This window comes from Paenibacillus massiliensis 2301065 = DSM 16942 (assembly GCF_000377505.1).
GTDB classification, from domain to species: domain Bacteria; phylum Bacillota; class Bacilli; order Paenibacillales; family Paenibacillaceae; genus Paenibacillus; species Paenibacillus massiliensis.
The window spans coordinates 1-57,671 of record NZ_KB898192.1; the positions used below are offsets into that span (position 1 = coordinate 1).

Below are 57,671 nucleotides of genomic sequence, written 5' to 3' on the forward strand. Positions count from 1 at the left end.
AGGGTTCTTCACTGTTGTCCCAAGTTCTGCACAGCTTCCTTGGCCTTCGTCCATTGTCACGAGACTCGGCTCCCTCTTTTCCCCTTCGCAGGTCCTTTTTGACGACGCGGCAGGATTCACTTGATGTTGCGGCCTGGGTTGTCGCTCGCCCGGTCTCTGACCGGTACTTTTGTCGATGCGCTTTTACACACAGATTTCACCATGCGCAAGCATCCTAGCTACAAGGGTGGCTTGGCCCCTCCCTTGGTTGGACTTTCACCAACTAGATAATGCGTGCCTCTGGGCACGCCAACAAGTAAAAAAGCCCGCCTATACAAGGCGGACAACATGAAGAACAATATTATTTGCTGTTTGAGACTTGGTTCATCATGACTGTATTGGAGTGGAAGCTAATCATTGAGTCCCCAGCTCCAACATTCTTTATTTAAAACGATACTTTACATAATCCTTCTGCTCTGCATCACCATTGAAAGTTGCATATACAGAACGTCCTAAATAAAGAGGGACCTCTAACTTATTCATATTTGGCATAGTCCATCCGTCTATTTCTATAAATTTCTCTTCATCTTTGTAAATTGTCTGAATTTCCCCAGCTACAAAATCATGGCTTCCATAGTTTCTTGCATCTATTACCTTGCACTCATAAGCAAAATAGGCTTCTTTTAATATTGGAACATCCAGATTCATACCATTATCATATTCGATGTTATACTCAGAGAATTTGTCTACATCTCTCCCACTCCTGGTTCCTACAATCTGAATGAGTTCAGCAAGCTTTGCTGGAACAAAATTAATACCAAAATTGCCACTTTTTATAATCAAATCGTAAGAATATGCTTCTTTTCGTAACGAAACACCATAAATAAGGGGAGCATAGCCTATCGTTGTGTGGAAACCAGCCGCCATTATATTTTGTTTATCCTCATGTTTAGATGTCACAAGAACCACCATACCAGGGTACGCATGTCCTGAAACATAATCAATCGGTTGTCTCATTTGTAATCCTCCTGTTCTCCTGTTCGATCAATGTATTATTTGGTAACATAGTGAATTGTAAGTTGATGTTTATTGATCATCAATCATCAATGCTCCGATTTTATCGCTTAAACAACAAACAGGAAAAATAGTCGTCTATCTCTTCAGGAGAGGGAGGAGTACACAGAGAATGACACACAAAATAGATCCGCGTATTTTGCGGACAAGAAAATTGTTAATGGATGCTTTTATCAAGCTCATTCTAAAGAAGAACTTCAAGGATATTACTATAAAAGATATTACGGATGAAGCAACTGTCAATCGTGCAACTCTTTATTCCCATTTTCATGATAAGTATGATTTATTGGATGTTGTCATTAAAGAAGCTGTAATAGATAGTACTCTTAAAAACCTAGACTATCTCGATAAATTAAATAAAGAAACTTATGTAACGATCTTCCTTACATTAGCTGATTTTCATACAGAGACGATGGAAAATTCACACTTAAGCCCCCAATGTAGTGGGAGCTATGAAGCATTTAGTACAATGGTTGAACAAAAAATCAAAATTGATCTGGAAAACTTATTTTTTTCTCTACTGCTTAAGCAACAATCTAATCGTGATCCCGAAGCGCTCAGGGTGGGTGCAGTCATATTAAGCAACGGAATTTACGCAGCATCTGTAGATTGGAAAAAGAATGGGGCTTCCTCAGCAGAACAATATATAGAAAAAGCCTTACCCTTCCTAGTGACAGATCCTAGTGACCGAAATTGATCATCTACATCGTTAAGTTCAGTACAAGGATTCTGCTCTCCTTTTCTCCTCCATCGTCAGCAGCGAGCTACATTCATATACCCACGTCCCGTTGTCAGCGACCTTCAGCCGCATGAGCCCATTTGTCCGCATAACTTCCAGCTGCTGCTCTGCTTCACCCATGTCCAGCTCCGTCTCAAGGGCCACGTCTGCTGCAGTTAGTAGATTGTCATGCTGCTTTGCTAGTCGCAGAATGGTTTTCGACAAGTCAGCTTGCCGCGCTTGTCGTGCCTTCCTCCATAAGACATAACCAACGAGTGCGGGCACCAGCCCGTTCAGCGTCCAACCAAGTCCTACGGACACCTCGTACTCCAGGGCTGCTATACTATAGATAACAGTGACTAGACAGCCATACGATAGGAGAACAAGTGCAATTTTGTGCATGCTGCTCTGCATCCGTTTGACACCTCCTTCACAGGACATTTATCCACTACTCCGTATTTTTTTTCCTCAATTAATCTCCTCATTCAAATCCTCTCTGGTCATCCCAATACTATATGGAATTCACTCCACACCTACATCATCCACCGTGATCCGCACACATTGAACCTATACCCTACCTTAACCGAATAATGTCAGCTTTAATCAACAATAGTAAGAGATAAGCGCTTCGGGTAGCGTGGTTGGTCAAAATTGTTGTACAATAGTGTCCAAATGACTGTTGAAGGAATGATTATACAATGTACGTTGCAGACGGCTGGAAAGACTATGAAGTAATCGATACGGGAGGCGGCGAAAAGCTGGAGCGTTGGGGTGACATCATCCTGCGTCGACCGGACCCGCAAATTATATGGCCCTTGACCTCTGAGACGAGCGAGTGGCAGCAAGTGCATGGTCACTATCACCGTAGCTCCTCAGGCGGCGGCAACTGGGATATGAAGAAGCCCGTTCCTGAACGCTGGACCATCGGCTACAAGCAGCTCAAATTCCACATTAAGCCTACGAGCTTCAAGCATACGGGCCTATTTCCGGAGCAAGCAGCTAACTGGAGCTGGATGATGGACAAGATCTCCGCAGCAGGAAGACCTATCTCTGTACTGAATCTGTTCGCTTATACAGGGGGAGCCACAGTTGCCGCTGCCGCGGCTGGAGCAAGTGTCGTGCATGTAGATGCAGCGAAGGGCATGGTGCAATGGGCAAAAGAAAATGTGCAGCTCTCTGGCCTGTCAGATCGGCCCGTTCGTTTTATTACGGATGACGTATTCAAATTCGTACAACGTGAGCAACGCAGAGGCAATCGCTATGACGCCATTATTATGGACCCTCCCTCCTATGGACGTGGCCCAAGCGGCGAGACGTGGAAGCTCGAACAGAGCCTCTACCCGTTCTTGGAGTCGTGTATGGAGATTATCTCGGACAAGCCTCTGTTCCTGTTGATTAACTCCTATACTACCGGAATATCGCCATCTGTCCTGCACAATATGCTGAGCATGACCATGAAGCCGAAATACGGAGGTAGCATTAGCACAGGCGAGATTGGCCTGCCCATCAGTCGCTCTGGTCTGAACCTGCCTTGCGGTATTCTGGGCCGCTGGGAGGCATAATCGCCATGATGCATGAATCTGACCCCAGCTCAGGCATTTCCGTGCTCTATGAGGATAATCATGTTCTTGCCGTGGAGAAGCCAGTCAATGTTCCAACACAGGAGGATGCCAGCGGTGATCCCGATCTGCTCAGCTTGCTGAAGGAGGATCTCAAGATTCGCCACCAAAAGCCTGGTAACGTATTTCTCGGCTTGATCCATCGCTTGGATAGACCTGTAGGCGGCGCCATGATCTTCGCCAAGACCTCCAAAGCAGCATCCAGACTATCGGAGGCAGTAAGAAGTCGCAGCTTCCACAAGCGCTACCTAGCAGTTGTACATGGCATACCAGCTCCACAAGGCAGGCTGAAGGATTATCTGCTGAAGGATAGCCGTACGAATATGGTGCAGGTCGTGAGACCAATCCAGCCTGGCGCCAAGGAGGCCATACTCGATTATCAGACTCTCGGTCATGCTAATGGGCTGAGCCTTCTTCTGGTAGAGCTACATACTGGCAGACCTCATCAGATTCGAGTTCAGCTAAGCAACATTGGATGTCCACTGTATGGGGATCAGAAATACGGGCAGCAGCTTAACAAGCCCGGACAGCAGCTTGCCCTGTGGTCATTGGAGGCTGGTGCTCCTCACCCTATTACGAAGGAGCCCATGTTATTCCGCTCCATGCCGCCACTTGCTTTCCCCTGGAATGAGTGGCCAGCGCAGTTGTACGAGGATCTGTAGTCTTGGCCCTCCCCATCATGCTATGGACCTGCAACCTCGTGAAACAGGCACCAGCGGAACAGCTTTTTCGCTGAGTTGAGTTGACGTAGCTCTATACGTCTCAACAGCAACAAAAGGTCGAAGACAGATGCTCGGACAAGGAGCACATCTTCGACCTTTTATTTGTATGGCCCATAAGATTCATTTACTGAGAAGTACCCTTCCAACCCTCTTACGCTGTTGTCTTAACACACAGACCTACAAACAGACTTACAAACGGAATTTACAGTACGGACTTACTGTACAGACTTACTGTACAGTTTATATTTCAGTCTCATGGTGCACATTTTTCTTACATTGCGCACTCCAAATGATGCTGTTAGGATGATGTCGCCATCTGCGATTTCTTGGCTGTTGAACCTTCCTCTTGTTTACGCGGATTCGTGTTCTTGATAAAGAAGGCCAGAATCAATGACACAGCAGACAGGATTGTCGCCACTAAGAATGCGTGGTTAATTCCATATATTAAAGCTTCATTTTTGATCATAGACATGGCACTAGCATCTGTTGGAGACACCTGTTGTGTCAGAGCAAGCTTCTCGCCATATGAGGTAGATTGAATGGTCATAATCGTGACAAGCACAGCTGTACCAATCGAGCCCGCAATAGTCCGCAACGTATTAGACATGGCTGTACCATGTGCATTTAATGTATTCGGCAACTGATTGAGACCCGCCGTCTGAATGGGCATCATAATCATGGACATACCGAACATCCGCACGGTGTAATTAATCATCAGCTCCGTATAGCTCGTGTCCATCGACAGGCGTGAGAATTCCAGCGTCGTAATGGTCATAATAAGCAGACCAACAATCGACAGCCAGCGTGCCCCTACTTTGTCAAAGATCATGCCGGTCACAGGGGACATGATGCCCATCAGAATAGAGCCAGGGAGCAATAACAGACCAGATTCCAATGGAGTGAAGCCTCTGACATTTTGCAGGAATAGCGGCAATAGAATCATCCCAGCATACATAGACATGGTTACAATTACGTTAATGGCTGTCGTCAAGCTGTACATGTTATATTTGAAAATGCGAAATTCTAGCATCGGCTCAGATGCCCGCAGTTGGCGGCGAATGAACAGCAGCAAGGAGATGGCCCCAATGATCAGACAGCCATACACAGGTAGACGGTCCCAGCCATCCGAAGCGGAGCTGAAGCCATACAACAAGCCCCCAAATCCAAGTGTGGACAGTACGACAGACAGCTTATCCAGCTTGGGATTCGACAGCTGTGTTACATTTTTCAGGAATAGTGCACCAATTAGCAAGGCAATGATTGATACAGGCAAAATAATCCAGAACAATACGCGCCAATCATAATTTTGTACAATATATCCGGATAAGGTCGGTCCGATCGCTGGAGCAAAGATCATGGCCACACCCACCATTCCCATGGCCTGCCCGCGCTTCTCAATCGGGAAAATATTCAGCAGCACCACGGTCATGAGAGGCATCAAGATGCCTGCACCGCTGGCCTGCACGAGTCGTCCAATTAGAATAACAGCAAAGTTAGGTGCTAAGCCGCACAAGATGGTTCCCAAGGTAAATAAGACCATAGACCCGAGAAACAGCTGTCTGGTGCTGAATTTGGCCATTAAATAAGCCGTAACCGGAACCAGGACGCCGTTCACCAGCATAAAGCCTGTAATGAGCCATTGTGCCGTAGGGGTATCTATGGATAAATCACCCATAATTTTTGGTAACGCTACATTAATAAGGGTCTGATTCAACAACGTAACAAATGCTCCAATCAATAAAGCGATCACGATTGGTGCTTTTTTTATAGTCTTCATCTGGTCATCAACAGCTACATCTGCTTGATTTCCCATGTTAATCCACTCCTTTAGCTGTAAGCTTCGATATAATCTGCTGATGGATATCTAATATGATGTCCCGGTCCTGCACTGGAATATCAAGAATTCCGGAGACACGGTCCATCCACATCTTCTCAATATCATTTCGGATCTGCTCACCCTCGCTAGTAATCCGAAGTGTAAGTGAACGCCGATCATTCGGCAACCGCTCTCGGCTGATATATCCAGCCTTTACAAGACGCTCAACCACTCCACTCATCGTGCTGTTGCCCATGTGGGCACGCTCAGCAAGCTCGGTCAGACTGGTATTCGGGCGCTCCAGCAGTACTGACAAGACCAGAAATTGCACAGGTGTCAGGCTCTTCTGTTCTCCTTGCTCCCAGAATACCTGCATGAAAGCATGGTGCACTCTTCTGAATGATTGAACAATGCGGTACACCTCCCTATTCCTTTCCATGAATCCGTCCTCCTCTAGAATGAACATACAAATAGAATAAACATACAAAATCACAATCATTTGCATATATATATTTCGCTTGCGTATATTTCACATTAATATATTTCGCATACGAACTAATAAACACATATTACACTTCTGATATGTAAAAGTCAACACAAACAAAAGGCCACCTCCTTCCATTTCACGTGGAAGAAAATAGCCCTTTGGATATCCAGGCAGCTTGTACAGCTGCCGCATCACAAGCTCTATTTCTTTTTAATCGTCAGCATAACGACAGACATTGGAGGTAGCACCACATCAAGCTGATGTTGCTGGTGGAAGCTATAGTCTGCAAAGGTTACTGGCTTTACTTTATCCAATTGGGTAAACGTATTATGATCTTGCATAGATGAGCTTGTCAGCACAGTTCCTGTAACATCAATGTCCGATTGTAATCCCCTCAACTCCACATTCACTTTACTGGAGGCATTCGGATTAAGATGACATAAGCTAATATGGATGTGGCCTTCTGCATCCTCAGAGGAAGATACCGTGAACTCCGGCAGCTTCTCGTCGTTAAATTCATAATGACTGTGCTCGACCGAGGTTGCCAGCACCTTTCCATCCTGATGGACTTTGAACATCTCAAAAATATGGTACGTCGGTGTCAGCAGCATTTTATTTCCTTCTGTCAGGATCATGGCCTGTAGGACGTTAACCATTTGCGCAATGTTCGTCATATGAATACGCTCATGATGCTGATGGAAAATATGAAAATGTAGGCCAGCTACGAGTGCATCCCTCAAGGTGTTCTGTTGGTACAAAAAGCCCGGATTGGTGCCTGGCTCTGGCAAAAACCATGTTCCCCATTCATCAACGATCATTCCAATTCGCTTGTTCGGATCGTATTTATCCATAATGGTAGAGTGTCTTGTAATCAGCTCATCCATATGAAGTGCCTTTTTCAGCGTCTCGAACCATGCTGCTTCATTAAAGCCAAGTGCATGCTGCTTCTCTTCCCAAGAGCCTGGAATGGTATAATTGTGCAAGCTTAGCCCGTCCATAAATGGGGCAGCCTCACGCATAAGCACTTCTGTCCAATGGTAGTCGTCAACATTGGCACCACCAGCGATTTTGTACAGCACATTGTCCCCATAGTTACGCACATACGTCTGAAATTGACGATACAAATCCGCATAATATTCAGGGCGCATATTGCCACCGCAGCCCCAATTCTCGTTACCAACACCAAAATATTTCAGCTTCCAGGGGTGCTCTCTCCCATTTTCTTGCCGCCAGTTCGCCATAGGAGATTCGCCATCGAACGTCATATATTCTACCCACTCAGACATCTCCTGTACCGTTCCACTGCCGACATTACCGTTAATATAAGGCTCTGCACCGAGCAATTCACATAATCGAAAAAACTCATGTGTGCCAAAATGATTATTCTCGACGACTCCGCCCCAGTGCGTATTGATCATCTTCTTCCGTTGCTCCTTGGGACCAATACCATCCTTCCAATGATATTCATCCGCAAAGCAGCCACCAGGCCAGCGCAGCACAGGAATATTTAAATTTTGTAGCGCTTTCAATACATCATTACGAATGCCATCGGTGTTAGGAATGCTTGATTCTTCTCCCACCCATAGTCCTTCGTAAATACAGCGCCCTAAATGCTCCGCGAATTGTCCATAAATATGTTTGTTAATCGTACCTTTGACCCAATCTGTATGTACCAGAACAGAATTTCCCATGTGAATCCCTCCTGTTTAGATCATATTTTCAGATTGAGCTAAAATTAACATACGGAACAGCTTTTGTAAATAAAATACTGAAACTTTTTATGTTTATTTAAAATAAATACATCACAAATAAAATAGCTTGAAATTGATATCCTGAGCATGGTTTCCAAACTTTTTACCAAAAATAGTGGCTCCACCCACATAACTCGCGTCTTCTTTTACTTCAATACGTAACACCCACCGATCACACAAGGTATCGAGATCAGCAACTGACACTTCCGACATTGGATCTCCATCAATGTATGTCCCATGCCCCGTAATTCGAATTGTTTTCAATAATCCATATTGATTAATATTGTGTGGCCACCAACTCGGTGTGTATTTGCCCCTTGTATCCGCAAAATCACCGGGGCTCCTCCATGTCCCAAGCTCCAGCCCATTCAGTGTAAAAGTAATATCCGATGGCCATACATCGTTCGAAAAAGGAAATTCAGATGAAAGCTCCAGACTGATCTCGAACTGCTGTAATTTTTCTTCCTTATTCAAAAAATTAGCAATGCTATATTGGACAAAGCCTTGCGTAAACCAAAGAATCTCTGCATCCACTCGTTTGGGGTCCATGAAAAACTTAGGTTCATCGACACGGCCAATGAATTCTTTATCGGTCGCCAGGCCGCACGTAGGCTTGAGATCATAATCCGTGTAATGACCGATCGGTACTGACGTCTCGTAAGATGCAAAGGAATGAAATATCTTCTTGGGGAAATTAATCTCAATATGGTCCACCTTGAGAATTGAAATCTTCTGCAGACCTGATTTACCAGGCACTTTCTCTGTTCTAATGATTCCGGCATCCTCCAGCTTTTGAACATGTTTAGCCACAATGGGACTGCTTAGCTCAAGTTCCTGGGCTAATTCTTTAATATTCATTTTGTTTCTCGACAATAACTGAATGATCCTAATTCGGACTTCACTTGCCAAAGCCTCGTACACAACCAAAGAGGACACATCAATGTCTAATTGCATGCAGACTCATCCTTTGCGATTTTTATGTAAATTAATTATATGATAAAATCTCCCCCCTTCACCTTAACATATTTGTTGTTTTAATTCTATTTCAATACAAATTCAAGGCTTTAAGTTAACATATTAGTTAATCAAATAGGAGATGTATTGAATTAGATTTATAAATATGTTTGACATGCTTTCTAACCACAAGTATACTGAACCTCAAACAACTACTTGCTATAATTATCCATTTGCAACACAAATCTGAAGAGGAGGAACAACTCATGAGGAAAAGAACAGGTTTACTACTGGCATTCATGTTGTTAACCGCAACTTTGTTAGCTGGGTGTGGAGGAACTGACAAGAACACCATCACATTTTGGACCCCACTAACGGGTGATGATGGTGCTTACATGGACCAGCTGGTCAAAGACTACAATGCAACCAACCCTGAAATAAAAATAAAACACGTCATCACCGCTGATATGTACACCAAGGTCTCCACCGTTTTAAATTCGGGAAAAGGCGTGCCAGATCTAGCTCTCATTCATGCGGATCGTGTTCCTAGTTTCGTAAAGCAAGGATTGCTAACCCCCTTAACCGAAGTGTTGAAAGCGCAACCAGAGCTTAAAGAATCAAATTATCTTACCCAAGCGTGGTCAGCAGGTACGATTGATGGCACACAATATACGGTCCCCTTGGACATTCATAGTAATGCGATGTACTACAATAAAGATTTATTAAAAGAATATGACGTGGAATATTTCCTGGATGATCATGTTGTTACCTTCGATGAAATGCTATCACTACAAGGAAAATTAAAAGAAGGCGACTACGTCGTTAATGACGCTCTAATCAGTTGGGTACTGTTGGCTCAAATCCAGAATCTTGGCGGCGATGTAGAGCAAGACGGTCAACCTACAGTCGATACACCTGAAATGCGACAAGCCATCGAAGAAATCAAAAAAATAAATGATGCCGGCTTAATGACCCCATTTGGTGAAGATGGGTATTTGATGTTCCAATCTGGCAATGTGTTGTTCTCTACGGATGGTACTTGGAGCTCAACCGGACACGCTGCTGTCGAAGGTCTTCATTTTGGCGTAACTAATATTTACTCTTTCTCTCCAGATAAATTTACGAACAGAGCATCCTCTCATCTATTTTCCTTGTTAAAAAATCAAGAACGGACGCCGGAGAAGGAACAAGGCATCGCTTCATTCCTAGAGTTCGTCCGTGAGAATTCGATTAAATGGGCCGAAGCTGGTCAGATCGTCGCGAGCAAGCAAGTCATTGAAAGCCCCGAATATGACAAATTCATACAGTCCTTCTTTACCTCAAATGAAGCAGAGACCCATTCTCTTCATATTTACACGTATGAGTACTATCCATATGTCGCCGAGGCGTTAGACACCTATGCGCCTGATCTTATTCGTGGGAACATTACACTGGATGAAGGATTACAGAAGGCACAGAAATATGTAGAAGACAAGATTGCAGAGACCGTACAACAACCAGCCGAGACAAAATAGTATGTACCGACAGGACGTACCATGAGTAATAGCCTTACAGAAGGAGAAGCTACCGCCTATGAAAAGGAAACTCAACTGGTCACCTGCATTTTTTGTAGGTCCCCACATTATTTTGTTTACTTTGTTTATATTAGTTCCTACGATCTATGGAGTTTACGCTTCGTTCACCAAATGGAATTTAATGAGTGATCCTGTGTTTGTAGGTCTTGATAATTACAGAACCATTTTATTTGATACCTCATCTACATTTCATTTTCAATTTTTGAATGGACTAAAAAACACATTATTATTCGTGCTATTCACCGTTCCACCACTGATTGTTATCCCGTTACTTGTTGCCGTAGCTTTAGAGCACAAGAAAGTTAAAGCTAAAGGCTTTATTCAAGCGGTGATCTATATTCCCGGATTGGTGTCTATTTCTGCTGCGGCACTCATCTGGTCTCTGATTTTCAACAAGCAATTAGGCATTGCCAGCAATTTATTTGGTTCCGATGTAGCTTGGGCTACTCATCAACCGTATGCTTGGATGATTATCGTAATCCTCTCAGTCTGGGGAGGCGTAGGTGGGAATATGATTATTTACCGTGCTTCAATTAGTGGTGTTGGTGAAGATCTATATGAATCCGCAGCACTGGACGGAGCCGGCTCCATTCGTAAATTTTTCAGTATTACGGTACCTTCCATTCGTTTTCCGTTGATCTATACCTTTGTGATGACTACAGCGGGGGCATTTAACGTCTTCGCTCAGCCCTTGATGATGACTAAAGGGGGGCCGAATGAGACAACAGCAGTACTTATGATGTTCATTCGGAACTTAGCCTTCGGTAAAGGAGAATCTATTGCTGGAATGGCGTCTGCTATGGCTGTGTTACTTGGACTTGTCATATTAATCGTTTCGGCGCTGCAATATTATGTCATGAATCGAAATTCGGATTAACTCACGAGACACGGAGATAAGCGAGGCTGCGAAAAAGGTAGGTGTCTATCATGTTGAAGAAAATAAGTATTTCTAAATGTGTATCGTATTTATTCCTAATTACATTATGCGTCATTTGGGCGTTTCCGGTTATATTTGGCATTACAACTTCATTCCGTTCACAAAGTGAAGTCGTATCTTCCGGATTTCGTCTCCTGCCCGAAAGCTGGACGGGAGAGAATTATATTAATATTCTAACGAATACTTCAACAGCTCCCATCTTACGTTGGTTATTCAACTCTATTTTTATCGCTACCCTTCATACCTTATTGGTCGTGATCGTTATCTCTATTACTGGTTACGGCTACTCTCGAATGAAGTTTAAAGGTAGAGATGCTTTATTTTTCACATTGTTAGGTATCTCTCTCTTCCCGGGTGTTGTGAACTTAATCCCTTCATACAAAATCATTGATATGCTCGGTTGGGTAAATACCTCTTGGGCCATGATTGTGCCGGGACTAGCAGGTATGGGTAACATCTTCTTGGTTAGACAATTTATGAATGGAATTCCAAAGGAATTGGATGAATCTGCACATGTGGACGGTGCCACTCATTTTGCAATCTACACTTCTGTTATTTTACCACTAGTAAAACCTATTCTGATCGTGTGTGCATTGTTCTCCTTCACAGGATCTTGGAATGATTTCTTATGGCCTGTCATCGTATACACGGATGTGGAGAAAATGCCTGTTACAGCAGGCTTGCTGCTGCTGCAAGATATTTATGGGAACTATCGGATGATTGGACAGCTCATGGGCTCTGCAATGCTAGCTATTATCCCTACCCTATTGCTATTTCTATTTGCACAGAAATACTTCATACAGTCAATCAATTTGAATTCTGGCATTAAAGGATAATGAACAATCAAAAATCAAATTTATATAATAGGAGCTGTTAACATGCTTGAAGTCAATCTTAGAAATCCTCTAATCGAACAAAGAGCAGACCCCTTCATTTATAAACATACGGACGGTTATTACTATTTCACAGGTTCTGTTCCTGAATATGACCGAATCGAATTGCGTCGTGCTCAGACGCTTGAAGGTCTCATTGATGCGGAGAAAGTAACCATCTGGGTGAAGCACAGCACGGGCTTGATGAGTGCAAATATATGGGCACCAGAGATTCATTTTATAGATGGTAAATGGTATGTATATTTCGCCGCTGCCCGTACTTCCGAGACAAAGGATGGATTATTCGATCATCGCATGTTTGTACTCGAAAATGCATCAACGAATCCATTGGAAGGCAATTGGATTGAGAAAGCTCAAATCAAAACGAAATGGGATTCTTTCTCCCTGGATGCGACCACCTTTGAGCATCAGGGCAGACGATATTATGTATGGGCCCAAAAAGACCCGGACATTCCAGGAAATTCGAATCTATATATCTCTGAGATGGAGAATCCTTGGACATTAAAAGGAGAACAAGTATGCTTATCCATTCCTGAATACGATTGGGAGATCCGTGGTTTCCTAGTTAATGAGGGAGCAGCCATACTTAAACGTAATGGCCGAATATTCATGACCTACTCTGCAAGTGCCACCGATGAAAATTATTGCATGGGCTTATTAACAGCAGATGAACATAGTGATCTACTAGATCCGGCTTCATGGATGAAATCATCTGTGCCGATATTTACTACTTCCTTCGAAAATAAACAGTTTGGTCCTGGGCACAATAGCTTCACCGTAACCGAGGATGGTAGGCACGACTTGCTCGTGTTTCATGCTAGAAATTATACTGAAATCGAAGGTGATCCGTTATATGATCCTAATCGTCATACACGAGTACAACTAATCCATTGGAATGAGGACGGCACACCACATTTTGGCATTCCACGTGCAGATACCATTAATGCGTGAATAAACATATCCTCTCCTGGTAGAGCATCATGTCTATGGCATGAGGCATGCTCTAACCGGGAGAGGATTCTGCTTGTCTAGTCATCTATGTATGTATCGAGCCGATCATATGCTGATCTATGATCAGGATGTAATTTTCCCAAGAAGATACAACAATACATTCTGATTGTGAACGGAAATTCTGCTTAACACCGATGACATAAATTCATCACGTACGCTAATTCCTCGCTGGGCTTCCTCACGACCTTGAGGCGTGATTAGAATCCATACAATTCTCCGATCCTGCTGATCCCGCTCCCGGTTAACTAACCCATTCTTCTCCATTCGATCAAGCAACATCGTTACCGCCGCGGGGGTTGTCTCCAAGTAAGGAATGAGCTCTGATGGCTTCATTCTGTCATGCTCCATTAGCAGCTCTAACACCGTAAGCTGGGCTTCTGTCAATGAAGGAGCCAATTGTTCTTCCATATGTGCTTTGTAATCCTTCGTCAGTCTTGACCACAGTCTGGCGAACTCCGATGCTTGCACACATTCACCTCCCGAACCAAATTTGGCTAGTTCTTTCACCGTACATGGCTAAAGAATGGATTAGAGCTTATACTATCGTATAGACTCTACTCTATTTCTAAAGCCCATCCATTGCTCATATAACACAAATTCGCCGTAAGCGGCAATATTCCTGCTTATCAACCATTTCATGGACCATTAATCCGATATGTCATGACATTAATTCCATAAAAAGGTTTATCCCTGCGGTAATGAAGTGAATTGTACGCCTTAGGAATAGATTCCTGACTGTACAGTAAAGAGCCAACCTATTCATACAGGTTGGCTCTGTTCTAGACATATACATACTACCGCTTTATTCGACTGCCTCTGAATCTACCTCAGGCCAGAATACTACATCTGCAACCGGGTCTTTCTTGTCAATTGACACAAGCTGCTTGCCGGTATCCTTGCGATCTGTTAACGGTGTTTTTTCCGAAAGGAACGTAGTAACAGCTCCCTCTCCAGTGATCACCTGTACCTGAATAGCTTCCTTGCAGTGAACCGCAGTTATTAAACGTGTACCGTTCGATCGTACTCGCTTGCCTTCCTTGAATTCGAAGGTAGCAATTCCTTTGCCACCTCTACCCTGTGAAGGATAGTCCAGCAGCAGTGAGCGTTTGCCATAACCCAGATCGGTTAGGACAAGGATCTCACCTTCATCCTCATGAACCCAAAGCGAGGCTACAACCTCGTCTCCATCGGCCAGCTGAATCCCCTTCACGCCAGCGGATACACGGCCCATCGGGTTAACCTCTGCTTCCTTGAAGCGAATACTCATACCACCCCGTGTAATGAGCATAATATCCTTCGAGCCGTCACTCATCGTAACAGACAGTACCTCATCATCGCCCGACACCTTACAAGCAGCAACAGCACCAGAACGCTTCGTGGCGTATTCCTTCAGCTCGGTACGCTTCACTTGACCCTTGCGGGTAGTGAATACCAGACTCTTGTCCGCCTCATCCAATGACTTCACAGCAATGACACTAACAATTCGGTCTTCCTTGGTGAGCGGAATGACGTTCACTATTGGCGTACCTGGCTCCTTCCACTTGTACTCCGGAACCTGATGGACTGGCAGCAGGAAGTATTGCCCCTTCTGGGTAAATATCAGCAAGGAATCCAGTGTGTTCACATCCAGCAGCTGATGAATGTAGTCACCATCACGCACACCTGATCCACTACGATCTGCTCCCGAGCGAGTAAAGGACAGCTGACTCGTACGTTTCACATATCCATGTCTGGATAGTGACACTAATACATCCTCAGCACTAACCATGACTTCCAGATTTACCTTGATCTCCTCAACCTGGCTCTGGATATCCGAACGACGATCTATGCCGTACTTCTCTCGAATCTCTAGCAGCTCCTTGCGAATCAGGCTGACCAGCTTGCGATCACTCTCCAGAATACCTCTCAACTGGGCTACCTTCTTCTGGATATCGCTCAATTCCTTTTCCAGTGAGGTGATTTCCAGATTGGTAAGACGGTACAGCTGCAGGGTAAGGATGGAATCTGCCTGCCGTTCACTGAAGCCGAACATCCATTGCAGGTTATTCTGTGCATCCTGTCGATTCTTGGAGGCTTTAATCGCCTCAATGACCTCATCAAGTATATTGAGCGCCTTCACCAGGCCTTCCAGCACATGCGCACGGTCCTCGGCCTTCTCAAGATCAAACTGAGTCCGATGCGTGACCACTTCGCGCTGATGCTGAATATAGGCCTCCAGAATAGGCTTGATCCCGAGCTGGTGCGGAGCCTTGTTCACGATCGCAACCATATTGAAGTTATAGGCTACCTGCAGATCGGTCTTCTTCAGCAGATAAGCGAGAATTCCATCAGCATCGGCATCCTTCTTGAGCTCGACGACAATACGCAGACCATTACGTCCACTCTCATCACGCACCTCGGCAATACCCTCGACCTTTTTCTCCAAGCGGATATTTTCCATAGCGGTAACAAGTCGTGATTTCACGACCTGGTAAGGGATTTCGGTAATCACAATCTGTTGCTTACCCCCACGGAGGGATTCGATCTCCGTCTTGGAGCGAATATAAATTCTGCCTTTACCGGTACGATAAGCGTCACGAATGCCCTCTTCTCCCATGATGAGTCCACCTGTCGGGAAATCCGGTCCCTTGATGAACATCATAATGTCCTCCAGTTCGATGGAAGGCTTCTCCATAACAGCTATGCAGGCATCAATCACCTCGCGCAAATTATGGGTTGGGATCTCCGTAGCGAAGCCAGAGGAAATACCGCTGACACCGTTCACCAACAGATTCGGATATCTGGAAGGGAGAACGACGGGTTCTTTGGCAGTATTGTCAAAGTTATCCTTGAACAGCACCGTACGCTTCTCAATATCACGCAGCATCTCCAATGCGATGGGAGATAATCTGGCTTCTGTATACCGCATCGCTGCAGCCGGATCATCATCCTGAGAACCCCAGTTACCGTGTCCATCCACCAGCACATGCCCCATCTTCCAAGGCTGGGCCATCCGCACCATACCCTCATAGATAGAGGAATCTCCGTGTGGATGATAGTTACCCATCACATCGCCGACCGTCTTGGCCGATTTGCGATATGGCTTATCGGGTGTATTGCCTGAATCGTACATAGCATACAGGATTCGGCGCTGCACAGGCTTCAGTCCATCGCGCACATCGGGAATGGCCCGATCTTGAATAATGTATTTGGAGTATCTGCCAAATCGGTCTCCAACGACTTCTTCCAGAAAAGCCGGTAAAAATTGTTCGGATAAGCTCATCTAAAACAGCACCTCTTCTGCATGTCTCTTGGCAAACACATGCCCTTCTACAAAACTACTACAACTTTATGAAATGATAAGCGAGACTAGCTGTACATCTTACTCCTCGAAGGCGGTAAAATCTACATTTTCCACAATCCAGCGCTTGCGCGGGTCTACCTTGTCGCCCATTAGTGTAGATACACGGCGTTCAGCCTTAGCTGCATCTTCAATCTGTACCTGCAGCAGCACCCGTGTCTCGGGATTCATTGTTGTCTCCCATAGCTGATCAGGATTCATCTCACCCAGACCTTTATAGCGTTGCAGTTCGAAATTACGCCCAAATTCCTTGAGGTAATTCTGCAGTTGCTCATCACTCCAGGCGTAACGTACCGTCTCCAGCTTGCCGGATTTGCGTGTAATCTTGTACAGCGGCGGCTGAGCTATGTAGACCTTGCCTGCATCAATCAGTGGCTTCATATAGCGATAAAAGAAGGTAAGCAGCAACACCTGAATGTGAGCACCATCCGTATCCGCGTCCGTCATAATAATGATCTTGGAATAATTGCTGTCTTCTACCGCAAATTCCGGTCCAATCCCTGCTCCGATAGCAGCCGTAATGGCCCGATACTCTTCATTTTTCATGATATCTGCAAGCTTCGCCTTCTCTGGATTCATCGGCTTGCCTTTTAGCGGCAGGATGGCCTGAATCTTGGAATCACGCCCCTGTTTGGCTGAGCCGCCTGCCGAATCTCCTTCGACGATGAACAGCTCGTTGCGTGAGAAATCCTTCGATTGTGCCGGGGACAGCTTGCCGTTCAGATTCGAGCTCTCGCTGCGCTTCTTGCCAGAACGCATCTCATCTCTAGCCTTGCGTGCTGCCTCACGGGCCTTGGAGGCCTGGATGGATTTGCGAATCAGCGTCTGGGCAACCTGTGGATTCTCTTCCAGGAACCGCTGCATGCTCTCTGCTACAATCGCATCTACAGCACTACGTGCTGAGGCACTACCGAGCTGATCCTTGGTCTGCCCGACGAACTCTACCTCAGACATCTTGACGCTAATGACAGACATCATGCCCTCGCGAAGATCATTTCCCTCTAGATTCTTCTCTTTCTCCTTCAGCATCCCCGTACGACGGGCATAATCATTCATAACACGGGTATAAGCCGTTTTGAATCCGGTCTCATGTGTTCCTCCACCCCGTGTAGGAATTGAATTGACGAAGGAGGCCAGCGTCTCAGTGTAGCCTGTATTATATTGAACAGCTACCTCGACCTCAATATCGTCCTTTTCAGCCGAAAAATGAATGACATCATGCAGTACGTCCTTACCTTCATTCAGATAAGCAACAAATTGGCTGGCGCCACCTTCATAATAGAACTCGTCAGTTCTGCCACTGCGCTCATCCTTGATGAACACTCGAAGCCCGGAGTTCAGGAATGCGATCTCTTGCAGTCGCTCCGCCAGTGTATCGTAATTCAGATTAATTCCGCTCTGGAAGACCCGAATATCCGGCTTGAAGGTGACCTTCGTCCCGGACTTCGACGTATTCCCCAGAACTTCAAGTCCTGTCGTTGGCTCGCCCACATGCTCGGTGCCCTGCTCATCCACCCAATATTCGAATCTTTGACGATGAGCCTTGCCTTCCCGGTAGATTTCTACCTCTAGCCACTCGGATAATGCGTTCGTTACCGAAGCACCGACACCATGCAGACCGCCGGATTTCTTATAGCCGGAGCCGCCGAACTTGCCCCCTGCATGCAGAATCGTAAAGACTACCTGAGGTGTGGGAATTCCCATCTTGTGCATTCCCGTCGGAATCCCTCGCCCATTATCCGTGATGGTAACTGAGCCGTCCTTGTGCAATGTAATTTCTATACGGGAGCAAAATTTGGCGAGATGCTCATCCACCGCATTATCAACGATTTCCCATACCAAATGATGCAGTCCCGAAGAACTGGTGCTCCCGATGTACATGCCCGGCCGTTTCCGTACCGCCACAAGCCCTTCGAGAACTTGAATGTCGTCCGCGCCATAATCCGAGCTGCTTTTGTCTTGCCCGGATTCTCTGGCGAACAAGTCGAGTTGGTCGACCATTCATGCTCCCCCTTTGTCTAATCATGACCGTGTTTTGCTTAAAAATGCAAACAGATGTTTTCTTTTACTTTGTCCATTTTAATTCAATATATCCCGTTTCGTAAAGACGGTGAATGATACGACCAAGCCGATAATCCCCCAGACCCCAAGCACCGCAAGGGAAAATAGCAATGTCATTCCTTCGATTGGAGGGGGGTCACCAGCCAGATAATCCGTCAAGCCGAGGTTCACCATGAACAGATACTTTGCACTTTGCCACGCCGAAGCCATATTCGTCAAGATGGTTCCTGAAATTAATGCAGCCATCATCACCACAATACTTGCTGCCGTGCTTCGCACCAATACGGACACCATGAAGGCCAGAATCGCTACCACCATGCTTACGAACCAGATCAATCCACTTTGCAGCAGCATGTATTGCCACTGTGGAATAGCCTGCACTTGCGACACATCTACAGTAGCACCACTAATCTGGAATCCTGTAAAGACCGGCATACCGAACCCGCCATACCCGAAGAACAACCCTGAAATGACGTAGCTCATAATAAAGACTGACAACACGATCAAGGAGACAAACATCATTAGCGTAATCAGCTTGCTCAGCAATACCTTCCATCGTCGCACGGGACGGGTTAGCAGCATTTTGATCGTGCCAGTCGTACGTTCCCCGGATACAAGGTCAGAAGCAATAGCCATAATTAACAGCGGTATAAACAGGTTGACGGAGTTATCCATGAACTCGCGCGTAAAGGTCACACCATTAGGCTCACTCGGGTTCACATCATGCTCCAGATAGTATTGCATTTGCTGAATGAAGATGCTGCGATATTTCTTCCATTCCTCAGGAACTCTGTCACTGCCCAGCGAATTCTGATTATCGGTAATGGCCTGTCTGACCTCAAGTCGCCAGTCGCCACCGAATTTCTCCCGATTGTTCTGTGCCACCTTCATTTGCGCATAGGTGAACATGGGCACTAATACGAGCAATATGAGCAGTATAACGTAAAACCGCTTTTTCTTGATAATCTTGATCGTCTCGTTCTGTACGAGCGGAAGAATGCTACTCAATGACTTCACCCTCTGTCATCTTCAGGAACAACTGCTCCAGAGTCGGATTGATTTTCGTAACACCTAGCACGGATACACCTTCGGCTACCAGCGTCGTGACAAGTCCAGGAATCATCTGCTCATCCATCTCGGCAAAGATCGCATTGGGTCCCATACCGGCTATGATGCTATCATCCAGTACTTCATCTGGCCGATCCAGCACGCTGACACCCGCAGTCGATTGCAGGATAGCTAACCCCGTCTCTCTTGGGGCAAGCTGCCAGCCCGCCAGCCCTGAGCTTTGCGCTACTAGCTCCTTGACGCCTCCAACTGCAAGCACTCTCCCCCGGCTGATAATAGCTACACGATCACAGAGAAGCTGAATCTCACTCAGCAAATGACTGGATACGAATACGGCCATACCTTGTTCGGCCAGCTGACGGATGAAGATCCGCATTTCCTTAATGCCCTTGGGATCGAGACCATTCGTCGGCTCATCAAGGATAAGCAGTCTGGGCTTGCCTAGCAGAGCTTGAGCGATACCCAGTCGCTGCCGCATGCCAAGCGAATAAGTACTCACCTTATCATGGATTCTCCGATCCAGCTGTACCAGCTCTACAACCTCCTGAATTCGCTCCGCTCCAATGCCTGGCTGCATACGTGCAAAATGCTCAAGATTTTCCCAGCCCGTAAGGTAGCTGTACATTTCCGGATTTTCGACGATGGAGCCAACATACTGCAGTGCTCGTTCGGGATCACGGTTCACAGGATATCCGCAGACACTGATCGTGCCGCTCCTCGGCTTGATCAGATCGACCAGCATCCGAATCGTCGTCGTCTTCCCCGCCCCATTCGGACCCAGAAAACCGAAAATTTCACCTGCTCGTACGTCGAAGGTAACATCATGAATAATCCATTTAGAGCCTATCTTCTTTTTCACGCCCTGAACGGATAGAATTACTTCATCAGAAGCCTGAGATCGTCTGTCCCTCGCATCTCCCGCATCACCATTTAACATCTCTGCCTCTTTAGAAATTATCTGGTTCATGGCTGTGCCTCCTCCTTCTTCGACAGCGGTGCAGGACCATATCCTTGTGCAACTCGCTCTGCTATCGCTTGATATCCATCTCCATTCGGATGAAAATGATCAGAGGACAGATAAGACTGCAGATTTTGCTGAAACAAGTCGAAGCTAGGAATCAGAACCATGTTCTGATGCTTGCTCATTAACGCTAATATAGATTGATTCCACTCCGCTACAACTGCATTTCCTGGCACCTGATATTCCTTCAAATCCCCGAAGGGATTATATAGCCCAAGGTACACAACCTTGGCATTTGGATTTATGGTATGCAGCTTCTCCAGCACTTGCGCAACTCGCTCTTGGGCAGCAGGAAGTACCGCTCTTAACTGTTCGGCTGTCGGTGGTACACCTGTGCCTTCCGTAGCCTGTACACCTGCAAACAGATCATTACCGCCTATCGAGAGCATGATCAGATTCGCTTCCTTCAGCACATATGACGTTCCTGGCTCATCGAGCTTGGTCAGCAACCCCTCTGTCGTAAGTCCATTAATCCCAAGATTGTTAATCAGACGGGCGCTACGGCCCTCCTGCTCGTTCAGAATCTGGACCGTTCTTCTGACAAAGCCATTACCTGTATCGTCACCCGTACCCTTGGCGAGCGAATCACCAATAGCTGCTACTCGAATCTCGGAGGCTTCATCTGCTCCGCCTACCGGGTTCGCTGACGGTGCTGTCTTCTGATCCGGGGCAAGAGCTGCACCCCCTGAGGATGGATTTACGATCGTGTTTATTGCAGAGATGAAGCCAAATAACAGCAACAGCGTAGCAGCTGCCGACACAGAACCTACCGTGCGCCAAATCCAAGTTGTCGAATTCACTTCCATTCCCTCCCGAAAGCTAATGTAATTAAGATATAGGTTCCAGGCATATTTTGCAAATACTACACCCTGCGACGGCAGGATTCGTCCTCTCAAGCTTGATTATGTAAAATGAATTGTGGTTCATTTATGATGCCATTTTGAATAATTTAAGGGATAATAGCTAAAGAGTACGGACAGAAAAAAGCGGCCCCTGTCAGGGAACCGCTCCATCAAATGAATTCTTATTTTCCAATGAACTCCTGTACCCAATAGCCGTTGTAATACCCTACACCGATCATCGTAAAGTTCTTGTTCAGGATATTCGCCTTGTGTCCAGGACTATTCATCCAGCCCTTCATGACTTCTTCAGGCGTTTTTTGACCCATGGCAATATTCTCGCCTGCGTAGGAATAAGTGACCCCAAATTGCTTCATCATATCAAATGGCGAACCATAGGTTGGTGAAGTATGAGAGAAGTAGTTGTTCACACTCATGTCCTTAGCCTTCTCAACAGCAACCTTGGTCAGGTTGGTATGCACTGTCAACGGACCGAGTCCTGCCTTGCTCCGTTCTACATTAACCAATTCCACTACTTTGGCTGCAAACTGGGACTTGTCCTGTGTGTTCCCGCTGGCGCTGCTATTTCCACTCGTGTTGCCGCTTGTTCCCGTCGATGGGGACACTACAGGCTTGGTTGGCGCAGTCTGTGGCTTCGTAGCCTGTGGGGGCGTTGTGGTCGTCGTAGCAGGCTTGGTTGGCTTGCTGACCTCTTCCGTCTGCGTGCTAGGCCATTGAACCTCACCCTTCTGTACGACTACTTTATATCCATTATTTTGGAGCCAATTTTGCAAATATGAAGACAGGTCCTCCGGTGAAGATCCTGTTGCTGCCGAAGCAGGGGCTACCAATGCGGCCGACAGAGCCACCGTCATTGAACTAGCCATTAACATCTTTTTCCATGTGCGTTGCATTCCGTCAACTCCTCTTGTAAATAAATTTGATTACAAAACGATTACAAACTTGTCATGTTTACTGTGTCAGTATAGCACGAATGATGGCGAATAGGGTAACTCAAATACTGGAAATCCAATGGCAAAAAAAAGAACAGCTCTAGGGCTGTTCCAACAGATCAGAAGCTAAATAAGCTTCTTGCTAATTCGGTATCCATGTTTTTCAAATCCGATGTGCTCATAAAAATCCAGAGCATCCGCATTACGTTCCCGGTTCGCTCCGGTTACGAGGAGACTGCTACCGCCTTGCTCACGCCCCCATTGCTCTGCATATGCTACCAGGCGCTTGCCGATTCCTTCACCACGGTTCTCCTTGCAGACAATCAATAGCGTAATCTGTGCTGCAGGCTCTGGATAAGCATGACTTTGAACAATCTGTGCACCGACAGCACCTACTACCTTGCCGTCCAGTTCAGCAATCATCATCATGGCATGAGCGTCTCCCTCAATGGCTTCCATTCGTTCGCGCATCACACCGCAGGTCATCGGATAACAAATCTCCCGCATTAATCCGGTGATACATTCACTGTCATCAAGCTTACTGGACCGTATCGTAAGCTCGGGAGCCAAAACGTTGTTAGACATGGTATACCTCCACTTTCAGCTTATTTACAGCTTGCTTAGCTGTTTGACGAGCCGTCTCCACTTCTTCCGCCGTACTCAAAGCAACCGCCATACGACGGCCAACCTTGGTCTCTGGCTTGCCAAATACCCGCACTTGAGTGCCTGGTATGGCGAGTGCTTCCTCCAAGCCACCAATCGCAAAGTTAGCAGTTGAGCTCCCAGCCTTCAACGTAGCTGACGCCCCTGGTGCGATCAGCTTCACATCGTGAACAGGCAGGCCAAGTATTGCGCGTGCATGGAGAGCAAATTCAGATAACTCCTGACTGACCATCGTGACCATTCCTGTGTCATGAGGTCTCGGTGACACTTCACTGAAGACCACGCCATTCGGTGTCAAGAAAAGCTCTACTCCAAAGATGCCATAACCGCCTAGCTCATCGGTAATAGCTCTGGCAATTTCCTGAGCTTCTTGCAGCTCTTCTGTCGACATGTAGTGAGGCTGCCAGGATTCCACATAATCCCCGTCTTTCTGAATATGGCCGATCGGCGGACAAAATACCGTTCCTGATACCGAACGTACAGTCAGCAATGTAATCTCACTGTCAAAAGGAACAAAGGACTCCACGATGACTCTTGCAGTCTTACCCCGCGCGCCCTCAAGTGCTGCTTCCCAGCAAGCCGCTGCTTCCTCAGGCTGCCTGCATACCGATTGACCTTTGCCAGAAGAGCTCATGAGTGGCTTGATCACACACGGTGTACCAAGCTCATCAACAGCTGCCTGGAGCTCGTCCAGACTATCAGCAAAACGGTAATCGGCTGTCGGCAAGTTCAGTTCCTCTGCTGCCAATCTCCGAATGCCCTCACGGTCCATCGTTAGACGAGCAGCTCTCGCTGTAGGAACGACATTGTAGCCTTCCTCTTCAAGCTCGATAAGCGCTTGTGTAGCAATCGCTTCAATCTCCGGGACGATCAGATCGGGCTGTTCAAGGCGAATCAGAGCCTTGAGTGCATCAGCATCCTGCATGTCGATACAATGTGAACGATGAGCTACATGCATCGCAGGAGCATTGGCATAGCGGTCAACCGCAATACATTCGACTCCAAAACGCTGTGCTTCAATGATGACCTCTTTACCGAGCTCACCACTGCCGAGCAGCAGCATCTTTTTGGCTCCGGATGAATATGGAGCACCCCACATCTGTTCCTTCCCCCTCTGACAATATAGCTCTAACATCTTATATTTTCAGGGTTCAGGCCCAAGATTGCAATAGTGCTCCGCTAATTTATTTACAAAAAACGCGATTTTTTTACGATTTTTTTTACACAAATCTGAACTGTGCTTCGACAAGCCCGCGATAAACACCTTGTTTTTTCATTAATTGGTCATGATTACCGGATTCGATGATCTTACCATGGTCCAGTACGATGATGTTATCGGCATGTCGAATGGTGGACAGTCGATGCGCTACCATGAAGGAGGTCCTGCCCTGAAGCAATACCTTCAACGCATCCTGAATTTTTAACTCAGTCTCGGTATCTATGCTGGCCGTTGCTTCATCCAGAATCAGAATTCTGGGATCAGCCAGTAGTGCCCTGGCGAAGGACAGAAGCTGCCGCTGCCCCATCGACAGTACATTGCCTCGCTCCTCTACCTCTGTATCATAGCCCCTCGGCAAATTGATAATGAAATCGTGCGCATGCACAGCTTTGGCCGCCTTCTCAATCTCCTCATCCGTTGCATCCAGCCGCCCAAAGCGAATGTTGTCACGTATCGTTCCCGAGAAAATAAAGGTATCCTGCAGCACGATACTGATCTGGCCCCGAAGACTCTCTACCTTCACGTCACGGATGTCCAGACCATCAATCGTCAGCTCACCAGAGGTGATGTCATAGAAACGACTCAACAGATTAATGATCGTACTCTTTCCTGAGCCCGTATGTCCAACAAGAGCTATGGATTGCCCAGCCTTTACATCTATTTGAATCCCTTTTAGCGCCTGTCTGCCTGGCTCATATTCGAAGACCACATCCTTCAAGCGTACATCACCGCGAATGGTTGGCATCTCCTTCGCACCTGGCTTGTCGGTAATCGAGGGCTGTTCATCCATAAATTCGAATATTCGCTCGGAGGAAGCCATAGCCACCAGCAGCTGATTATACATTTGACCCAAGCGATTGATAGGCTCCCAGAAGTTACCCACATACGTCGCAAAGGCTACCAACAAACCCACCGTGAGCTGATCTGTCTGGATGAGATAGGAACCGAACCAGAAGAGGATCAGCGTACCGAAGCCACCGGTAATATCGATCAGAGGACCGAAGCCTTGGTTCATGGCGGATGCTTTGTCCCACGATTTCTTGCTGGAGTTGTTCATGCCGTCAAAGTAGCTCATGTTCTCCTGTTCCTGTGTGTAAGCCTGAGTAACGCGAATGCCCTGAATGGATTCATTGAGATGGGAGTTAATCCGGGAATTTTTCATCCGCACCTCCTGCCAGGCTCTGCGAATTCTAACCCTCAGCTTCGTCGAGATAATGAACATGATCGGTACAGTCAGAATGACGGCGAGACCCAGCTTCCAATTGATAAGCAACAGAATAACGATAATGCCCAGCAGCTGCACGCAGTCGATCATTACATTAACGGCGCCATTAGTGAAGAGGTCCTGTAAGGAGTTAATATCATTCGTCACCCGGACCAATACAGAGCCAGCAGGTCTTTTATCGAAGAAATTGAACGATAGCTTCTGAATATGTCGGAACAGATCGGAGCGCAAATCATAAATGACCCGCTGCCCGATAATGTTTGTGTATTTAATGCGATAAGTATTAGCTCCCCATTGAATGAGGATAAGTATGAACACTGCCGATGTAAGCAGGAATAGTAAACTGACGCTGGGCTGCAGAGGAGCCGGTGGTGCGATTGCACGGTCAATGGCCAGGCTAGTAAGATAAGGCACTGATAGCTTTGTTACCGTTCCAAGAATCATCATTACGATAATCAGCGGCAGCATTTGCCTTGCATAAGGCTTCATGTATGCGAACAATCGCTTGAATTCCACCCAGTTGAAAGGTTTGTCAATTACGTTATCGTCTTGGTATACGAAACGCTCATTCTTTGGCCGTTGCTCTGTATTTCCGGACGGCTTGAAAGAGCCGCTGCGCGGGGAACGCTCTGTCTGAATACTCATGGGTTCACCTTTTCCGATGCTGCTTGCATCTGTGCAATATGATCAGCATATTGAATGTGATACACATCCTGATAAGGTCCGGGCTGTTCTATAAGATCCTTGTGAGTACCGCGTTGCACGACTCTCCCCTCCTCCAGCACCAGAATCTCATCAGCATGACGCAGGGAGGAGATCCGGTGGGCGATAATAAAAGTCGTACGACCCTCCATCACCTCGCGGAAGCCGCTCTGAATTTCGTGTTCTGTCTCCATGTCCACTGCACTCGTGGCATCATCCAGCACGAGAATCTTGGGATTCTTGAGTAAAGCCCGTGCAATCGCAATCCGCTGCTTCTGCCCCCCTGATAGACCAAGGCCGCGTTCGCCCACCACAGTATCATAGCCCTCAGGAAGCTCCGAGATAAAATCATGTGCCTTGGCCAGCTTCGAGACACGAATGATATCCTCCATGGTGACATAGCTCATGCCATAGGCAATATTGTTGCGAATGGAGGAAGAGAACAGGAAGGTCTCCTGAAATACCGAGGAAATCTGGGAGCGCAGATCCTTGACTTTAAGCTCGCGAATATCTATGCCATCGAGCGTAATTCTCCCCTTGCTGACATCATAGGCTCTCATGAGCAATTGAATTACAGTTGACTTGCCCGAGCCGGTACCTCCGAGAAGGCCGATGACACTTCCTGGCGGTGCATCAATATTAATATCAACTACAGCCGGCATTTTATTGCCGTACGCAAAGGTAACCTGCTCGAACTTGACATGTCCGTGGACATCCGTATCTGCCAACGAACGCGCAGCCGGCGAATCCTGCACATCAACAGGCTGATTCAACAGCTCAAGCACGCGTTCACCTGATGCCTTGGATTGAGTGTAGTTGTTAATATGAAATCCAATTCCCCACATGGGTCCGATAATGTACCAAATCAAGCTAAAGAAGGCAACCAACTCGCCCAGAGTCAGGGTGTTCTGAATTACGAGATAGCCGCCAGCACCCATAAGTATGACAATACTGAAGGTAGCCAGCAGTTCCATGACAGGAAAGTAACGACTCCATAGTGTAGCTGCTGCAATCTGATTGTTCTTGTAATACTCGTTGCGCAGTGAGAACTTCTCAACCTCATAGGATTCTCTGGCAAAAGATTTCACGGTCCGAACACCTGTGATATTTTCCTGTACTGCTGTTGTTAAGGAGCTCAGCGCCAGCCTCATGTCCTGAAAGGTAGGGTGGATTTTGGATTCAAAACGTAGGGCTACGAAGGTAAGAAGCGGCATACTGACTAACGTAATGAGTGTCAGCTGCCAATTAATAGACAGCATCATGACTGAGCCGAAGATAACCATCAGTAATACGTTCAGGAGCTGTGCGAAGCCGAAGCCGATAAAGTTACGGATCGCCTCCAGATCGCCCGTCAGACGTGACATAAGGTCGCCGGTCTTGGCTGTATCGTAGTAACGGAAAGATAAAAATTGAAGCTTTTCGTAGCAGGCATTACGTAGTCGATAAGCGAGGAAATTACCGAGTCGTCCACCGAAGAAGCCATGCAGGAATTGCATACCTGCCTTGAGGACCACTACGCCTAGTGCAGACAAGGCGAGAATGGGCACTGCATCAAATTCTCTTGGGACAATGACATCATCAATCAGCAACCGCAGCAGGGTAGGATAGACTAACCCGAGCGCAGTCGCAATAGCAAGGCAAAGAATCGAAAGCAGCAAATAATGCCTTCGTTCTCGGAAGAAGCCCTGCAGTTGCCTGAGAACGTCCATGAGTTTTCCCTCCATCATGTTCTTTAATGAAATGAAGTACATCAGCCTTATGAAGTTTAACACCGCTTTCACAGAGCGGCAAAGAGGATATCCCGGCAAATTCCGCCTTCACAGGCAATAGTTCCCCATTCCTGAAAATAAATCGCTTTCTTTTAATGGAATATGGGAGATAACTCGCACTTCCACTCTTATTCATTCATAGACAAAAAACACCCCTGCCAATGGCAGGGGTGCCTCCTATCTACCTTTGCTGCATTATTACAATAATATGCAGATTTATCAGCACTATGCTGTTGAAGATTTTGAAATGTACTTCTTTCTCAATGGCCCATTTAGTGGCTAGTACCCGAGGAGATAGCTAGATCAATTCCTCCAGCTGTCTCAGCTCTGCAGCCAGCTTCCGCCAATGCCCAGGCTCCTCTGCTCCCGACATGGATTGCTCCATGCCTTTAATGCTATCCGCCACCTGTCGCTCAAGGTGCGTAGCCTGACTTTGTCTCTCCTTGCGGACAAGCTCTGTATAATGCTCATACAATCTGACCTTCAATCGGTTCGTCTCCGCAGCGATTGCATCACGAAGCAACGGCTCCAAAGCCTGCTGAAGAGAACGACGTCCCTGGGATTCGAAGAAGTGCTTGGGATTCTTGAACAAGGACCAATAGCTCTTCCAGTCGCTGCCGATCTGCAACGCTACATCCTCCAGCTCTGGTACGGACCAAGCGCCGGGCTCTGGAGGAATGCAATCCAGACCGTCCAGTTTCCCATTAAACTCCTCGCAGCAACGTGCTGCTTCATGATGAAGAAGTTGCTTGCCCGCCTTCTCAATACGCAGCGTAGTTGCAAGCAATTCCTGACTTAGTTCAATCTCCAGCATACGAAGCAACTCTCGCCCACATGCCGCGAAGATCGCTCGTAGATCTCCTGCGCCCTCTCTGAGCACGGACGGATGAAACGCTCCCGATATGAACTCGGGAATACGGTAGCCCATTCGCTGCCGCACATGGTAAAGTAGTTCCTCTCCCTCTCCCTCCAGCTCTGTCACTGAGCGCTGGGAAGCCCATGCTGATGCAATTGCAGACGTCTCAGCCTGTACTGTCTTCAGCGTGAGCAGCTTCTGCTCTCGTGCCTCGATGCCTTCAGATGCGGCCTCAGCCCATTGCTCCATGCGCTGACGTACCCGCCCGATATCCTGCACAGCCGCACGAACCGACAGTCCTGCAAGCTCCTGCCCTGCAAATGATGCAAAGGCTTCCTCAAACGCCGCAAATCCAGACTGCTCATACTTCTCTGTATCAGCTTGCGACTTGCCCTGTAGTGCTAGCAAACTCGATACAGGATAGACTCGGGCCTGACGAATCCCTGTGCTGCGGAGCTCTTGCGAGACGTGCTGTACAACGGCTGCCAGCTCTTCCTCCCCTGAGGATAGATCAGCAGCATTGACAACGAAGAAGGTCTGGTCCATAACAAGGGCATCCTTCACCCTGCCCAGTTGCATCAGGAACTGCCGATCACCCTGGGTAAAGGCGTGGTTGTAGTAGGTCACAAATACAAGCGCATCAGCGTGCTTCATGTAGTTAAAGGTCACACCCGTATGACGGGCATTCACGGAATCGGCGCCTGGTGTATCGACCAGGACAATTCCTTGCTGGGTCAGAGGACAGCTATAATACAGGTCAATACTGTCTACGAAGCATGACCTGCTCTCTTCAGCTACATACTGCCTGTATTCGTCCATACTAACCACTAGCTCCTGTCCCAGATAAGGACCTATATGGTCCCAGCCTCCAGCTGCAGCTTTCAGAAAGCTGTAGTGGGGCCGTCCAGCAGGGTGAACACCAGCAGGGGTCAGGCGCTCTACCGCCAGCCTCCAATCTGACGTACCCGGATCTTCGAGGCCTAACAAACGAAAAGAGTAGGCAAGGTCCTCATGAAAGGCCTCTACCGATTTCATCCGAATAGCAGCCGTTCCATGATGCTGGCCTGCTTGCGGATCTGGAGCCATAATCCGATTAATGGCTGCCGTCGTTGGATGTGGAGATACCGGCAAGACGGACTCACCAAGTAGAGCATTGGCGAAAGAAGACTTGCCCGCACTGAATGCACCAAACAGCGCGAGAGTAAATTTCCCTTGCGATAGAGTCGTTGCACGCTCCATTAGGGCCTGCACCAAGGAATCCAAGGCTGGATATGGAGCAGCGATATTTGCAGCAGCTTGCAGCTGTCGGGCTGCTTGCTCCAAGCGCTGCAATCTCCCGCCATCGCCCGGACTGGCTACAGCTTCAGCGCTCTCATGTACAGCGCCGCGCACGGATGCTGCTACGGATTCGACCCTCCCAGCATGTATGTGCTCCTGGGCCGTTATTGCTGTCAGCACCGCTTCATCCATCGGTCGAACGTGCGGCATATGAGCTGGTGGGCCTGCCACTTCCGGCAGGACAGCCAGCAATTTCGTCTTGTGAGCCTCTGCCTCCAATTGGTGCTGGGTGTATCGCAGTGCGCTAGCTGCCTTCTGCTCCGCTATTCCGATTTGTTCAGCAAGCTCCTCCTGTTCATGAGTTGTCTTTTGCTTCAGAGAATCGAATATTCGTTCAGCCAGCCCTAGAGACGCCTGTCGATAACGAGCAATGATCTCAGAGCGCAGCTGCTGGCAATAATGGATTACATATTCTCTGGATATAGCCGACTCCCTAACCTGCTCCTGCACAAGCTTGCTATCAATGACCGGTGCTGCAGCAGCAAGCTCCTCCTCCAGCTCTGCATTCCATAACCCGTGGCTTTGTCCAAGTGAACGGACCAGTGTCCGAACATGCGGAAGTAGCTGTCCTTCAGCCTGATCCCGCAGCATGCGTGTCAGCTGCTCCAACCTCTCTTCCTTTACACGCTCCGTCTTCGCCTGAGCGAACAAAAAGCCCGCCTTGAAGCCAGGTCTTCTAGTATCCAGATATTCAGCAGCTACGTCCCTCAGCTCAGCCGGGGTTAAATGTGCCTGCTCTAATATCGTGTCAAGCGCTGATCTGAATTGGGACCGTTCCCGATCCGTAAGCGTTCTCAGAAGTTCGTCACGCTCCTGCAGCTCAGCTAGCGCCTGCTGATTATGCTTGACCTGCTCCTCACCACCAGCCTGCTCCAGCAGAGCTTCCCGCGCCTCCCTTGTTCGCTCATCCTCGGCCTGCACATGTCTTTCTGCGAGTGCATGCATTGAGGTCAGCAAGCTATAGGAGACTAACGATTCCTTCTGAGCAATCAGGGCGCGAATAAGCTCAGGAATCTGGTCCCATTGGTTATAGGGCAGCTCTGGCTTCATCAATGAGCTGAACAGCAGATCAGTATAATGAACTTCCCAGGCCTGAAAGCTCTCTTCAACAGATGAACGATATTTCGCAAACGACAGCTCCTGCTCCCGATGCTTATCTACCTGATTGACGATGAGGTACAAAGGCTTGCCCCAATCCGACAGACTCTTGGCAAACGTGAGGTTGTTCTCAGATTGAACATGATTATAATCCATCACATAGAACACGACATCTGCCAAGTGCAAAGCCGAATCCGTTGCCAGAGCATGACCACGATCGGTTGAATCAACTCCAGGCGTATCCAGCAATACACCGCCACCCTCCAGTACAGCAATATCCTGCCATACTTCAATGGAGCGATAATCTCCACCATTCTTGCAATAATCGGCTAACTCTGACGCGCTAACCTCAAGTGGTGTGTCAACGGACAGTGATGTGTCCACAGCTACAGCGGTTCCTGCTGCCCCGGTTGGCACAGTCATCGCTGACTGAGCTCCATAGATCAGAGCGCGCGGCTGCCCCTGGCGGATCGCTACCACATTGGCGCTGGTCGGAACTGGACCTGAAGGCAGCACTTGATGCCCACAGAGGGCATTAATCATGCTGGATTTACCCGCAGAAAAGTGACCGCAGAATGCAATGGTCAGCTCCCCGGCCTGTGCCTTTTTCAACAAATCTCCTACTGCTCCTGCGGCTGTTGCATCATTCGCTTGACGAAAAAAGTCCTGTAAGCGTTCCATGGCTCCGGACACTTCGTGGATCATTGGTTTCATTAGCCCGGTTCCACTCCTTGTCGAATTCATCTAACCTATACTCGATTTGCAGCTTGCCATTTATTACTTTAAATTCATTCTATTGTAGCACAAAACAGCAAAAAAAAAGCAGGTCGGAAACAAGATTCCGTCCTGCTCATGTATCACTTATCCATAAGGATTGGTCCAATCCCTCTGAAGATCTGTTGCTGCATTCAGCATGCAGTGCTTCAAGCCACGAATTAGTTGACCGTCTCCAGCACTGGCAGCAGTATTTCAAATACTTGACCGTGCTGCAGGATTGTAATACCGCGTGACTTGTCCTTCATCACGACAACCTCAGGCTTTTGGGACATACGCTCCAGATAATGATCAGGTACATCACCTGAATGACTTACTGTAATGCCTTCGAGTTCGGTCTCTTCGTTCTCGGACAGACCACGATCCAGCACTTGCTCAAAAACGTCGGAAAAAGCTTCAAAATTGTCAGTATACACGGAAATGCACTTCATTGTTTGTCTCATCCTTTTCTAATCATAAAATTAAACGGTCTTGCGGGCAGATGCAGGCTTGGGAGAAACCTTGCTCTTCTCCTTATCCTTCCTGCTCTGGGAGGTTTTCATACGTTTCTTACCTTCCCGGCATACGTCTAGCAATGGACAGACCGGGCACTGGGGATTCTGAGCTTTGCAATGGTACCTTCCAAAGAAAATCAGACGATGATGCGTCTGAGTCCACTCTTCGCGCGGCACACGCTTCATTAGCTTCTTCTCCACTTCCAGTACGCTGTCGTCCCAGCCAGCGAAGCCCAGCCTTTTGGAGACACGCTCGACATGAGTATCCACCGCAATGGCCGGAACGCCAAAAGCATTGGATACCACGACGTTGGCCGTCTTTCGTCCTACACCCGGTAGCTGAACGAGCAATTCATGCGCTTGCGGCACCTCACCGTTGTACTGCTCCAGTAGAATGCGGCAGAGATTCTGAATGTGCTTGGCTTTGTTGCGGTACAGACCAATCCTTCTGATATCCTGCTCCAGCTCCTCAAGAGGAACCGCTACATAATCTTCAGGTGCCTTGTATTTACGAAACAAATCCGCCGTCACTTTGTTAACAGTCTCATCCGTACACTGTGCGGACAGCAGAACCGCAATCGTCAGTTCAAAAGCGTTACTGTGATTCAGTTCACAATGAGCATCAGGAAACATGGTTGCGATCGTATCCAGAATATGACGTGCTGTGGCTGTATTCACGAATCCTACCTCCTACCAAAAAAAACGCCTTGATACGGCAGCAAGCCCGCATCAAGACGGTCATTCTAAATAATCCTCCAAATCAAGGAATGATTACTATTTAGGGCGCACCGCCAATTATTGGCCCGGATGCGCCCTAATAGTGTAACATTAAATGACAAGGATTGCACCTAAAAACTCAGTTTTTCACACAATTGCAGCATTTTCCTGCTACTCCTGTGTCATGGGATGTTCTAGCTCTACATGCCCCATCAGACTGTCCAGTGCCTTGCCATCAACGAGTAGATCCAGTGACTTCACTTCATCGAACTGGAACATCGTCTGCTTGAAGGCTTCGATCGCCAAGGCTTCACCGCCCGAACCGAGTCGAGCTTCATCCGGAAGCGCGATATCGAAGGTCAGCTTGCCTTGCTCGAACTTGATCTGGTGAACAACAATCTGATCCGACCACAAGGTAAGCTGGTCCTCAGAATCGCTCTTTTGCAATGTCTTGAAAGACTCCATATACTTCTCCAACTGACTTGGATAAGTAATCTCCTTATTCGTCTCGATTAGCTGCATTAGCTGCGTATCCGTATAGTACGTTCTAATCGTTTCGGTCACGACCTCCTGCTCCCCAGTACCTTGGTCACTGGCAGTTGGAGTCGTATTCGGAGCATTCACTACACCAGAATCGGTAGCTTGTCCCTCTGAATCGTTACCCGCTTCTTGCTCTGTCTCCTGCTCAGTAGCTCCTGATACCTCCTCCGTGGGAGTCGATGGTGCTGCCGGAGGAGCTGCTTGTCGACCAGCACAGCCAGCACTTAAAGCTACTACTGCTGCAAAAATGCAAATTAGCCAGACTTTCGTCTTCACTGTATCCGCCTCCTTCCTCACCGATGTGCACTCTGCTGATCTCTCATCTGACTGACTGAGCGATGGCCTGTGTGCGTTCATCCTAATTCAATCCAAGATACTCAGCAATGGCATCAGCGATGCTCTTGGCTACCCGATCCTGGAATGCCGTTGAGAAGAGCGCGGCCTCATCCTTTGTATTGCTTAGATATCCAGCCTCGAGCAGAACTGCAGGCATCGTCGTCTCCCGTATAACGTGGAAGTTACCATAGCGGATTCCCCGGTCAGGAAGTCCCGTTGCTGCCGCAAAATGCTTGTGCATTACATTCGCGAATTCCTTGCTGTCACTCCGCTGATAGTAGGTCTCTGTTCCACTGGCCGTAGCCGAGGAAGCACTGTTTGCATGAATGGATACGAATGCTGCGGCATTCATGTTCTCAGCTATTTGTACCCGTTCCTTTAATGCCAGAAACGTATCATTACTGCGGGTCAATACAACCTCAATGTCCTGATATTTACTGAGGGCCTGCTCGACCTTCAAAGCCATGGTCAGGTTGAAGTCCTTTTCCCGTTTCTTGTTCTTGCTCACAGCACCTGGGTCCTGGTCTCCGTGTCCTGCATCAATAACCACGACAGGCTTGCCATTCGGACCGATTGGCGTTGAAGTGCCTGTGTTCGAGTTCGTATTGCCCAGATCCACGACAATCAGGTTGGAGCCTTCATTGTAAGCTCTATAACTCATCGACTCAGTCAGATCCATTACGACACGTATGGTAGACGGATTTTCGCTGAATAGTGCATACCGTATTTGAGATACCTTCTCATTGGACCATACATCCAATTGCCCACTGAGCTGTTCATTCAGCGACTGCATGCTTCCAAAATTAGCTGCAAAAGCCGTATTGGGCAGATCAATGACAATCCGGTCTGGTCCTGCCATCGTGAACGTGGACGGTTGTACCGTACCATTGGTTGTGGAAATAATCAGCTTGTTGTCACTGAAGCTGATTCCGTTCACCAGTGCAAGACCCTCATTCGTGTCTCCCGGCACGACCTCTGTTCCATCTGTCCCATTATTTCCTGCAGCCGGCGGGGTTACCTCACCGTTTCCAGAGCCGCTGTTCTGGGTAACTAAGTATACGGATTTACTATTTGCATCCCAGCTCACATCCACACCCATTCGCTCCGCAATAAAGCGCAGTGGAACCAAAGTAATGTCGGAGCGTATGAGTGGAGAAGCAATCAACGTCTTGCTTTGTCCATTAACGGTAGCAGTCTTCTTGCCAATGACCAGCTCAATATTCGTACCGTCTTTGGAGATCTTGACCGTTCGAGATTGCTGATTCCAATTCACATCATAATTCAGGTTCTCAGAGATCACACGAATGGGAACCATCGTACTGCCATTCACGACCTCTACTTTAGCGCCGCCTGGGACACTGATCCGCTCGCCGTCAAGGTAGATTGAAGCACCACCTGATGCTGCGTGCCCGTAGCCCGGAATCGCCCACATGAAGACAAATAGAAACAATAAAAAGCCAAATTTCTTCATCCTTCACCCCTACCATTCTTGAATTTTTGCCACATGCTCCGGCTAGTGTCCCGATAATGCATGCTTGCGCAATATCGGACAACCTTTTAGACGTTCCTTACTTCCAAAAGTTGCGAAACATTTCTTTTTTCCCGGCAAAATATTCTGCTTTAGCACGAAAATTTGTCGAAATGCAGGATTACGCATGGCGAAATAGGACTATAGACTCACGTCCAAAGTGCGATTGTTATGTCAAAGAATACAAAATAAGCCACACTACAAGAGGTGAATTCTTGTCGCATGACTCAATGATTCGTACATATTTCAGTCCAGTATGTAGGAAAAAAATGTCGCGGGAGACGCTACGGGCTCGAAAGTTCCTTCCAGTCGCTGTTAAAGCCGGATTTCAGAATGGGATGAAATCCGGCTTTAAAGGCGAACACTTCGTTCCTCCAGAAATCTTTCGACCCTCCGCTACATAATGTCTATCATAGTTTTTTTCATTGAGTAAAATCTCTGCATTTTATGACTTTGAATCCTCATCTACTTGAATTTCTTTATGGACAGCGGCTTCTTCAGTTGCCTTGCCTAACTCAAGTCGAATCTCTAGTTCAGACATAAGTTCATTTAATTGAGTCGTACCTTCTGACCGATTATTTTGGCTAACGAGCTTTTTGTAGAAGTCCACCGTTTCTGTCACATGGTTTATGTCACTATCTAATAAATCATTCAAAGTTTTAATATAATTATCATTATGCTTAATGTATTCTGCCTGAATCAAGTCTTTAATACATTTCGAAATTTGGTTTAGCCCTTTATAAGCCTTATGTCTAAACCAATAATAGGTGTTGTCTTTGTCATTTAAATTAATTGCTTCTTTGTAATCTTCCGTAGACTTTATTAATAGACCGTTCTTTTCGCTTGGATCTGCTTCTAAATTTGCCAGTTCTAAATAGCTTCTGCCTCTATGACTGAGGTAAATTTGTTTTCGGGGGTCCTCTAAATTACTTCCTAATTCAATACTTTTAGTAAGGTACTCAATTGCTTTTATGAATTCCAGTTTACTTTTTTCTAACTTAAAACCATGATAAACAAAGTTAATTCCTATATTTCCTGTATATACAATTTTTTTCACAAAATCACTTTCGCTTTTAATAGCTAATTCAAAAGAATTTTTAGCATCAGTATATTTTTCAATACAAGCGTAGCATATTCCTAACAAGTTTAAATAAAGCGGAGGTATATAGCTTTCCTCTGCCAGTGCCTTTCCCCGCTCAAAAAAGCTTATGGCACTAACCCAACTTTTATTTTCATAGTGTGCTTCCCCAATTTTAAACAACCAATCACTGTCTACTATAGGTGAGCTCAGCAGTACCTCTTCCTTCTCGAAGAGTCTATCTAATTTATTTTGTTCAGAAGATTTTTCATTAATCAAGTCGATAATTTCTTCTGATAATCCTAATAGCATTTCCTCATTCTCTAATTCTGGGATCAAATCCACTGAACCATCCTCCGAAATAATTACAATAACACATTTTCTCTCAGGCTCATCTACAGGCTTATTCGTATTGAAGTCTTTAAGCTTATGCAAATAACGATGTGCGGAATTAAATCGTGCACCTCGGCTAGCATTCCCGATGTCCTGTTTTGCTTTACCATCTAAAATAACACCAATTGCATGACAATTGCCTTCTGTATCGAAATAAATCGCACCATCAATTGAGGTTAGAAACTTGATATAGTCTTTATTAATTCCCTTCGGCTCAATCAGGGTAGATTGCTTTCTAAGTTCATCCAGCTCTTGCTTGGCTGTCCAATGGTCAGTTATAACAACCATCGTGCCATGCTTTTGTTCCCGTGCTTGGCGAACAATTTGATCAAGTCTGTCTACTTTAAACTTAACTTGTTCAATGTCAGCAACCTGTCCCCAAAACATATTTTTCAAAAGACTTGTAAACTTCTCGGAACTGTATCCTTCCTCTCCAAGTCTAGGATTTTTGAATGAGACGGACAATAGCTCTGTTTCAATTAATTTTAGATCTGATCGATAGATTTTTTTCCCATTCTCAATTAGTAACTCCCCGTTGCTTGCAGGATCAACACTTGATTGTACTAATACAAGACTGTACTTAGACAATCCGGTTAGGTCGAGTCTAAGTGCAAAAGCTCCCTTTTGATTAAAGACTTCTACTTCCCTCTGTAGATTCCATTTAACTACCCCTAGTCCATATATCTCATTCTCATCAGCAATTAGGCATAAGTCTTTGTCTATGTTGGTAAGCTCCAGCAACTTACGTATGCGTTTGGCATCATCCAAGTGAATTCGATCTTCCTCAGTAAATGTAACAGCAAAGCTAATCAGAGGTGTTTTTAGAATGACTTCTTTATTCATGAACAGAATTGAGCCAAACGGACTACTACTTTCATAAGTTAGAGTAGAAACATCCTCAATCTTCTCTAATAAACTGTTAACGTAATATTGATTATTTAGTTTGTTTTCAAATTCTTCTTTAAACTCATTATCACTGTAGTTATCCTGAATATAAGATTGGAGTTTCCCGAGGAACAAACGTGCTAACCTTCTATTAAACTGGGCACCGTCTTCATTATATTTCCTATTGATTGTATTTTTTTGTGTAATCTCATCTTTGCTTATTTTAATGTCATCCAAAAAGTAATCACTAAAGAAATAATCCAAAATCATTCTTAGGAAAGAGACCGCAGGCCTTTCGTAGAAAGTCCGTTTGGTCTCATTATCAGCATTCCTTATTTCTAATATGTATGTAACTAAACATGAAGACTCCCCGTCTTTAAGAGAGATTTGGCCTGCATATAATATACGCGTGTCATTAATGTTGCTTGCGCTGTTTATACCCCCATCATCATCTTGAATTGAAGAACTATCCGCAACAACTATATTACCTTGATTTGCTTGATTGAATTCGTTGTACCACTTCTGGTCCATATAAGATTTGATTTGAGCAAAAGAACTACCAACGATCTCAGAATCAATTTTTATTTCGGAGTATACATTGGTTAGTGTCTGCAATGTATCTTGAGAAACCAAGGTTGAATCTTTATTTATGGACACAGTTTTCTTAATACGAATTATTTTAACAGGAGTTGATACCTCCTCTGTTTCATAAACAAGCGCATACATCTTAATGTAAATACGTTTATTTATTTTTTTTAGAATTCCTGTTAACTCGTTATATACAGTCTCATTTAATAGACTTATCTTATGCTTATCAATTTTCACAATACCCCACCATTCCCAATATTATCAAATAGCTTCTTAAATACTATCACAGAGGCACCAATAATTCTGCTTCATTTCCGATAGAAAGCAATAAATAACAAATTTTTTATGCAAAATCTAGTTTCTCTAATACAGCCAGCTTTTAATAATAAAATCAGCCGTTCATCGTACTAGCGGAGGGTCGGAGGATTTCTGAAGCAACGGAGTGATCGCCTTTAAAGCCCGAATTCCACGCTATATTTTTAATCCAATCAAAAATCGGGCTTTAACAGCGAGTGGAAGAAACCTCCGAGCCCATAGCGGCCACAACAAAAGCATCTCGTCCCCCTATTAATCACCCGACCATTAGCAATGTGAACATACAAAAAGAGACGCCCATAAGCAGCAACGCTAGCTCCATGAACGTCTCATATTGTTTGCAGTCTGTGGCTGTCAGCTAGCCACTACTGCAACCCCAAGTACTCTTTAATACCAGCTACAATTCCGTCTGCTATCCTCTGCTGAGTGTCAGGAGTGAATAGTATAGCCTCATCATTGACATTACTCAAATATCCGGCCTCCAGCAGCACTGCAGGCATCTTTGTTTCCCGAGTAACATGTAGGTTTTTCACCCGTACACCGTTATCCTTAAGTCCTGTTGCTGCTATGAGGTGTTTATGCAACACATCGGCAAAAGCTTTGCTATCCGCTTTGGTATAATAAGTCTCCGACCCGTTAATCAACGCGTTTTTCTCCGACTTCTCCAGGCTGTTCGCATGAATGGATACGAAGAGATTCGCATTAACCTGGTTCGCTAACGAAGAACGGTCCTTCAGCCCTGGATAAGTGTCACCGTTACGGGTAAGCACCAATTCAATATCAGGGTCATTCTGCAATTGCTGCTGCACCAGCAGAGCTACAGCCAGATTGAATTCCTTCTCCTTACGTCCGGTCACACTCGACGCTCCAGGGTCTGAACCACCATGTCCTGCATCCAGCACGACAACATGGCGCCCACTCTCTCCACTCGGCGTTATAATCGGACCTTGCTTGTCCTGCAAGGAAATGACAATGCTGTCGTCACCTTCGTTCGACAGGATGTATTCCTTAGCTGTGTTCAACTGCAGCACAATGCGTGCGGATGATGTACTTCCTTCGTTAAACATGGCAAAACGAATCTGCTTCACGGCAGGATCATCATAGATCTCCAATTCTCTGGAGCCGCTGGTTCCGAGCGGGAATGCGTCCTTTAGCTCGCCTGCAAAACCTGCTCCCGCAAAGTCTATCACAATACGATCAGGTCCTGTCATCGTGAAGACACTCGGCTTCAGTCCGGAATCTGTTCTTACCGTGAGGCGGTTGTCACTGAAGAGGATATCCCTAATCAATTGTTGCTCATTCGTGTCAGACGTATCCGATGTGTCATTATCTCCTGTCGCACTCCCCGTATCCGGTGTGCTTTCATTGCCTGGCATCACTGCTGGCTCAGAGTCCACCGGCGTCGTAGGAACTGGCTTCTCGTTATCCACATTACCTGAGCTCACAGTACCCTTTCCACCCGCTCCTGAGCCTGTATTGCTCTCCAGATATACGGTCTTGGTAGCATTATTCCAGTCTACCTTAAGACCCATCTGCTCACCCACGAAGCGCAATGGCACCATTGTGGAATTGCCCCGCAGCAGAGGCGGTGTATCCAGGGATACTTCTTCTGACCCGACGTAGGCCATCGTGCGTCCTACATACATAGCCATTTCTGACTGATCCTTATGTATCGTAATTTTGAACTGCTCCGGCTCCCAATTGAATTGGTAGCCCAATTGCTCACCGACCACACGTAGCGGAACCATCACTTTCCCGTTCACCATCTCAGGACCCGCATTGGCTCCCGTATCAAGCCGTTCTCCGTTCATGAATAATGACGTACCTGCCGCCGCAGCCTGATTGTATACAGGTAGTAACCATACAAAAAAGGCCAGGATTATCATCCATCCGTATTTTTTCATTTCCATATCTCCTTCAATCTGTAGTTCGTCTCGACAGGACCCCAAAATATGGATTACACCTATTACATAATTAGACGCCGTTCGCCTTGTAAATGTTTCGGTACAATTCGAGAAATTCCGCATTTTTTGTAATAGCAAAAACTCCCCCGTTCTATCTTGCGAACGAAGGAGTTCATCTACCAAGAGAGCTACTATGCTTGAAGGCCTAATTTAATGAGAACAAACATAACAAACATATGGCTGCTCTCCAGGCAGTTCACCCTATTCTCCCGATGAAAGACAGCTTAATTATACAAAAGCACGAGCTTCACGGTCACGCTCATAGGAAGAAATCTTGTCTTCATGCTGAAGCGTCAGCCCGATGTCATCAAGCCCTTGCAGCAAAAATTGTCTGCGGTGCTCATCCAGATCAAAGTTGATTTCCAGACCATACTCATCCGTAATCTTCTTTTGCTCCAAATCAACATTCAGGCGATATCCATCATGCGCAGCTGTACGCTGGAACAGATCCTCGACCTGCTCCTCCGAGAGCTTGATCGGCAGAATGGAATTCTTGAAGCAGTTATTATAGAAAATATCCGCAAAGGACGGAGCAATTACGCAGCGAAAGCCATAATCCAGAATCGCCCAAGGCGCGTGCTCACGAGAGGAGCCACAGCCAAAGTTCGCGCGTGAGATCAGCACGGAGGCTCCCTCATAGCGGGACTTGTTCGGTTCAAAATTCGGATTCACATTGCCTTCCTCGTCAAAGCGCCACTCATAGAACAAAAATTGTCCGAACCCCGTGCGCTCGATTCGTTTCAAAAATTGCTTGGGAATAATTGCGTCTGTATCTACATTGACCCGGTCTACCGGAGCCACAATTCCGTTTAATGTCTTGAATGCTTCCATTGTACGTCTCCTCCCGTCAACTAGCTGACTACTTCCTGCTTGAATTTCCAGTCACGAACATCGTAGAAACGTCCATGGATTGCTGCTGCGGCTGCCATCGCCGGAGATACCAGATGCGTACGTCCACCACGGCCCTGGCGTCCCTCGAAGTTACGGTTAGAGGTAGAGGCACAGCGTTGTCCTGGCTTCAATACATCCGGATTCATTGCGAGACACATACTGCAGCCTGCATCACGCCATTCGAAGCCCGCTTCCTTGAAAATCACATCAAGACCTTCTTGCTCTGCCTGAATCTTCACACGCCCAGAGCCAGGTACGACGATTGCTGTTACTTGCTCGGATACCTTGTAGCCACGTGCGATCTCAGCCGCTGCACGCAGATCCTCAATCCGACCGTTCGTACAGGAACCAATAAATACATAGTCTACAGGAATTTCAGACATTGGAGTCCCTGGTGCCAGATCCATGTATTCAAGCGCCTTCTCAGCGGCTTTACGTTCATTTTCGGTTGGCAGGTCTGCCGGGTTCGGTACCGCGGAGGAAATGTCCGTACCCATGCCCGGGCTGGTTCCCCAGGTTACTTGCGGAATCAATGAATCTACATCGAACTCCAGCACGGTATCGAACTCTGCTCCTTCATCCGTTACCAGTTGACTCCAGGCCTCGACTGCCTTTTCGAAAGCTTCGTTCTGAGGTACATGCTGACGACCACGCAGATAGTTGAATGTCGTCTCATCAGGAGCGATCATACCCGCTCTTGCACCGCCCTCGATGGACATGTTGCAGACGGTCATGCGCTCTTCCATGGACAGCTCGCGAATCGATTCTCCTGTATATTCAATAACATAACCTGTTGCGAAATCTGTACCGTACTTGGCAATTACTCCAAGAATCATATCCTTGGCAGTTACACCCGGCTTACGTTTGCCGACAAAGCGTACTTCCATCGTCTTCGCTTTGGCCTGCTGCAAGCATTGGGTTGCAAGTACGTGCTCCACTTCACTCGTACCAATACCGAAAGCCAAAGCTCCGAAAGCACCGTGTGTGGACGTATGGCTATCACCACAGACAATTGTCTTGCCTGGATGCGTCAAGCCAAGCTCAGGACCCATAACGTGAACAACGCCTTGGTCAATCGTATCCAGATCATACAGTGTTACGCCAAAGTCACGACAGTTGGAAGTCAGCGTGTCGATCTGCTGCTTGGAGATCGGATCTGTAATATTGAATCTGTCCTTGGTAGGTACATTGTGGTCCATCGTTGCAAATGTAAGGTCAGGGCGGCGTACCTTGCGACCGTTCATACGCAGACCCTCAAAAGCCTGCGGAGAAGTCACCTCATGCACCAAATGCAGGTCAATGTACAGGATGCTAGGCTTATTGTCTTCCGAATGAATTACATGATTGTCCCAGATTTTTTCAAACATCGTCTTTTTGCTCATTCTATTCACCCCTGTTGGATTCGAACATGTAAGAAGGCGTTAACCCTTCTCTATAGTGACACTAATATATCATCCCCCTGTCCATTGTTCCAAGATATAATATCTATGAGAGCTATAGCCTTAGCCTATAAAGACAACCCAGAGGAATGTCACCAATTATTTAACCGTAGCCTCTCTCTCTGATAAGGAAGTAACCTTTGTTAATATGTAAGCGACACATATATACAGCAACCCGAAGTGCTTACACACAGGCTTCAGTGGCTATATAGTCTTCGCAGCACATATACAGCTATGATGGTCTTCGCAGCGCATATTATATATAATAGAAGTATTGGTGTGAGAAACCGCATTTCTAGAATATAAAGGCAGGTTAAATATGGAATTCAGACAGCTTCAATATACGTTACAAATTGCAGCGGAGCGGAATTTTTCAAGAGCTGCAGAGAAGCTTCATATCGCCCAGCCCTCCCTTAGTCAGCAGGTGTCCAAGCTAGAGAAGGAACTGGGTGTTGTGCTCTTCCAGCGAAGTACGAGCACCGTAGAGCTTACGCATGCAGGTGAGACCTTCGTGAGACAGGCGCAAAAGATCGTGGATGGTATGGAGCTGCTGCGGCGTGAAATGGATGACATTTCTCAGCTACGTAAGGGAAAGGTTGTCATCGGCAGTATGCCAATCACAGGCTCGCACTTGCTGCCACATGTACTGCCTGCTTTCAAACAGGCATACCCGGACATTGAGATCACACTGCTGGAGGATTCGTCCATGAATCTGGAAAAGAAAACAGCCAGCGGTCAGACGGATCTTAGTCTGCTCTCCCTCCCCCTGAACGAGCCGTCCCTATCCTATGTGCCCATTGGAGAAGAGCTCATTGATCTGGCAGTTCCTCCCCTGCATCCTCTCGCGGAGCGTGCTAACGGTAGAGAGCCGCTTCCGGTACGTCTGGAGGAGCTGAAGAATGAACCCTTCGTCGTGCTCAAGAAAGGACAGGGCTTCCGCAAAATTATGGTCGATCTATGTCAGCAGGCAGGATTCGAGCCGAAGGTCGTATTTGAAAGCAACAATATTGAGACGGTTCAATCTCTGGTAGCTACAGGTATGGGCATTACCCTTGTTCCAAGATTCATTGCCAGAGCTGCCCGTAGCGAGTTCGTTCCTGTCTATCTGCAGCTCGCTGAGCCTGCGCCAAGTCGAACACTTGTCATCGCATACCGCCAGGGGCGTTATTTGTCGAAGGCGGCAGAGGCATTCATTGATACCTTCAAGGACACCGTGGACCAGCTCTCCGTTGGTTTCTCGTTCCGCAGATAGGACGAGTAGACGGGAATTTTGACTAATTCGGCTCGCAGCTCTTAACACGCATGAAAGACGGTTCTGCAAGGCTGAACTCCAGCCCGCAGAACCGTCTTTTGTGTAGCTTGGTAATGATATTACACCACTAATATCAGATCAAGGCTCCAAGCCCCAGATCAGCGTATTGTTCAGGTACAATGGAGTCTTCTCCCATTCAGTATAAGAAGTCTTCGTTGAATCGTAGGAGAAGTCATCGCTCTCATTGTAGTTAGACCAATCCGACTTGTTCACACGGATCTGAATGTCGCCAGAATTTGCACCAGGCTCCAGCGTTCCTGCTCCAGAAGCGAAGGAAATCTCCAGATAATGATCGGCACCCGCTACCGCCCCTGACAGTGGCACGAAGGTTCCGCGAACATTGCCGCTACCCACCGCCGCATAGTCACAATGGAATTCTTGGGACTGTCCGCCTTCAACGGTGTAGTAATACCGGACCTTCACGTCGCTGAGATTAACAGCCTCCGTTCCATGATTCGTCAATCGAAGATTGAAGCGAATCTGGTTGTCACTCGCATTGGTATCACTGGTTCTGTATTCAACCTTCACATCGCCCACAGCCGGTTCAGGTGCGGCTGTAGGGACAGCGCGAACCTCGGCCGAATCAGGACTTGTGCCGATGGCATTTACAGCATTCACTACATAGAAGTATGGAGTGTCATTTACCAGTTGAACATCTGTGTACGTGCTGTTGGTTACTGTTGTCACAGTCGTATAAGGACCTCCAGCTGTTGTGGAGCGTTTGACAGTATAGCTATCAGCTCCAGTAGACTTGCTCCAGCTCAACGTCACCTCTTGATCTCCAGCTGTTGCTTTGAGATTCGTTGGTGCTTTTGGAGCAGCTGGTTCTGGCTCGCCAATTCCGCCATTAATCAGACGATCATACTCAGCGTAAGCGGTAGCAATGTCTACTTGCGACCAGAAGCGATGGTACGTAAATTCTGGTTCGCCGTTCTCCCAAGTTTTTGTCACTGGGTTCCAGGAGCTGTTGTACAGATTCTCAAGGTAAGACCATTTTGGATCTTCCTTCAGCTTCGGACGGATGTCGACAAAGCTTGCATAGACGCCGTTTCCTCCTCTAGCAGGGTCAGAAGGAATGGTATTGTTTCCTGGCATAATGTTGCCTTGGCCACCTTTTCCAGTCCAGCCAGCCGGGAAGAATACTTCTTTTTCGAAGTAACGGGAGTAGGAACCGTTTTTCTCCGTCGTTACGATCCCGATGCCATCATTGTAATCCCAAGCTACATCCAGCAGATCCTTGGACAATTGAGCAGCCTCGTTGCCCAGCGCTGTATATTCGCCATTTTCCAGCTTCGTGGCAGCAGCGAAGAATGTGAGCGCTTTAACATAGCTTCCCAGTACACCAACATCTTGCCCAGGAGCCTTGGTAACTACACGAAGATTCGTGTTAGGCGCATGACCTGCAAAGCCATTCCAAGTCGCAGGCTGACCTGACCACTCCAGATTGCTTGGCAGCCAGAATTCACCTGGAGCCGACGTTGTAGCTACTTGTGCATTTTTACCACCAAGAATGCGGGTACCAGCTGCATTCAGATAGTAACCGTCATTGTCTGTAACCGGACGCTCGTTGGCAAATACATAGTCCATCGACCAATCAACCCAGTTCTGAACAACCTGTTTTGCCATTTGGAAGTTTTCGCTGGACGTTTCGCCATTTTTCGCCATGATGTAGTACAGCTCGGCAATACGCTCAACAGGCCAGGCCTGCATGCCGAACCAGTTGTTGGACGGTGGATCTTTATAGACAGGAGCAGACACATAAGCCATATCATAGAAAGTGCTTGTGCCAGCAGGATATGCTTTGTAATCACCACCATAGCTATTGGTGGCTCCGCCTGCAATTGCACCCTCATTGGACTGCAGCCATGTGTAGAATTCCAGCTGACGCTTCAGGGACTTCTCCCAGTCCGCTTGGGCTGTAGGCGAATTCGGTACCAGACCGCCGTTCTCGTCATCGGATAGAGCGTATGCGGCCATTACGTTTTGGTAGCCTTGGTGTACGTGGCTGGCCCCGATTCTCCAAGCCCAGTCTCCACCTTGACCAAGACCTCCACCCCAGGCTGTGTACCAGGACATCAGGTAGTGACTTGCATCCTTCCCGTTGCCTGCCTGTGGTGTGCCATCAGCAGCACTGCCAATGACCTGGAAGTATTTATCGTACATGTTGTAGCGAAGGAAATCGCCCATTTTCTTGGCTTTTTCCAGATATACTTCATTATCGTATCCCAGTTCCTTCGCCCAGAACATCGCCTGCACAGCACGGGCTTCCGCATCGGAAGCATTCGTGTAACGCCATTGAGCTGCAGGAGCTTGATTTTCCTTCGTGAACAGGGACATGAAGCCTTCCCCAGTCTTGCCGAAGGTTTTGTTATCCTGTGAAGGGTGTGGTATAGCCTCGAATACAGATTCCTGCTCACCACGCTGGAATGTATTCACATACGTTGCTGTATGGCTTGGATTCAGCAGATTGCCGAAGCCATACCAGTTGTCCACATCCAGCAGCCAGTGCATAAGATAGCTTTGGTTGCTACCATACGTAGCCTTCAGTTCAGCATCAAGCGGGTCTTTTCCTGCTGGGTGCTTGCCAGACAGTTGGCTAGGGTATTGATCTGGGAACGGATATTCCGCAGCATAGGTAGCCGGGCTATTCGGATTGTATTTATTTTGACTCGGCTGTTCTTCCTTGCCATCCCCCTCATTGATCGGAATAATGTATTTCTCCATATTATCCCATGCATCTTCCAGGTGGCTCCAATCTTCCGTATAGTATCCGTACAGCACTTCCAGCCACATCCAGTAGCTGTAAGCTTCCGAGGTTGTCATGTGCCCGTAGTCTGGCGCCTCACTAATCAGAGTCTCAATAGAGTGATAGGGAATGCCTTCAGCAGAGAAGTAACCGCTCGATGGCGATTTAATCTGGTCATACAGTTGGAGGAATCTTGTTGCTTCCGATGAGGAAGCTACTGCTTTTGGTGTGGAATCTTCTGCAGCCGCTGATGCGGTTGCCTGAAAGGAGCCGAACACCATAGTTAAGGACAATGTTGCTGTCATGGCGATGGAGAGAGGCTTTTTCCATGTAAATCTCCTCATACCCTAATCTTCCTTCCCATTATGAATTTTGGAATGATCAAGTGTGAAGCTTGCTTCTCTTTGGGCAAATGATCTATTGAGGCGGAACAAGAAGTAAGGTGCACAATCACCATTGCTGGCTCTGCCTATTCAACTGTTCCAGCTCTCTTATTAATCCAGCTCCGTTCCCCATGTCAACTCTTCCCCGACATAGAGTGAAATCCGATCCCAATCTCCAAAGCTGAGCATATTTCCGTTGTATGAGTAGTCATCGGACTCGTTATAATTCGTCCAGTTCGCCTTGTTGAAGCGAATCTGAATTTCGCCACTATCTGCTCCAGGGGCAAGTACACCTGCTCCAGAGGTGAATGAGATCTCCAGATAATAATCCGCGCCGGATACTGGCTGATCCAGCTTCACGAATTCTCCCTTCACATTGGAGCTTCCCAGCGCAGCATAATCACAGTGGAATTGCTGTGGCTGATCACCATCTACTGTGAAATAGTAGCGCAGCTTCACATCCTGAAGTGCTACATCTTCATCGCCTGTATTGATAATTTTCAACGAGGGACGAATCTGATTGTCTGAAGCATTGCTGTCATTATTGCGATACTGTACCTTTAATGCTCCGACCTCAGGCGCAGTAACCTCCCGTGGCGCCCCTTGCACCTGAACCGAGTATACACTCTCGCCTACACTGTTCAGGGCAGATACCACATAGTAATACAGCTGACCATTAGTCACTGCACGATCTGTATAGCTCTTGTCTTGCGTTGCATCCAATTCGGTGTAAGGTCCCCCGTTCAGCTCGGAACGATAGACTTTGTAGCTCTGGGCATTCGTAGAAGCGCCCCAGGTAAGCCGGACTTCTCCATCGCCGGAAGCCGCCTGGACACTGCGAGGTGCTGCCGGAGCTGTCGGTGTACCCGGTTGACCGGCTCCTGGTTGATTGCCAAATACGAGCTGGCCAGCGTCGAATACCGGAATATTCATAGCCTTCACAGGCGTTGTGCCTGTTGAAGCGATGCCTTCGAAGGAGTAGTCGTTGCTGTTATTCCAGAAGCTTGTGTGCTGAGGTGCTGACAGGCGGAATTGAATTTCCTTGCGATACGCCGACTGTCCACCTGGATAGATCTTGGTTCCTGTAAAATCCACCTCCGTATAATAAATGTGATTGTCCGGATCATGCGGCTTAAGCGGAGACACTGTACCGCCCTGATTGTAGCCAGAGGCCGTCACTGTGATGTCGTCTGGACCATAACCAGCAGCTACGGCTTCGCTCAAATCGACATAATAACGGAAGCTCATCTGGTCACTGACTCTCGCAGGCCAGCCCGAACGATTGTTGAGCAGCGCCTTGATTTCGACAAAATTATTCCCGCTGGCATTCACTGCCGCTTCAACGAACATTTCGTCCTCTCGCACCTCTGGTGTCGGGAAATTAGCCAATGGCTGCTGACCCTGTCCATGCAGAATTGCCATCTTCGCCAGCGCACCGGTGAAGGCTGCGTTGTAATCTGTAGCCACCTCATTCGACACGTAATCGCCGATACTGTCGGTATAGCCATCCGACTTGTTCGGACCTCCTACTAACGCACCGTACAGCACGTGGCGGTGATCGTCAGGCACGGATTGACTATCTGCCCAGGAACCATGCGATGTCCGGTGATGCGGATGCTCTGGCGCATTGTTGCCAAAGCCGACCACATAGCTGCTATTCCGCGGATTATCGCCAAGCATGTACAGAATCTGACTTTCGGCGAACTCACGAGCGTTATCCTTCTTGCCTTCGTCCGTAACCCAATCCGAATATACGAAGGCCAGAAAAGCCTGATTCGCTGCGTAACGCAGTACACCCCACTGGTCCAGATAAGCTAGTCCACCTGGCGTATAGCTGATTCTTTCCCCGGTTCCCTCCACACCGGTGCTCCAATATTGGATATTCTTGTCGATCGTGTTCACGTAACGGGCATCTCCCGTAATTCGAGCAAGCAGCAAGGATGCGCCAATATGCTTGTCATCCCATGCATGAGCCCATTTGTAATCCCAGTTACCACTCTGATCCTTGCCCCATAGATTGCTCGCAGCAACGGCCTTGTCCAGATAAGTCTGTTCACCCGTCGCCATATACAGCCATACTCCACCCCAGCTCAGTTCATCTGCATAGCCGCTCCAGGAGTTGTAATACTGTTGAGCATCGGTAATGCTATCCGAGTACTTACCGCGGTACTGATCCGCGAATTGATACAGTTCCTTGGCATGCCGAAGCAGTTCAGCAGAATAAGCAGGATCACTCTCCTTAAATATAATAGATGCGGAAGCTAGCGCCGCTGCTGTCTCGCCTGCCAGATCAGAACCTGGACGCTGAGCATCAATCTTGTGGGAAGGTCTGTTCATCTGCATAACCTCTGCAGGTCCCCACCAGTTATGGTCGTCCGCTCCGTTTCCTACCTGGCCATAGAACTCATTAGGTGCAGTATGCGCTTTCATAAAATAGTCTGTCGCCCAACGAATATTGTCGAGAATCTCATCGAGCTGCCCAGTCTGCTCATAGCCATCACGATACTCATATACGGACCATGCCAGCATGGTGGAGGAGTACGCCATCGGAAGACCGAATTTGACATGGTCACCAGCATCGTACCATCCTCCGGTCAAATCATGACCTACATCCGATCCATCCGTCATTCCGGAATTGCCACGCCATTCGACACGATTATTTTCCGGCAAGGCTCCCGAACGCTGAGCTTCATAAAAATAAATCGACTTCTGCAGTGCCTCAGCGTAATTATAATCTGTAGGAGCCGCTTGAATTGCGCCAGGAAAGGAATATACTCCCGCACCAATTGTAAGCGCTAACATAAAACGAACTGCTTTCTTTCCCGAAAGCTTGCTGCGTCCTCCCATGCTGTTCTGTGCCTCCTTCTCATGATTTGGGTGAAGCTGTAGAGCCTCCTTTCCGTCATGATCAGCAACACAAAAAAGCCCGTCACCTCACTTTCATCTGAAGTAAAGGACGCGCTGCAGTGAATGCCCTGTCTTACTCTGGCCCTGCATTCAATATAGCACAATAAGTAAAAAATATCCATTCTTTTACTATGATTTCCTTTTTTTATTTTTTCGTCTAGGCCGTTTACTTTCAAAAGCCTGGTACAGACTGCAAAAGGACTTATTTTCTCCACTTTTCCAGCCTGTACTCTTAACACCATACGTTCAGAGGAGCGAGACCCTCGAATGATTACTTCTTCTTCTCCACGAGCCTGAGCACGTTGGAGAATTTCATCTGCAGCAATATCTCCGTGAGGATCACTTCATGCATCATATCCAGCACCGATTGATTAATCTTGAGTAAATCCTGGTTCGTTATCTTCTCAGGCGATCTTGTCGTCGAATTCAGCGTACCAAGGATGAACTGAATTTTCTCGGCCTCGGCATTCATGATATGTGCGAGTGACATCTCTTCCAGAGCGATTGAGGTTAGCAGCAAATTCACGGTATCCTTCTCGGTAACCGTAATCTTTGGGGTGATATTCGGTATTGTAGGCTGAGACAAGCAACTCCCTCCTTTGCTTTGATCTGTCACAAATCTGGCATCATTTAGACGAGTCGTCCTGACATTAGCCCCTTCTTCCAATTTTGGCCATAGGGTGAAGCCAGGGAGGAATCTCAATAATTGGCGAACGAACAACCATTGTAGGGGGACTCGCAACATGCGATGTCTTGTATACAGTTTGTGTTTTGTATACAGTCGGTCGCGCCACTACAGTACGCCGCTTTTGTGAACCTTCATTGCCTTGCAGCGTGCGTATTCTGGTGCCGAGCCTGCGTGAGAGCAGATACCACTTCTGTGTCTCACCATTCAGCAGCACCGAGAAACGCGGCATAATCGTGTCCGTGAAAAATTGCAGGGGCATCAGCAATCGCTTCATAGACGCTTCCGAATCTACAGGAATTCCGTTTTGCTCAATCGCCTGTGACAGTCGGGACACTGCATCCACATAGTGATCTAACGATTGAGCAACCTCCTTCAGCTCCTGATGGATCATGACTATTCCTCACATTCAACTTCAATGTGGCAGGCAGTCGTCTCCAACTCCATCGCATTTTCCATTTTTCTCAGCAGCAGCCATTCCTTCATCACTACTACATCAATGACTTTGAACACCTGCGCATTGAAACGGATAATCTCCTTCGTCGTCGGACAGCCTGGAAAATCCAGATTCTTGCCCACGAAGGCTTGAATCTTCTCGGCCTCGGCATTCAATATATGAGAAATGGCCGTTTCCTCCATCGCGATGGACTTCAGGAGATCAATGACAACCTCTTCTTTAGTGGGCCTGAACCGCTCTTCTGGAATTTGCGGCATGCTCATGATAATCCCTCCTTGACTATACCAGTAGTTATACAACCTACGTGATACAGTATGCAGGAGAAAAGAATGTGTTCCTGCCTAATCATTCGAGTCGGCAAAGGACTCCACAGTCTCCATATCTCAGATCCCATAGTCGGCACCTTCAAAAAAATCCCGCCGCTGAATACAGACCATCCAGCAGCAGGACTTTCCTCACCATTATAATGATTACATTTACATATTATAATTTTACATATACTGATTAGTACATTTTATTCTAATAGGTTATTTAATTCAAAGAATACAGTGTCGGACGCCGATCCTCAAATACTGGAATGCGACCTCGCACCTCTGTGACGAGCCCTGGTGTAATGCTTCCCCGAACGATTCCTTCGGCTTCACCACCCTCTGCGACAATTTCCCCCCAGGGGTCAATGATCGTCGAATGCCCGAAAAATTCCGTCTCTCCCCCGCGTCCCACGCGATTGCAGGCCAGCACGTACATCTGATTCTCAATTGCCCTTGCCGTGAGCAGTGTGCGCCAATGGTGAAGTCTTGGATGCGGCCACTCCGCCGGAACAATCAGCATATTCGCGCCTGATAAGGCAAGTGAGCGAGCCAGCTCAGGAAAGCGGATATCGTAGCAGATCGAAGCACCTGCCCGGATGTGCCCGTCCAACTCAAACTGTACCTGCTCTGTACCAGCCTGCAAATACTTCTCCTCATCCATAAGACGGAATAGATGAATCTTCGAATATGAGGCTACCGTGTTCCCTGCACGATCAAACACGTACATCGTATTGTAGATCTGTCCGTCCGCGCGCTTCTCCGCAATAGACCCTGCGACTACATTCACAGCATGTGCACGTGCAAATTCGCTGACCCATGCCTGCGTCTCCTGCCCCTCTGGATCAGCCAGCTCATGAATGCGATCTAGGGCATAGCCTGTATTCCACATCTCTGGCAGCACGATCAGATCTGTAGGGCCGGTCTGAATGGCCTCCTGCATAAGCTTCTCGATATGACTCCGATTGTGTTCAGGATTACCAAGCGCGATATCCGCCTGAATAAGTGCGATATGGACCTGTGAATCTCCCAGTTGTGACATCATACGCCTCCTTTTTCTATAATACTCCCGATATTCGGTTCTCATGTAACGTAGTGACCTTATCATAGCCGCTTCATCCAGCTCTGTGCAACCGTGATTTCATGCAGATAGCAGGTTAATCCCCCCTATACAACCCGGGAATATCATGATAGATTAAGCTTTAACGAAATTCAGACCCTACAATAAAGGTAGTGTGAAACCGATGAACCCAAACTCAGTCCAGCATCATATATCCGCATTTCCAATCCCAACTGCTACAGTCATGAACGAATTGCCAACACAATTCTTCGCCACCTTGGTTCAGCAAGTGAACCGTGAAATTGCAGCAGGCCATGATGTCATCAATCTGGGACAGGGAAATCCCGATACGCCTACGCCGCAGCATATTGTCGAGGAGCTTCAGACAGCTGCAACAGAGCCGCAATTCCACAAATATTCTCCGTTCACCGGGCATGCTTTCCTGAAGGAAGCCATCGCACGTCGGTACTTGGAGGATTATGGCGTAGTGCTTGACCCCGAGACCGAGGTCGCCATTCTCTTCGGGGGCAAGACGGGACTTGTACAGCTACCGCAAATCTTGCTGAATCCCGGGGATGTATGTCTCGTGCCTGATCCCGGCTACCCGGATTATTGGTCAGGTGTAGCGCTTGCCCGTGCGAAAATGTCGTTCATGCCGTTGCTGGAGAGCAACAGCTTCTTGCCTGACTATCAGGCTATTTCGGAGCAGGAGCGTGAGTTGGCCAAGCTGATGTTCCTCAACTATCCGAACAACCCGACGTCTGCCACAGCTCCGCTGTCCTTTTACGAGGACACGGTTGCCTTTGCGCGCAAGCATCAGATTGTGATTGCCAGTGATTTCGCCTATGGCGCCATTGGCTTTGATGGCAAGCGGCCAGTAAGCTTCCTGCAAGCTCCCGGAGCCAAGGAGGTAGGTATCGAATTCTATACGTTATCCAAGACCTACAATATGGCAGGCTGGCGGGTCGGCTTCGCGCTCGGAAATGCGGAGATTATCTCCAAAATCAATCTGCTGCAGGATCATATCTACGTCAGCCTGTTCGGAGGGATTCAGGCGGCAGCAGCCCATGCGCTGACAGCCCCCCAGGATTGTGTTGCTGAGCTGGTTGGACGGTATGAATCACGGCGTGATGCCTTCTTTGGTGCATTGGAGCAGATCGGCTGGAAGGCAGATCGTCCCCAAGGCTCATTCTTCAGCTGGCTGCCTGTTCCTGAGAAGTACAGCTCATCCGAGTTCGCAGAGCTGCTCCTCAAGGAAGCCAAGGTGGCCGTTGCTCCAGGCGTTGGCTTCGGTGCGCATGGAGAGGGCTATGTTCGGATTGGGCTGCTGAGCTCGGAAGAACGACTCATTGAGGCCGCTCAGCGCATTGGGAGGCTGGGATTGTTCGGCTAAGGTTTTTCTGGCGCAGGTATGGGTATGCTGCGGGCGCAGAATTCGTGAATGGAGAGACTAAACCGCTCGGGGAATTGTGTATGGAGTCGCTAAGGGGCTCGCTATTCGAGCATGATGAACTGCGTGCATGTTATTCGTGAAGAGGCTTCGACTCGGAATTCGTGCATGATGAAGCTGCCGGCATGGTTTCGGGCGTCGTGACGCTGCGGGCTCGGAGGTTTCCTTCGATCGCTGTTAAAACCTGATTTATTCATTAGATAAAAGAGGTAGCGGTGTAAATAAGGTTTTAAAGGCGAACACTTCGTTTCTCCAGAAATCCTCCGACCCTCCGCTACTGCCCTTGCTGATGCTGTAAAATGCAATAGCTATACTGCACGATTGTTAGCTAGCTTTTGGTGCGAACCCCAAGCTCACATGATTTTCCCGGGGCATTCGCACCTCAGATTTTGTCGAATTCATGTCGAATGTGAATGAAATGTGTACACACATTTAAGAAAGTCGCGCTTATTCTTTATATTTTCACGCTTAAACGTTAGAATTAGGAGTACTAACAACTTGGTTAAGTTACTTTTTGCTGTCGCACTCTACTTGAGTGCGTGGATTGAAATCAATGCAGGCATGCAGCCGGGACAAGCTGCCGTGTCGCACTCTACTTGAGTGCGTGGATTGAAATTTGTCGAATGTCCTCTGTCACATATAACAACCTCGTCGCACTCTACTTGAGTGCGTGGATTGAAATCGTGATTTTAGAGTGCAGGTAATAATCATCAAATAGTCGCACTCTACTTGAGTGCGTGGATTGAAATATATTGATGACCTTTAAACCCAAGAATCCAGACAAGTCGCACTCTACTTGAGTGCGGGGATTGAAATATCTTCGTCACGCATACGCATATGAGTCCATAGCAAGTCGCACTCTACTTGAGTGCGGGGATTGAAATACCTTTTCAGCATTCAACGCATGGCTACGGTCCGAGTCGCACTATACTTGAGTGCACGGATGGTTTTCAACTGAACAAACAACATTAGGTTCGATCTGCGATTAGTACTAATCGAGCTCCTTCATTAGCATTAATGCAACTAGTCCTCAGATATCACCTTCCTCACGGAAGATTTGCCAATCACCCTATTAACTGCACATGGTACAAGTGAAGTTATGACACGAAAGGAGCCCAGGGGATCTACCCTGAGCTCCTTTCCTCATTAACTATTATTAGCATGGTAACTCTGGTATTTGCTCTCACTTTCGCTGACAGAAGAACGGTGATCCATTAGAAACTTTTTTGAGCGTAAGCAAAATTCATTGTTACATCTTCATATGAGTAGAAGGTTCAACATTATAAATTGTTATAAGGCCGACATATAGTAAAATTAGCACTGTCAACACAACTCCAATTACAATAAATATTTTTTTAATACGAACCGCTCCTTCAGTTTATAGATTTGCGGCTCCTCCAGTAATATTGCCCGCTTTATTAATCTGGACCCACTGTTCTCTATTCCCAACAACCATTCCAAAACCAGACCAAAGAAAGTTCCAACCCCAAATAACTTTCTTTGTTGCAAGTGTCTTATCCGAAGTCAAAAATGCTGAACTCTCGTTCTTTGAAAGGTCTAATGCAGGGTAATAGTTTCGATCTACTATCCCCCCACTTTCAAGAATTTGAACAATTTGACTAGTGTTTTTTTTGACTTCTTTTATTTCCACATGCAGATACACAGAGGTCTTAATTATATCCAGACCCATTACAGTAGTGGTAGCCGTATGTTTGCCATAAGGGAAATAGGAATCCCCAACTGCTTGAAGTGAAATATTACTATTACTTTCAATATCATCAAAAAACTCAACGTCAGAGGATACCTCTACATCACCATTGAAAAGAGTGACTTTGCTCGCTAAAACATCTGTGGGTTGTGCTTCGTAAACTTTCTTTGCAAATTCAGGATCATTCAAATAATCAACAAATCTCTGCTGATCTTTCTCTGATAGATTTTTGAACCCATCAATAAATTCTTGTCTTTCAGGTTCATTCGATGTATTGAAAGCATCTAGTCCTGCAATAGAATGATTTGGAAGAGACTCTAGATAGTCTATGTAGGCTATCGGGGTATCCACTACAGATACACTTGCGTTTGCGCCTACACTTGGAATTATTGTCAAAAATAATAACACAAATGATAACACACAACTACTTAATTTTCTCATTCGAATTCTCCTCACTTTATTTTTTAATTAGCATTCAGAAACTAAATTACACATTTAACATTATCACCTCCATTGATATCATTTTAACTATATATGACAAATATTAGTGATAAATATAAAAGACAGGAGTCTCTTTCCCGCTGAAAGCCTCTAGTTGCTGTATCAAACTAGGAACAAATAAGATATTGAGCGAGGAATGTCTGATCCTAGTAATAAATCAATTAAGATTAACGCTTTGAAACCCCAAGCAAATAATCCTGGGGTTCTTCATGATCACTCCTGACCAGACTCTTTTTCGTGCAACACAAAGAAGAGCCCTCAAACCTGAGAGGCTCTCCAGTAAACCACAGATATTGAACAATCAACTCAGATGCCGTGAGATCAAGTACCTGATCCATGCGACAAAGTTGTAATCACCTTCTCTATCGTAATGACGAGAACCAATGCACTACTCATAGCGAAGGTTAACCAGCTAATCTTCCGCATTCAGCCTATCCACCTCTCTTGCAAGCTGCCTAAATTGGCCTTTCTCTTCTACAGTTGCCCATTCCCGATGCAATTCGAATAACGTCATGTAGTTCGCAA

43 protein-coding genes and 1 CRISPR repeat array (1 of these 44 running past the window's edge) are annotated in these 57,671 nt (G+C 47.0%); of the genes, 9 read left to right on the forward strand and 34 right to left on the reverse strand.

Features of this window, described 5'->3' with window-relative positions:
* Positions 1–420 precede the first annotated feature (420 nt).
* The gene (locus D328_RS0116445; RefSeq protein WP_018886120.1) at positions 421–996 is read right to left on the reverse strand and encodes a flavin reductase family protein; all 576 of its coding nucleotides are present in this window, start codon (positions 994–996) and stop codon (positions 421–423) included.
* Positions 997–1,165: 169 nt separating this feature from the next.
* Here D328_RS0116445 and D328_RS0116450 point away from each other — a divergent pair, with 169 nt between their 5' ends.
* Positions 1,166–1,750: a TetR/AcrR family transcriptional regulator gene (locus D328_RS0116450; RefSeq protein ID WP_018886121.1), complete on the forward strand. Its 585-nt coding sequence runs from the start codon at positions 1,166–1,168 to the stop codon at positions 1,748–1,750.
* Between the two features lie 18 nt (positions 1,751–1,768).
* Here D328_RS0116450 and D328_RS0116455 read toward each other — a convergent pair whose 3' ends face one another.
* Entirely contained in the window at positions 1,769–2,185 is a 417-nt protein-coding gene (locus tag D328_RS0116455; protein WP_018886122.1) for a hypothetical protein, read from the reverse strand.
* Positions 2,186–2,469: 284 nt separating this feature from the next.
* Between D328_RS0116455 and D328_RS0116460 the strand changes: the two genes are divergently transcribed.
* Together D328_RS0116460 and D328_RS0116465 are read left to right on the forward strand one after the other, a co-directional pair.
* A complete protein-coding gene (locus tag D328_RS0116460; protein WP_018886123.1) occupies positions 2,470–3,333 on the forward strand; it encodes a class I SAM-dependent methyltransferase in 864 nt (287 codons plus the stop codon).
* Positions 3,334–3,338: 5 nt separating this feature from the next.
* Positions 3,339–4,052, forward strand: a complete 714-nt coding sequence (locus D328_RS0116465) for an RluA family pseudouridine synthase (RefSeq protein ID WP_018886124.1) — start codon at positions 3,339–3,341, stop codon at positions 4,050–4,052.
* Positions 4,053–4,410: 358 nt separating this feature from the next.
* Here the strand turns inward: D328_RS0116465 and D328_RS0116470 are convergent, their stop codons facing one another.
* From D328_RS0116470 to D328_RS0116485, 4 genes are all read right to left on the reverse strand, one after another.
* Positions 4,411–5,925: a DHA2 family efflux MFS transporter permease subunit gene (locus tag D328_RS0116470; protein WP_018886125.1), complete on the reverse strand. Its 1,515-nt coding sequence runs from the start codon at positions 5,923–5,925 to the stop codon at positions 4,411–4,413.
* A 1-nt stretch (position 5,926) separates the two neighbouring features.
* The gene (locus D328_RS0116475; RefSeq protein WP_018886126.1) at positions 5,927–6,367 is read right to left on the reverse strand and encodes a MarR family winged helix-turn-helix transcriptional regulator; all 441 of its coding nucleotides are present in this window, start codon (positions 6,365–6,367) and stop codon (positions 5,927–5,929) included.
* 248 nt (positions 6,368–6,615) lie between these two features.
* The gene (locus tag D328_RS0116480) at positions 6,616–8,106 is read right to left on the reverse strand and encodes an alpha-N-arabinofuranosidase (protein WP_018886127.1); all 1,491 of its coding nucleotides are present in this window, start codon (positions 8,104–8,106) and stop codon (positions 6,616–6,618) included.
* A gap of 111 nt (positions 8,107–8,217) precedes the next feature.
* A complete protein-coding gene (locus D328_RS0116485; RefSeq protein WP_018886128.1) occupies positions 8,218–9,120 on the reverse strand; it encodes an ArsR/SmtB family transcription factor in 903 nt (300 codons plus the stop codon).
* Positions 9,121–9,386: 266 nt separating this feature from the next.
* Between D328_RS0116485 and D328_RS0116490 the strand changes: the two genes are divergently transcribed.
* From D328_RS0116490 to D328_RS0116505, 4 genes are read left to right on the forward strand one after another with little or no spacing between them, the layout of a single operon-like run.
* Positions 9,387–10,634 (forward strand): extracellular solute-binding protein, encoded by a 1,248-nt coding sequence (locus D328_RS0116490; RefSeq protein WP_018886129.1) that lies wholly within the window; start codon positions 9,387–9,389, stop codon positions 10,632–10,634.
* Between the two features lie 58 nt (positions 10,635–10,692).
* Complete coding sequence (locus D328_RS0116495) at positions 10,693–11,571, forward strand: carbohydrate ABC transporter permease (RefSeq protein WP_025680134.1); 879 nt, start codon at positions 10,693–10,695, stop codon at positions 11,569–11,571.
* A gap of 50 nt (positions 11,572–11,621) precedes the next feature.
* A complete protein-coding gene (locus D328_RS0116500) occupies positions 11,622–12,467 on the forward strand; it encodes a carbohydrate ABC transporter permease (protein ID WP_018886131.1) in 846 nt (281 codons plus the stop codon).
* A gap of 42 nt (positions 12,468–12,509) precedes the next feature.
* A complete protein-coding gene (locus tag D328_RS0116505; protein ID WP_018886132.1) occupies positions 12,510–13,475 on the forward strand; it encodes a glycoside hydrolase family 43 protein in 966 nt (321 codons plus the stop codon).
* Between the two features lie 123 nt (positions 13,476–13,598).
* Here the strand turns inward: D328_RS0116505 and D328_RS0116510 are convergent, their stop codons facing one another.
* From D328_RS0116510 to leuC, 20 genes are all read right to left on the reverse strand, one after another.
* Complete coding sequence (locus D328_RS0116510) at positions 13,599–14,003, reverse strand: MarR family winged helix-turn-helix transcriptional regulator (RefSeq protein ID WP_018886133.1); 405 nt, start codon at positions 14,001–14,003, stop codon at positions 13,599–13,601.
* A 334-nt stretch (positions 14,004–14,337) separates the two neighbouring features.
* The gene (gyrA, locus tag D328_RS0116515; protein ID WP_018886134.1) at positions 14,338–16,797 is read right to left on the reverse strand and encodes a DNA gyrase subunit A; all 2,460 of its coding nucleotides are present in this window, start codon (positions 16,795–16,797) and stop codon (positions 14,338–14,340) included.
* 99 nt (positions 16,798–16,896) lie between these two features.
* Entirely contained in the window at positions 16,897–18,876 is a 1,980-nt protein-coding gene (parE, locus tag D328_RS0116520; RefSeq protein WP_018886135.1) for a DNA topoisomerase IV subunit B, read from the reverse strand.
* Positions 18,877–18,954: 78 nt separating this feature from the next.
* Positions 18,955–19,944 carry an ABC transporter permease gene (locus D328_RS0116525; RefSeq protein WP_018886136.1) on the reverse strand — a complete coding sequence of 330 codons (990 nt, stop codon included), beginning with the start codon at positions 19,942–19,944 and terminating at the stop codon, positions 18,955–18,957.
* On the reverse strand, positions 19,937–20,941 hold the full coding sequence (locus D328_RS0116530) for an ABC transporter ATP-binding protein (protein WP_051091164.1): 1,005 nt from the start codon (positions 20,939–20,941) through the stop codon (positions 19,937–19,939). Before D328_RS0116530 ends, D328_RS0116525 begins: the two co-directional genes overlap by 8 nt.
* Positions 20,942–20,967: 26 nt before the next feature.
* Positions 20,968–21,825, reverse strand: coding sequence for a GDSL-type esterase/lipase family protein (locus D328_RS0116535; protein ID WP_018886138.1), 858 nt, complete (start codon positions 21,823–21,825; stop codon positions 20,968–20,970).
* A 224-nt stretch (positions 21,826–22,049) separates the two neighbouring features.
* Complete coding sequence (locus D328_RS0116540; RefSeq protein ID WP_018886139.1) at positions 22,050–22,778, reverse strand: CAP domain-containing protein; 729 nt, start codon at positions 22,776–22,778, stop codon at positions 22,050–22,052.
* Positions 22,779–22,943: 165 nt separating this feature from the next.
* The gene (locus D328_RS0116545; protein WP_018886140.1) at positions 22,944–23,402 is read right to left on the reverse strand and encodes a GNAT family N-acetyltransferase; all 459 of its coding nucleotides are present in this window, start codon (positions 23,400–23,402) and stop codon (positions 22,944–22,946) included.
* Complete coding sequence (purT, locus tag D328_RS0116550) at positions 23,395–24,579, reverse strand: formate-dependent phosphoribosylglycinamide formyltransferase (RefSeq protein ID WP_018886141.1); 1,185 nt, start codon at positions 24,577–24,579, stop codon at positions 23,395–23,397. Before purT ends, D328_RS0116545 begins: the two co-directional genes overlap by 8 nt.
* Positions 24,580–24,700: 121 nt before the next feature.
* A complete protein-coding gene (locus D328_RS0116555; RefSeq protein ID WP_018886142.1) occupies positions 24,701–26,569 on the reverse strand; it encodes an ABC transporter ATP-binding protein in 1,869 nt (622 codons plus the stop codon).
* Positions 26,566–28,335, reverse strand: a complete 1,770-nt coding sequence (locus D328_RS0116560) for an ABC transporter ATP-binding protein (RefSeq protein WP_018886143.1) — start codon at positions 28,333–28,335, stop codon at positions 26,566–26,568. The genes D328_RS0116555 and D328_RS0116560 overlap by 4 nt, the downstream gene beginning before the upstream one ends.
* Before the next feature lie 358 nt (positions 28,336–28,693).
* On the reverse strand, positions 28,694–32,401 hold the full coding sequence (locus D328_RS0116565; protein WP_018886144.1) for a dynamin family protein: 3,708 nt from the start codon (positions 32,399–32,401) through the stop codon (positions 28,694–28,696).
* A gap of 221 nt (positions 32,402–32,622) precedes the next feature.
* Entirely contained in the window at positions 32,623–32,892 is a 270-nt protein-coding gene (locus tag D328_RS0116570) for a hypothetical protein (RefSeq protein WP_018886145.1), read from the reverse strand.
* 30 nt (positions 32,893–32,922) lie between these two features.
* Positions 32,923–33,633 (reverse strand): endonuclease III, encoded by a 711-nt coding sequence (gene nth, locus D328_RS0116575; protein WP_018886146.1) that lies wholly within the window; start codon positions 33,631–33,633, stop codon positions 32,923–32,925.
* Positions 33,634–33,843: 210 nt separating this feature from the next.
* Positions 33,844–34,488: a GerMN domain-containing protein gene (locus D328_RS0116580; protein WP_018886147.1), complete on the reverse strand. Its 645-nt coding sequence runs from the start codon at positions 34,486–34,488 to the stop codon at positions 33,844–33,846.
* An 82-nt stretch (positions 34,489–34,570) separates the two neighbouring features.
* Positions 34,571–36,019 (reverse strand): N-acetylmuramoyl-L-alanine amidase family protein, encoded by a 1,449-nt coding sequence (locus D328_RS0116585; RefSeq protein WP_018886148.1) that lies wholly within the window; start codon positions 36,017–36,019, stop codon positions 34,571–34,573.
* A gap of 502 nt (positions 36,020–36,521) precedes the next feature.
* Positions 36,522–39,257 (reverse strand): tetratricopeptide repeat protein, encoded by a 2,736-nt coding sequence (locus D328_RS0116590; protein ID WP_018886149.1) that lies wholly within the window; start codon positions 39,255–39,257, stop codon positions 36,522–36,524.
* 443 nt (positions 39,258–39,700) lie between these two features.
* On the reverse strand, positions 39,701–41,239 hold the full coding sequence (locus D328_RS0116595; protein WP_018886150.1) for an N-acetylmuramoyl-L-alanine amidase family protein: 1,539 nt from the start codon (positions 41,237–41,239) through the stop codon (positions 39,701–39,703).
* 288 nt (positions 41,240–41,527) lie between these two features.
* Positions 41,528–42,130, reverse strand: coding sequence for a 3-isopropylmalate dehydratase small subunit (gene leuD / locus D328_RS0116600; RefSeq protein ID WP_018886151.1), 603 nt, complete (start codon positions 42,128–42,130; stop codon positions 41,528–41,530).
* Between the two features lie 20 nt (positions 42,131–42,150).
* Positions 42,151–43,572, reverse strand: a complete 1,422-nt coding sequence (gene leuC, locus D328_RS0116605) for a 3-isopropylmalate dehydratase large subunit (RefSeq protein WP_018886152.1) — start codon at positions 43,570–43,572, stop codon at positions 42,151–42,153.
* 376 nt (positions 43,573–43,948) lie between these two features.
* On the opposite strand from leuC, the gene D328_RS0116610 reads away from it, so the two are divergent.
* Positions 43,949–44,881 carry a LysR family transcriptional regulator gene (locus tag D328_RS0116610; RefSeq protein ID WP_018886153.1) on the forward strand — a complete coding sequence of 311 codons (933 nt, stop codon included), beginning with the start codon at positions 43,949–43,951 and terminating at the stop codon, positions 44,879–44,881.
* A gap of 138 nt (positions 44,882–45,019) precedes the next feature.
* On the opposite strand, the gene D328_RS0116615 is transcribed toward D328_RS0116610, so the two are convergent.
* From D328_RS0116615 to D328_RS0116640, 6 genes are all read right to left on the reverse strand, one after another.
* Positions 45,020–48,031: a glycoside hydrolase family 48 protein gene (locus D328_RS0116615; RefSeq protein ID WP_018886154.1), complete on the reverse strand. Its 3,012-nt coding sequence runs from the start codon at positions 48,029–48,031 to the stop codon at positions 45,020–45,022.
* 150 nt (positions 48,032–48,181) lie between these two features.
* On the reverse strand, positions 48,182–50,917 hold the full coding sequence (locus D328_RS0116620) for a glycoside hydrolase family 9 protein (RefSeq protein ID WP_018886155.1): 2,736 nt from the start codon (positions 50,915–50,917) through the stop codon (positions 48,182–48,184).
* Between the two features lie 331 nt (positions 50,918–51,248).
* Entirely contained in the window at positions 51,249–51,563 is a 315-nt protein-coding gene (locus D328_RS0116625) for a hypothetical protein (protein WP_018886156.1), read from the reverse strand.
* A gap of 64 nt (positions 51,564–51,627) precedes the next feature.
* On the reverse strand, positions 51,628–52,056 hold the full coding sequence (locus tag D328_RS0116630; protein WP_018886157.1) for a hypothetical protein: 429 nt from the start codon (positions 52,054–52,056) through the stop codon (positions 51,628–51,630).
* A 2-nt stretch (positions 52,057–52,058) separates the two neighbouring features.
* Positions 52,059–52,382 (reverse strand): hypothetical protein, encoded by a 324-nt coding sequence (locus D328_RS0116635; RefSeq protein WP_018886158.1) that lies wholly within the window; start codon positions 52,380–52,382, stop codon positions 52,059–52,061.
* Between the two features lie 268 nt (positions 52,383–52,650).
* Positions 52,651–53,469 carry a carbon-nitrogen family hydrolase gene (locus tag D328_RS0116640; protein ID WP_018886159.1) on the reverse strand — a complete coding sequence of 273 codons (819 nt, stop codon included), beginning with the start codon at positions 53,467–53,469 and terminating at the stop codon, positions 52,651–52,653.
* A gap of 229 nt (positions 53,470–53,698) precedes the next feature.
* On the opposite strand from D328_RS0116640, the gene D328_RS0116645 reads away from it, so the two are divergent.
* Positions 53,699–54,880: a pyridoxal phosphate-dependent aminotransferase gene (locus tag D328_RS0116645; RefSeq protein ID WP_025677746.1), complete on the forward strand. Its 1,182-nt coding sequence runs from the start codon at positions 53,699–53,701 to the stop codon at positions 54,878–54,880.
* A gap of 576 nt (positions 54,881–55,456) precedes the next feature.
* Positions 55,457–55,821: direct repeats of the CRISPR family, unit length 32 nt; unit sequence GTCGCACTCTACTTGAGTGCGTGGATTGAAAT.
* A gap of 494 nt (positions 55,822–56,315) precedes the next feature.
* On the opposite strand, the gene D328_RS0116650 is transcribed toward D328_RS0116645, so the two are convergent.
* A complete protein-coding gene (locus tag D328_RS0116650; RefSeq protein ID WP_018886161.1) occupies positions 56,316–57,086 on the reverse strand; it encodes a hypothetical protein in 771 nt (256 codons plus the stop codon).
* Positions 57,087–57,558: 472 nt separating this feature from the next.
* Positions 57,559–57,671, reverse strand: the 3' end of a protein-coding gene (locus tag D328_RS0116655; RefSeq protein WP_018886162.1) for a hypothetical protein. Its footprint extends 1,237 nt past the window's final position; 113 of the gene's 1,350 nt are visible here — the last part of the coding sequence; the start codon falls outside the window, past its right edge; its stop codon occupies positions 57,559–57,561.

Coding starts and splice junctions, on each gene's coding strand:
- purT (WP_018886141.1), bottom strand. CDS start 24,579: ATGTGGGGTGCTCCATATTCATCCGGAGCCAAAAAGATGCTGCTGCTC.
- D328_RS0116570 (WP_018886145.1), bottom strand. CDS start 32,892: ATGAAGTGCATTTCCGTGTATACTGACAATTTTGAAGCTTTTTCCGAC.
- gyrA (WP_018886134.1), bottom strand. CDS start 16,797: ATGAGCTTATCCGAACAATTTTTACCGGCTTTTCTGGAAGAAGTCGTT.
- D328_RS0116565 (WP_018886144.1), bottom strand. CDS start 32,401: ATGAAACCAATGATCCACGAAGTGTCCGGAGCCATGGAACGCTTACAG.
- D328_RS0116555 (WP_018886142.1), bottom strand. CDS start 26,569: ATGAGTATTCAGACAGAGCGTTCCCCGCGCAGCGGCTCTTTCAAGCCG.
- D328_RS0116545 (WP_018886140.1), bottom strand. CDS start 23,402: ATGTCTAACAACGTTTTGGCTCCCGAGCTTACGATACGGTCCAGTAAG.
- D328_RS0116630 (WP_018886157.1), bottom strand. CDS start 52,056: ATGATCCATCAGGAGCTGAAGGAGGTTGCTCAATCGTTAGATCACTAT.
- parE (WP_018886135.1), bottom strand. CDS start 18,876: ATGGTCGACCAACTCGACTTGTTCGCCAGAGAATCCGGGCAAGACAAA.
- D328_RS0116495 (WP_025680134.1), top strand. CDS start 10,693: ATGAAAAGGAAACTCAACTGGTCACCTGCATTTTTTGTAGGTCCCCAC.
- D328_RS0116620 (WP_018886155.1), bottom strand. CDS start 50,917: ATGGGAGGACGCAGCAAGCTTTCGGGAAAGAAAGCAGTTCGTTTTATG.
- D328_RS0116650 (WP_018886161.1), bottom strand. CDS start 57,086: ATGAGAAAATTAAGTAGTTGTGTGTTATCATTTGTGTTATTATTTTTG.
- D328_RS0116470 (WP_018886125.1), bottom strand. CDS start 5,925: ATGGGAAATCAAGCAGATGTAGCTGTTGATGACCAGATGAAGACTATA.
- D328_RS0116640 (WP_018886159.1), bottom strand. CDS start 53,469: ATGTCACAACTGGGAGATTCACAGGTCCATATCGCACTTATTCAGGCG.
- D328_RS0116460 (WP_018886123.1), top strand. CDS start 2,470: ATGTACGTTGCAGACGGCTGGAAAGACTATGAAGTAATCGATACGGGA.
- D328_RS0116485 (WP_018886128.1), bottom strand. CDS start 9,120: ATGCAATTAGACATTGATGTGTCCTCTTTGGTTGTGTACGAGGCTTTG.
- D328_RS0116615 (WP_018886154.1), bottom strand. CDS start 48,031: ATGAGGAGATTTACATGGAAAAAGCCTCTCTCCATCGCCATGACAGCA.
- D328_RS0116445 (WP_018886120.1), bottom strand. CDS start 996: ATGAGACAACCGATTGATTATGTTTCAGGACATGCGTACCCTGGTATG.
- D328_RS0116450 (WP_018886121.1), top strand. CDS start 1,166: ATGACACACAAAATAGATCCGCGTATTTTGCGGACAAGAAAATTGTTA.
- D328_RS0116540 (WP_018886139.1), bottom strand. CDS start 22,778: ATGCAACGCACATGGAAAAAGATGTTAATGGCTAGTTCAATGACGGTG.
- leuC (WP_018886152.1), bottom strand. CDS start 43,572: ATGAGCAAAAAGACGATGTTTGAAAAAATCTGGGACAATCATGTAATT.
- D328_RS0116490 (WP_018886129.1), top strand. CDS start 9,387: ATGAGGAAAAGAACAGGTTTACTACTGGCATTCATGTTGTTAACCGCA.
- D328_RS0116500 (WP_018886131.1), top strand. CDS start 11,622: ATGTTGAAGAAAATAAGTATTTCTAAATGTGTATCGTATTTATTCCTA.
- leuD (WP_018886151.1), bottom strand. CDS start 42,130: ATGGAAGCATTCAAGACATTAAACGGAATTGTGGCTCCGGTAGACCGG.
- D328_RS0116595 (WP_018886150.1), bottom strand. CDS start 41,239: ATGAAAAAATACGGATGGATGATAATCCTGGCCTTTTTTGTATGGTTA.
- D328_RS0116560 (WP_018886143.1), bottom strand. CDS start 28,335: ATGGACGTTCTCAGGCAACTGCAGGGCTTCTTCCGAGAACGAAGGCAT.
- D328_RS0116635 (WP_018886158.1), bottom strand. CDS start 52,382: ATGAGCATGCCGCAAATTCCAGAAGAGCGGTTCAGGCCCACTAAAGAA.
- D328_RS0116465 (WP_018886124.1), top strand. CDS start 3,339: ATGATGCATGAATCTGACCCCAGCTCAGGCATTTCCGTGCTCTATGAG.
- D328_RS0116455 (WP_018886122.1), bottom strand. CDS start 2,185: ATGCAGAGCAGCATGCACAAAATTGCACTTGTTCTCCTATCGTATGGC.
- D328_RS0116475 (WP_018886126.1), bottom strand. CDS start 6,367: ATGGAAAGGAATAGGGAGGTGTACCGCATTGTTCAATCATTCAGAAGA.
- D328_RS0116585 (WP_018886148.1), bottom strand. CDS start 36,019: ATGAAGAAATTTGGCTTTTTATTGTTTCTATTTGTCTTCATGTGGGCG.
- D328_RS0116505 (WP_018886132.1), top strand. CDS start 12,510: ATGCTTGAAGTCAATCTTAGAAATCCTCTAATCGAACAAAGAGCAGAC.
- D328_RS0116530 (WP_051091164.1), bottom strand. CDS start 20,941: ATGTTAAATGGTGATGCGGGAGATGCGAGGGACAGACGATCTCAGGCT.
- D328_RS0116610 (WP_018886153.1), top strand. CDS start 43,949: ATGGAATTCAGACAGCTTCAATATACGTTACAAATTGCAGCGGAGCGG.
- D328_RS0116480 (WP_018886127.1), bottom strand. CDS start 8,106: ATGGGAAATTCTGTTCTGGTACATACAGATTGGGTCAAAGGTACGATT.